This window comes from Nioella nitratireducens (assembly GCF_001879715.1).
In the GTDB taxonomy this organism is placed as follows: Bacteria; Pseudomonadota; Alphaproteobacteria; order Rhodobacterales; family Rhodobacteraceae; genus Nioella; species Nioella nitratireducens.
Genome location: NZ_MNBW01000002.1, coordinates 167,611 through 222,164, shown reverse-complemented (window position 1 = coordinate 222,164; position 54,554 = coordinate 167,611). Strand labels below are relative to the sequence as shown.

General features: G+C 64.2%; 57 protein-coding genes (2 of these 57 only partly in view). 30 read left to right on the top strand and 27 right to left on the bottom strand.

The window, feature by feature from the left end:
- Positions 1 to 533: the 3' portion of a tetratricopeptide repeat-containing sulfotransferase family protein gene (locus BKY27_RS02580; RefSeq protein ID WP_071672865.1), read on the top strand. Its footprint begins 1,519 nt before the window's first position; the window shows 533 of its 2,052 coding nt (coding positions 1,520–2,052); its start codon lies beyond the left edge, outside the window; it ends in the stop codon at positions 531 to 533.
- A gap of 61 nt (positions 534 to 594) precedes the next feature.
- On the opposite strand, the gene BKY27_RS20490 is transcribed toward BKY27_RS02580, so the two are convergent.
- From BKY27_RS20490 to lgt, 4 genes are all read right to left on the bottom strand, one after another.
- Complete coding sequence (locus BKY27_RS20490; protein WP_267888881.1) at positions 595 to 720, bottom strand: hypothetical protein; 126 nt, start codon at positions 718 to 720, stop codon at positions 595 to 597.
- A gap of 284 nt (positions 721 to 1,004) precedes the next feature.
- On the bottom strand, positions 1,005 to 1,775 hold the full coding sequence (gene pgeF, locus BKY27_RS02575; RefSeq protein ID WP_071672864.1) for a peptidoglycan editing factor PgeF: 771 nt from the start codon (positions 1,773 to 1,775) through the stop codon (positions 1,005 to 1,007).
- Between the two features lie 35 nt (positions 1,776 to 1,810).
- Entirely contained in the window at positions 1,811 to 2,875 is a 1,065-nt protein-coding gene (locus BKY27_RS02570; protein WP_071672863.1) for a class I SAM-dependent methyltransferase, read from the bottom strand.
- Positions 2,872 to 3,792 (bottom strand): prolipoprotein diacylglyceryl transferase, encoded by a 921-nt coding sequence (lgt, locus tag BKY27_RS02565; protein WP_071672946.1) that lies wholly within the window; start codon positions 3,790 to 3,792, stop codon positions 2,872 to 2,874. Before lgt ends, BKY27_RS02570 begins: the two co-directional genes overlap by 4 nt.
- Before the next feature lie 118 nt (positions 3,793 to 3,910).
- Here lgt and BKY27_RS02560 point away from each other — a divergent pair, with 118 nt between their 5' ends.
- The 3 genes from BKY27_RS02560 to ileS all read left to right on the top strand — a co-directional run bounded on the left by BKY27_RS02560 (position 3,911) and on the right by ileS (position 8,041).
- Entirely contained in the window at positions 3,911 to 4,159 is a 249-nt protein-coding gene (locus BKY27_RS02560; RefSeq protein WP_071672862.1) for an accessory factor UbiK family protein, read from the top strand.
- Positions 4,160 to 4,278: 119 nt separating this feature from the next.
- Positions 4,279 to 4,887, top strand: coding sequence for a DUF2726 domain-containing protein (locus tag BKY27_RS02555; RefSeq protein WP_071672861.1), 609 nt, complete (start codon positions 4,279 to 4,281; stop codon positions 4,885 to 4,887).
- A gap of 208 nt (positions 4,888 to 5,095) precedes the next feature.
- Complete coding sequence (gene ileS / locus BKY27_RS02550; RefSeq protein WP_071672860.1) at positions 5,096 to 8,041, top strand: isoleucine--tRNA ligase; 2,946 nt, start codon at positions 5,096 to 5,098, stop codon at positions 8,039 to 8,041.
- Positions 8,042 to 8,207: 166 nt separating this feature from the next.
- Here ileS and BKY27_RS02545 read toward each other — a convergent pair whose 3' ends face one another.
- Entirely contained in the window at positions 8,208 to 8,636 is a 429-nt protein-coding gene (locus BKY27_RS02545; RefSeq protein WP_146636150.1) for a hypothetical protein, read from the bottom strand.
- 205 nt (positions 8,637 to 8,841) lie between these two features.
- Here BKY27_RS02545 and yghU point away from each other — a divergent pair, with 205 nt between their 5' ends.
- The 3 genes from yghU to BKY27_RS02530 all read left to right on the top strand — a co-directional run bounded on the left by yghU (position 8,842) and on the right by BKY27_RS02530 (position 11,529).
- Positions 8,842 to 9,711 (top strand): glutathione-dependent disulfide-bond oxidoreductase, encoded by an 870-nt coding sequence (gene yghU / locus BKY27_RS02540; RefSeq protein WP_071672945.1) that lies wholly within the window; start codon positions 8,842 to 8,844, stop codon positions 9,709 to 9,711.
- Positions 9,708 to 10,160 (top strand): methylated-DNA--[protein]-cysteine S-methyltransferase, encoded by a 453-nt coding sequence (locus BKY27_RS02535; protein WP_071672858.1) that lies wholly within the window; start codon positions 9,708 to 9,710, stop codon positions 10,158 to 10,160. The genes yghU and BKY27_RS02535 overlap by 4 nt, the downstream gene beginning before the upstream one ends.
- A 94-nt stretch (positions 10,161 to 10,254) precedes the next feature.
- The gene (locus BKY27_RS02530) at positions 10,255 to 11,529 is read left to right on the top strand and encodes an MFS transporter (RefSeq protein ID WP_071672857.1); all 1,275 of its coding nucleotides are present in this window, start codon (positions 10,255 to 10,257) and stop codon (positions 11,527 to 11,529) included.
- On the opposite strand, the gene ygfZ is transcribed toward BKY27_RS02530, so the two are convergent.
- Positions 11,526 to 12,278, bottom strand: coding sequence for a CAF17-like 4Fe-4S cluster assembly/insertion protein YgfZ (gene ygfZ / locus BKY27_RS02525; protein WP_071672856.1), 753 nt, complete (start codon positions 12,276 to 12,278; stop codon positions 11,526 to 11,528). The genes BKY27_RS02530 and ygfZ overlap by 4 nt on opposite strands.
- A gap of 147 nt (positions 12,279 to 12,425) precedes the next feature.
- Between ygfZ and BKY27_RS02520 the strand changes: the two genes are divergently transcribed.
- Entirely contained in the window at positions 12,426 to 13,613 is a 1,188-nt protein-coding gene (locus BKY27_RS02520; RefSeq protein WP_071672855.1) for a pyridoxal-phosphate-dependent aminotransferase family protein, read from the top strand.
- 29 nt (positions 13,614 to 13,642) lie between these two features.
- Here BKY27_RS02520 and BKY27_RS02515 read toward each other — a convergent pair whose 3' ends face one another.
- The 3 genes from BKY27_RS02515 to BKY27_RS02505 all read right to left on the bottom strand — a co-directional run bounded on the left by BKY27_RS02515 (position 13,643) and on the right by BKY27_RS02505 (position 18,156).
- The gene (locus BKY27_RS02515) at positions 13,643 to 14,749 is read right to left on the bottom strand and encodes a pyridoxal phosphate-dependent aminotransferase (RefSeq protein ID WP_071672944.1); all 1,107 of its coding nucleotides are present in this window, start codon (positions 14,747 to 14,749) and stop codon (positions 13,643 to 13,645) included.
- Between the two features lie 49 nt (positions 14,750 to 14,798).
- Positions 14,799 to 15,770, bottom strand: a complete 972-nt coding sequence (locus BKY27_RS02510) for a DUF2235 domain-containing protein (protein ID WP_084667822.1) — start codon at positions 15,768 to 15,770, stop codon at positions 14,799 to 14,801.
- A gap of 88 nt (positions 15,771 to 15,858) precedes the next feature.
- On the bottom strand, positions 15,859 to 18,156 hold the full coding sequence (locus BKY27_RS02505; protein ID WP_071672853.1) for a xanthine dehydrogenase family protein molybdopterin-binding subunit: 2,298 nt from the start codon (positions 18,154 to 18,156) through the stop codon (positions 15,859 to 15,861).
- A gap of 155 nt (positions 18,157 to 18,311) precedes the next feature.
- Here BKY27_RS02505 and BKY27_RS02500 point away from each other — a divergent pair, with 155 nt between their 5' ends.
- Positions 18,312 to 21,362: a valine--tRNA ligase gene (locus tag BKY27_RS02500; protein ID WP_071672852.1), complete on the top strand. Its 3,051-nt coding sequence runs from the start codon at positions 18,312 to 18,314 to the stop codon at positions 21,360 to 21,362.
- 11 nt (positions 21,363 to 21,373) lie between these two features.
- On the opposite strand, the gene hrpB is transcribed toward BKY27_RS02500, so the two are convergent.
- Together hrpB and BKY27_RS02490 are read right to left on the bottom strand one after the other, a co-directional pair.
- The gene (hrpB, locus tag BKY27_RS02495; protein WP_071672851.1) at positions 21,374 to 23,797 is read right to left on the bottom strand and encodes an ATP-dependent helicase HrpB; all 2,424 of its coding nucleotides are present in this window, start codon (positions 23,795 to 23,797) and stop codon (positions 21,374 to 21,376) included.
- Between the two features lie 9 nt (positions 23,798 to 23,806).
- Complete coding sequence (locus BKY27_RS02490) at positions 23,807 to 24,517, bottom strand: DUF3108 domain-containing protein (RefSeq protein WP_071672850.1); 711 nt, start codon at positions 24,515 to 24,517, stop codon at positions 23,807 to 23,809.
- A gap of 126 nt (positions 24,518 to 24,643) precedes the next feature.
- Between BKY27_RS02490 and meaB the strand changes: the two genes are divergently transcribed.
- The gene (gene meaB, locus BKY27_RS02485; protein ID WP_071672943.1) at positions 24,644 to 25,633 is read left to right on the top strand and encodes a methylmalonyl Co-A mutase-associated GTPase MeaB; all 990 of its coding nucleotides are present in this window, start codon (positions 24,644 to 24,646) and stop codon (positions 25,631 to 25,633) included.
- On the opposite strand, the gene BKY27_RS02480 is transcribed toward meaB, so the two are convergent.
- Complete coding sequence (locus tag BKY27_RS02480) at positions 25,630 to 26,301, bottom strand: DUF2161 domain-containing phosphodiesterase (RefSeq protein WP_071672849.1); 672 nt, start codon at positions 26,299 to 26,301, stop codon at positions 25,630 to 25,632. The two genes, meaB and BKY27_RS02480, sit on opposite strands and share 4 nt — an antisense overlap.
- A gap of 155 nt (positions 26,302 to 26,456) precedes the next feature.
- Between BKY27_RS02480 and rpmB the strand changes: the two genes are divergently transcribed.
- The 3 genes from rpmB (at position 26,457) to BKY27_RS02465 (ending at position 27,769) form a co-directional block, all read left to right on the top strand.
- The gene (rpmB, locus tag BKY27_RS02475) at positions 26,457 to 26,744 is read left to right on the top strand and encodes a 50S ribosomal protein L28 (protein WP_071672848.1); all 288 of its coding nucleotides are present in this window, start codon (positions 26,457 to 26,459) and stop codon (positions 26,742 to 26,744) included.
- A 106-nt stretch (positions 26,745 to 26,850) separates the two neighbouring features.
- Complete coding sequence (locus BKY27_RS02470) at positions 26,851 to 27,198, top strand: hypothetical protein (protein ID WP_071672847.1); 348 nt, start codon at positions 26,851 to 26,853, stop codon at positions 27,196 to 27,198.
- A gap of 43 nt (positions 27,199 to 27,241) precedes the next feature.
- On the top strand, positions 27,242 to 27,769 hold the full coding sequence (locus BKY27_RS02465; RefSeq protein WP_071672846.1) for a copper chaperone PCu(A)C: 528 nt from the start codon (positions 27,242 to 27,244) through the stop codon (positions 27,767 to 27,769).
- Between the two features lie 100 nt (positions 27,770 to 27,869).
- On the opposite strand, the gene BKY27_RS02460 is transcribed toward BKY27_RS02465, so the two are convergent.
- Both BKY27_RS02460 and BKY27_RS02455 read right to left on the bottom strand, forming a co-directional pair.
- Entirely contained in the window at positions 27,870 to 28,580 is a 711-nt protein-coding gene (locus BKY27_RS02460; protein WP_071672845.1) for an NAD-dependent deacylase, read from the bottom strand.
- Positions 28,568 to 29,119, bottom strand: coding sequence for a hypothetical protein (locus tag BKY27_RS02455; protein WP_071672844.1), 552 nt, complete (start codon positions 29,117 to 29,119; stop codon positions 28,568 to 28,570). Before BKY27_RS02455 ends, BKY27_RS02460 begins: the two co-directional genes overlap by 13 nt.
- Positions 29,120 to 29,150: 31 nt before the next feature.
- On the opposite strand from BKY27_RS02455, the gene BKY27_RS02450 reads away from it, so the two are divergent.
- Positions 29,151 to 29,603 (top strand): low molecular weight protein-tyrosine-phosphatase, encoded by a 453-nt coding sequence (locus tag BKY27_RS02450; RefSeq protein WP_071672843.1) that lies wholly within the window; start codon positions 29,151 to 29,153, stop codon positions 29,601 to 29,603.
- A gap of 107 nt (positions 29,604 to 29,710) precedes the next feature.
- Here the strand turns inward: BKY27_RS02450 and BKY27_RS02445 are convergent, their stop codons facing one another.
- Positions 29,711 to 30,013: a hypothetical protein gene (locus tag BKY27_RS02445; RefSeq protein ID WP_071672942.1), complete on the bottom strand. Its 303-nt coding sequence runs from the start codon at positions 30,011 to 30,013 to the stop codon at positions 29,711 to 29,713.
- A 147-nt stretch (positions 30,014 to 30,160) separates the two neighbouring features.
- Complete coding sequence (locus tag BKY27_RS02440; protein WP_071672842.1) at positions 30,161 to 31,210, bottom strand: Glu/Leu/Phe/Val family dehydrogenase; 1,050 nt, start codon at positions 31,208 to 31,210, stop codon at positions 30,161 to 30,163.
- 127 nt (positions 31,211 to 31,337) lie between these two features.
- Here BKY27_RS02440 and BKY27_RS02435 point away from each other — a divergent pair, with 127 nt between their 5' ends.
- The gene (locus tag BKY27_RS02435; RefSeq protein ID WP_071672841.1) at positions 31,338 to 31,796 is read left to right on the top strand and encodes an Lrp/AsnC family transcriptional regulator; all 459 of its coding nucleotides are present in this window, start codon (positions 31,338 to 31,340) and stop codon (positions 31,794 to 31,796) included.
- On the opposite strand, the gene BKY27_RS02430 is transcribed toward BKY27_RS02435, so the two are convergent.
- From BKY27_RS02430 to BKY27_RS02420, 3 genes are all read right to left on the bottom strand, one after another.
- A complete protein-coding gene (locus BKY27_RS02430) occupies positions 31,793 to 32,449 on the bottom strand; it encodes a Fe2+-dependent dioxygenase (protein WP_071672840.1) in 657 nt (218 codons plus the stop codon). The two genes, BKY27_RS02435 and BKY27_RS02430, sit on opposite strands and share 4 nt — an antisense overlap.
- A gap of 12 nt (positions 32,450 to 32,461) precedes the next feature.
- Positions 32,462 to 33,229, bottom strand: a complete 768-nt coding sequence (locus BKY27_RS02425; protein WP_071672839.1) for a hypothetical protein — start codon at positions 33,227 to 33,229, stop codon at positions 32,462 to 32,464.
- A 117-nt stretch (positions 33,230 to 33,346) separates the two neighbouring features.
- Positions 33,347 to 33,634, bottom strand: coding sequence for an acylphosphatase (locus BKY27_RS02420; RefSeq protein ID WP_071672838.1), 288 nt, complete (start codon positions 33,632 to 33,634; stop codon positions 33,347 to 33,349).
- Positions 33,635 to 33,670: 36 nt separating this feature from the next.
- Between BKY27_RS02420 and lepA the strand changes: the two genes are divergently transcribed.
- Together lepA and BKY27_RS02410 are read left to right on the top strand one after the other, a co-directional pair.
- The gene (gene lepA, locus BKY27_RS02415) at positions 33,671 to 35,470 is read left to right on the top strand and encodes a translation elongation factor 4 (RefSeq protein WP_071672837.1); all 1,800 of its coding nucleotides are present in this window, start codon (positions 33,671 to 33,673) and stop codon (positions 35,468 to 35,470) included.
- A 157-nt stretch (positions 35,471 to 35,627) separates the two neighbouring features.
- Positions 35,628 to 35,924, top strand: coding sequence for a GIY-YIG nuclease family protein (locus tag BKY27_RS02410; RefSeq protein WP_071672836.1), 297 nt, complete (start codon positions 35,628 to 35,630; stop codon positions 35,922 to 35,924).
- A 315-nt stretch (positions 35,925 to 36,239) separates the two neighbouring features.
- Here BKY27_RS02410 and BKY27_RS19860 read toward each other — a convergent pair whose 3' ends face one another.
- Positions 36,240 to 36,806, bottom strand: coding sequence for a hypothetical protein (locus tag BKY27_RS19860; RefSeq protein ID WP_146636149.1), 567 nt, complete (start codon positions 36,804 to 36,806; stop codon positions 36,240 to 36,242).
- 128 nt (positions 36,807 to 36,934) lie between these two features.
- Here BKY27_RS19860 and BKY27_RS02405 point away from each other — a divergent pair, with 128 nt between their 5' ends.
- The 3 genes from BKY27_RS02405 to BKY27_RS02395 all read left to right on the top strand — a co-directional run bounded on the left by BKY27_RS02405 (position 36,935) and on the right by BKY27_RS02395 (position 38,313).
- Entirely contained in the window at positions 36,935 to 37,117 is a 183-nt protein-coding gene (locus BKY27_RS02405) for a hypothetical protein (protein ID WP_071672835.1), read from the top strand.
- A gap of 169 nt (positions 37,118 to 37,286) precedes the next feature.
- On the top strand, positions 37,287 to 37,721 hold the full coding sequence (locus BKY27_RS02400; RefSeq protein WP_071672834.1) for a DsrE family protein: 435 nt from the start codon (positions 37,287 to 37,289) through the stop codon (positions 37,719 to 37,721).
- Between the two features lie 82 nt (positions 37,722 to 37,803).
- On the top strand, positions 37,804 to 38,313 hold the full coding sequence (locus BKY27_RS02395; RefSeq protein WP_071672833.1) for a PhnA domain-containing protein: 510 nt from the start codon (positions 37,804 to 37,806) through the stop codon (positions 38,311 to 38,313).
- A gap of 146 nt (positions 38,314 to 38,459) precedes the next feature.
- Here the strand turns inward: BKY27_RS02395 and BKY27_RS02390 are convergent, their stop codons facing one another.
- Complete coding sequence (locus BKY27_RS02390; protein ID WP_071672832.1) at positions 38,460 to 39,221, bottom strand: alpha/beta fold hydrolase; 762 nt, start codon at positions 39,219 to 39,221, stop codon at positions 38,460 to 38,462.
- A gap of 97 nt (positions 39,222 to 39,318) precedes the next feature.
- Here BKY27_RS02390 and BKY27_RS02385 point away from each other — a divergent pair, with 97 nt between their 5' ends.
- Positions 39,319 to 39,693, top strand: a complete 375-nt coding sequence (locus tag BKY27_RS02385; protein WP_071672831.1) for a hypothetical protein — start codon at positions 39,319 to 39,321, stop codon at positions 39,691 to 39,693.
- A gap of 237 nt (positions 39,694 to 39,930) precedes the next feature.
- On the opposite strand, the gene BKY27_RS02380 is transcribed toward BKY27_RS02385, so the two are convergent.
- The gene (locus BKY27_RS02380) at positions 39,931 to 40,842 is read right to left on the bottom strand and encodes a pirin family protein (protein ID WP_071672830.1); all 912 of its coding nucleotides are present in this window, start codon (positions 40,840 to 40,842) and stop codon (positions 39,931 to 39,933) included.
- Positions 40,843 to 41,011: 169 nt separating this feature from the next.
- On the opposite strand from BKY27_RS02380, the gene BKY27_RS02375 reads away from it, so the two are divergent.
- A complete protein-coding gene (locus BKY27_RS02375) occupies positions 41,012 to 41,965 on the top strand; it encodes an NAD(P)-dependent oxidoreductase (protein WP_071672829.1) in 954 nt (317 codons plus the stop codon).
- Positions 41,966 to 42,109: 144 nt separating this feature from the next.
- Entirely contained in the window at positions 42,110 to 42,598 is a 489-nt protein-coding gene (locus BKY27_RS02370) for a hypothetical protein (protein WP_071672828.1), read from the top strand.
- 19 nt (positions 42,599 to 42,617) lie between these two features.
- Here the strand turns inward: BKY27_RS02370 and BKY27_RS02365 are convergent, their stop codons facing one another.
- Positions 42,618 to 44,048, bottom strand: a complete 1,431-nt coding sequence (locus BKY27_RS02365; protein ID WP_071672827.1) for a Glu/Leu/Phe/Val family dehydrogenase — start codon at positions 44,046 to 44,048, stop codon at positions 42,618 to 42,620.
- Positions 44,049 to 44,333: 285 nt separating this feature from the next.
- Here BKY27_RS02365 and BKY27_RS02360 point away from each other — a divergent pair, with 285 nt between their 5' ends.
- From BKY27_RS02360 to BKY27_RS02330, 7 genes are all read left to right on the top strand, one after another.
- The gene (locus tag BKY27_RS02360) at positions 44,334 to 45,884 is read left to right on the top strand and encodes a TadE/TadG family type IV pilus assembly protein (protein ID WP_071672826.1); all 1,551 of its coding nucleotides are present in this window, start codon (positions 44,334 to 44,336) and stop codon (positions 45,882 to 45,884) included.
- Between the two features lie 9 nt (positions 45,885 to 45,893).
- Positions 45,894 to 46,427: a TadE/TadG family type IV pilus assembly protein gene (locus BKY27_RS02355; RefSeq protein ID WP_071672825.1), complete on the top strand. Its 534-nt coding sequence runs from the start codon at positions 45,894 to 45,896 to the stop codon at positions 46,425 to 46,427.
- A 10-nt stretch (positions 46,428 to 46,437) separates the two neighbouring features.
- Entirely contained in the window at positions 46,438 to 47,136 is a 699-nt protein-coding gene (locus BKY27_RS02350; protein WP_071672824.1) for a TadE/TadG family type IV pilus assembly protein, read from the top strand.
- A gap of 120 nt (positions 47,137 to 47,256) precedes the next feature.
- Complete coding sequence (locus BKY27_RS02345) at positions 47,257 to 48,507, top strand: sarcosine oxidase subunit beta family protein (protein WP_071672823.1); 1,251 nt, start codon at positions 47,257 to 47,259, stop codon at positions 48,505 to 48,507.
- 13 nt (positions 48,508 to 48,520) lie between these two features.
- Positions 48,521 to 48,793, top strand: a complete 273-nt coding sequence (locus BKY27_RS02340) for a sarcosine oxidase subunit delta (protein WP_071672822.1) — start codon at positions 48,521 to 48,523, stop codon at positions 48,791 to 48,793.
- Positions 48,793 to 51,723, top strand: coding sequence for a sarcosine oxidase subunit alpha family protein (locus tag BKY27_RS02335; protein WP_071672821.1), 2,931 nt, complete (start codon positions 48,793 to 48,795; stop codon positions 51,721 to 51,723). The genes BKY27_RS02340 and BKY27_RS02335 overlap by 1 nt, the downstream gene beginning before the upstream one ends.
- A 52-nt stretch (positions 51,724 to 51,775) precedes the next feature.
- On the top strand, positions 51,776 to 52,270 hold the full coding sequence (locus BKY27_RS02330; RefSeq protein ID WP_233491763.1) for a sarcosine oxidase subunit gamma: 495 nt from the start codon (positions 51,776 to 51,778) through the stop codon (positions 52,268 to 52,270).
- A 79-nt stretch (positions 52,271 to 52,349) separates the two neighbouring features.
- On the opposite strand, the gene BKY27_RS02325 is transcribed toward BKY27_RS02330, so the two are convergent.
- The 4 genes from BKY27_RS02325 to rpoD all read right to left on the bottom strand — a co-directional run.
- Complete coding sequence (locus BKY27_RS02325) at positions 52,350 to 52,883, bottom strand: DUF4166 domain-containing protein (RefSeq protein ID WP_071672819.1); 534 nt, start codon at positions 52,881 to 52,883, stop codon at positions 52,350 to 52,352.
- A complete protein-coding gene (locus BKY27_RS02320; protein ID WP_071672818.1) occupies positions 52,883 to 53,326 on the bottom strand; it encodes a thiol-disulfide oxidoreductase DCC family protein in 444 nt (147 codons plus the stop codon). The genes BKY27_RS02325 and BKY27_RS02320 overlap by 1 nt, the downstream gene beginning before the upstream one ends.
- Positions 53,327 to 53,347: 21 nt before the next feature.
- A complete protein-coding gene (locus tag BKY27_RS02315) occupies positions 53,348 to 53,614 on the bottom strand; it encodes an HlyU family transcriptional regulator (protein ID WP_071672817.1) in 267 nt (88 codons plus the stop codon).
- A 314-nt stretch (positions 53,615 to 53,928) separates the two neighbouring features.
- Positions 53,929 to 54,554: the 3' portion of an RNA polymerase sigma factor RpoD gene (rpoD, locus tag BKY27_RS02310; RefSeq protein ID WP_071672816.1), read on the bottom strand. The gene runs 1,390 nt beyond the window's last position; 626 of the gene's 2,016 nt are visible here — the last part of the coding sequence; its start codon lies beyond the right edge, outside the window; its stop codon occupies positions 53,929 to 53,931.

The following is a 54,554-nucleotide window of genomic DNA, read 5'->3' as shown; positions in this document are numbered from 1 at the left end:
GGCACCGGTATCTGCGCGGCGCGCGGCGCCGCTCGGGGGCCGAAGACCGGTTCACAGACAAGGCGATTTCCACCTTTTCAAGGGTGGGGCAGGCAGCCCGCGCCCTGCCCAATGCCCGGTTCCTGATGCTGCGCCGCGATCCGCGTGACGTGGGGCTGTCGATCTACCGCAACATGTTCCCGCCGGGGCGGCAGTTGTATTCCTCGGACCTGCGCGATATCGGGCGCTATATCCGGCTTTATGATGCCATGCAGGCCTATTGGGTCGAGGCGCTGCCCGGACGCGTGCACGTGGTCGACTACGAAGACCTGACAGCAGAGCCCGAGCCGCAGATCCGCGCGCTGGTGGCGGCGGCCGGGTTGGATTGGGAAAGCGCCTGTCTGGAACCGCACAAGGCCAAGCGCCGGGTCGATACACTCAGCTTTGCGCAGGTGCGCCAGCCGATCTATCGCGCCTCGGTGGCGGGGTGGAAACGGTACGAGACCGAATTGGCACCGCTGCTTGAGGCGCTGGACGACCCGGTCACGCTGTAATCGCGCAAGAAAAAGGCGGCCGTTTTGGCCGCCATCTTCGATAAGTCTTGCCTGACTTGGCTCAGGCCGAGCGTGCCTCGGCTTTGGCCTGGCGGCGGCGGTGCCGCTTGCTGCGTGCCCAAGGCATCTCGACTTGTTCTTTCTGGCTCTCTTCCAGAACCCGTTCCATCCAGCGCCGTTTCAGCATCGTCCTTGTCCTCTCTTCAAGCCTGCCCTTTTTGGGCTGTTGGTGTCCCGTTTCCGGGTTGAGAACAATCTGGCGGACCTTTCGGGCAGTCTTGCGGCCAAGCCCCTAATTTTCCGTGAATCCTCAAGGCAAGATTGTGACGGCGCGCGCCCTTGTTTTTCGGGCGCTAACCGGCAAGGCCCGCAAAATTGAGACGCGAATGGGGCGAGCGCTGCCCCCAAGGTGCCGAATTTTGGCGAATAGGACCGCGACTCGTGCCCCCAAGGCCCGAAAGGGCCAAGGTGTCAGAGGCGAATCGCAGAGATGAGCCGTCCGTAGTCGGCCTCGCCCTGATGCACCGAGCGGCGATAGGAAAAGAAGCGGTCGGGGTCGGAATAGGTGCAATGGCGCGTCCATTCCGCTTCTGCCACGCCGGCCTGTCGCAGGCGGTGCAGGCCATAGGCGGGCAAATCGAATAGAAAGCGGTCGCCCTCGCCATTGGTGAAGAAGATCGCGTTGTCGCGGTCCTCGTCGAAGAACGCCTCGAAGAATTCCGGCCCAACCTCGTAAGCGCGTTGACTGATCGAGGGGCCGATCACGGCCCGCACATTTGTGCGATCCGCGCCCATTTCCTCCATCGTGTCGAGCGTCGCTTCCAGCACGCCGTCGAAGGCCCCGCGCCAACCGGCATGGGCGGCGGCGATCACGCCTGCGGTGCGATCCGCAAACAGCACCGGCTGGCAATCGGCGGTAAGAATGGCAATCGCGGTGCCGGGGGAGGCGGTGACGATGGCGTCGGCCTCTGGCCGGGGCAGGGGCTGTGCGTCCGCGACCGTCACCGCGCGGGCGGAATGGGTCTGGTGCACCGTGACCAGCCGGCCAGGCGGCACCCCCATGGCTTCGGCCACGCGACCGCGGTTGGTGTCCACGATGCTGGATTGGTCCGAGCTGCCCGTGCCGCAGTTCAACCCGCGAAAGATGCCCGACGATGCCCCGCCCCGCCGCGTGAAAAACCCGTGTTGGACGCCCTCCAACAAATCCGAGGTGATGATTTCGAGGCTGGTCGTCACGGTCATGGCGCAGGCCGGTCCTTATGTGTTGGCAGCTTTGGTCATGGGTCGAGGCCGGGCGGCGTTGGCTGACCCGGCGGGGTGAGGGCCATGACCTTGAACAGCGTCCCCATTTCCTCGGGGTGGGTCAACCGCCTGTGTGCCGCGATGTGCGAGTCGAGCGCGTCGCCGGCCAACCGTTGGGCAAGCGCCTGTGCCCGTGCCGTGATGCCCAGCCGTTCCAGAAACACCCCTTGCGGGGTGGGGGCCGAGGCAACGGCAGGGGCGGCAGCGCGGGCCAGCGGGCCAAAGGCCACATGCGCGGTCAGGTCCGCCTTGCCGGGGCAGGCGAGGGGATCGACCGGCTCGTGCGCTTTCAGCGCCTGAAACGTGTCGCCAATGCTGATCGCATCGCCATAGTCGATGATCAGCGCCGCGCCGCCATGTCGGGCGATCCGTGCGCCGATATCTTCGGCAAGGGGCAGCGCGGGGGTGTTGAGTTCGACGATCTGTCCCTCGGTCGTGCCCGCAAGCCGGTCGTCCAGCATCTCGAACCGGGTTTCCGGCCCGAGGCCCCAGATCAGGCGGCCATCGTCGGCCCCGATCTGACGTTCGTGCCAATAGGTGTTGGCGCGCTGGAACTGGCGGATCGGCAAGGCATCGAAGAATTCGTTGGCGATCAGGAAGAGCGGTCCGTCCGGCAGGTCGGCAAGATGATCGTGAAAGGTTTTGTCCACCCCCGCTAGCGCCTCGGCCTGTCGCTTGCGCAGCGCGGGCGAGACCTCGACCAGATGCACCTGCATGGCTTCTTGGAACCCGGGCACCGCGCGGGTGGCACGCAGAATGTCGGCCGTAAGCGTGCCGCGCCCCGGCCCAAGCTCTGCCAACAGGAAGGGGGTGGGCTGGCCTTGATCCATCCAGACCTGCGCCAGCCAAAGGCCCAGGAGCTCTCCGAACATCTGCGAAATCTCGGGGGCGGTGGTGAAATCGCCACCTGCCCCCAAGGGATCGCGCGTGGTGTAATAGCCGTGCTCGGGATGCAGCAGGCAATCGGTCATGAACTCGGCCACCGAGAGCGGGCCGGTTCGGGCGATCCGCCGGGTCAGCAGGTCACGCAGCGCGCTCATGCCGCCCTCGTCCGGGTTCGGGCGATCAAGACAATGGCCAGTCCCGCCAGCACCATCGGCAAGGACAGCAGTTGCCCCATCGACAGGCCGATGGCCGGGGTCAGCGAAATCACGTGTCCGAGCGGGTTGTCTGCGGTGATGAATTGCGGATCGGCCTGACGGAACACCTCGACGATCATGCGGGCAATGCCATAGCCCATCACGAAGGCACCCATGATTTGCCCCGGTCTTTTCAGTGCCCCGCGTCGCCACACCAGCCAGATCAGCAACAGGCCAAGCACCAACCCCTCCAACGCCGCTTCATATAGTTGCGAGGGGTGGCGCGCGCAGAGAAGCTGGCCGCCCAACTGCACAATGCCCTCGGGGCCGAAACAGGCCTGCGCCAGATCGCCGGGAAAGATCACCGCCCACGGCGCGTCCGAGGGACGCCCCCAAAGCTCGGCGTTCACGAAATTCGCCACGCGGCCCAACAGCAGCCCCGGCGGCGTGCATAGCGCCATCAGGTCACCGGCCTGCGCCATGGGGATCTTGTGGCGCCAGCAAAACACCACGCCGCCAACCAGAACCCCGAGGAAGCCGCCATGAAACGACATGCCGCCATGCCAGAGTTGCAGAATTTCTGCCGGGTGCTGCAGGTAGTAGACCGGCTGATAGAACAGCACGTAACCAAGCCGCCCGCCCAGAACGATACCGAGGATGATCCATGTCATCAGCCCTTCGATCTGCGCGGGCGTCATCGCGGCGGTGTCGCCCGGCCATAGCGCTGCGCGTTTCACCGTGCGGACGGCCAAGGCCCAGCCCAGTAGGATGCCCGCGATATAGGCCAGCGCGTACCACCTGAGGGCGAAGGTGAAACTGCCGAGTGAAATCGAGAACAGCTCGGGCGAGATGTCGGGAAAGGGGATCGCGGCTGCCAGCATCATGGCCCTCATCTGATCGGTCCGGCGCTTGGATGGCTGGCCCCTGCGGCGAAGTCAACCTTGATGCCGTGGGCTGGCGGGGCCATATGGAGGCAAGCCGCCAAGGAGACCGCAAATGCAGACCCGCAACAAGTTCATGGAAGACATGTCGCAACTGATGACCAACGCCATGGGCGTCGCGCAGGGCGCCAAGGACGAGGCCGAAACCGCGATGCGCTCGCTCATGGACCGCTGGCTGGCCGACCGCGATTTCGTCACCCGCGAGGAATTCGACGCCGTGCGCGCGATGGCCCAGAAAGCCCGCGAAGAGAACGAGGCCCTCAAGGCCCGGATCGCCGCGCTGGAGGCCAAGGCGGCGGAGTGATCCGCGCCCGTTAACCATTTGTCACGAATTCGCCGTTCCGCAGACGCATTGCGGATCGACTCGGTTGGAAAAACGGCGAGGAGCCCATGCTCTTCCCGTTTTCTCAAATGAGAGTCGCCATGTTTGATCTTCCCTTTGATACCGTTCTGCCGATCCTGATCATCTGTGCCATCGGGCTTGGCCTGAAGATGTTGGAGTCGGGTCTCAAGAAGCCGAAACGCCGCGCCTCCAATCGGCGCCAACGACCGTCAAAATCAAAGCCTCGCGTCGTCTATCAGGACAAGACGGCCCTGCTAAGCCGCGTGTCTTGGACGGCGCGCCCGTTGATGAACAAATCCGAATACCGGGTTTTTACCCAACTCGAACATCTGACAGGTCAAAGCGTCTCTGGGCATCGCGTATTCACCCAGGTGTCGATGGGGGAAATCCTTGGCACAGACAGCCGCTCGGCCGACCGGTTGACCTGTATCGACGCTTACCGCCAGATCAATTCGAAACGCGTGGATTTCCTGATCATTGATCGCGGTGGAATGCCCGTCGCGGCGCTGGAATATCAGGGCGGCGGGCACTACCAGTCCGGCGCGGTCGAACGGGACAGCGTCAAGCGAGAGGTCTTTCGTCTGGCCGGTGTCCCCTTTGTCGAGATCGCCAAAGCGGGACTGTCGCAGGGGCAACTGGTCGATATCCGCAACATTTTGGGGCTGCCGACGACGGTCGCGGCAGAGTGATCCCCTGTCCGGTTTCACCACCGCATCCTCTGGACGCCCCTGCCGTGCGGGCCTATAAGGCGCGCATGACCCGCCATTTTGCGCGCATCATCATTCGAATTATCGGCCCGGCTCTCTGAGACGAAGAGACGCCGGGACAAGGTGTTTGAGTTCTCGCACCGCCCTGATAATCCCCCTACCAGACCGAATTTCACGAGGACGCCGATCCATGTGCGCCGATACACCCGAGCAAACGCTCGACTACAAAGACACGCTGAACCTGCCGAAAACCGATTTCCCGATGCGCGCGGGCCTGCCCAAGCGCGAGCCCGAATGGTTGGCCCGGTGGGAAAAGATCGGCATCTATGACCGCCTGCGCGAAAAAGAGGGCCGCCCGCCCTTTACGCTGCATGACGGCCCGCCCTATGCCAACGGCCATCTGCATATCGGTCACGCTCTGAACAAGACGATCAAGGACATGATCGTGCGCAGCCACCAGATGATGGGCCGCGATGCGCGCTACATCCCCGGCTGGGACTGCCACGGGCTGCCGATCGAGTGGAAGATCGAGGAACAGTACCGTGCCAAGGGCAAGAACAAGGACGAGGTGAACGTCGTCGACTTTCGTCAGGAATGCCGCAAGTTCGCCGAAGGCTGGGTCGACATCCAGCGCGACGAGTTCAAGCGCATGGGGATCACCGGTAACTGGGCCGATCCCTACCTGACCATGGCTTTCCATGCCGAGCGGGTCATTGCCGAGGAATTCATGAAGTTCCTGATGAACGGCACACTCTACCAAGGCTCCAAGCCCGTGATGTGGAGCCCGGTAGAAAAGACCGCATTGGCCGAGGCCGAGATAGAATATCACGACCACAAGAGCCACACGATCTGGGTGCCGTTCCGCATCGCCAGCGCGTCCAGTTTCAAGGAGCTGGACGGCTGCATGCAGACCGACCTGCTGGATGCCAAGGCGGTGATCTGGACAACGACCCCGTGGACGATCCCCTCGAACAAGGCCGTGGCCTACAATCCGGCGGTCGAATACGGACTGTACGAGGTGACTGGCACACCCGACGAATGCTGGTGCGCCGTTGGCGACAAGTACCTGCTGGCCGACAAACTGGCGGAGGAGGTGCTGACCAAGGCGCGGCTGGACTCGGGTATGTATTCCCGCGTCCGTTCGGTCGCGTCCGAGGAACTGAACGGTCTGATCATGCATCACCCCTTCCACGGGCTGGAGGGTGCAAACGGCTACTGGGACTACGACGTGCCGATGATCGACGGCGACCACGTCACCGACGATGCGGGCACGGGCTTTGTGCACACAGCGCCGTCGCACGGCGCCGACGACTACGAATGCTTCATGAAGCGAAACTGGCTCGACCGGATGACCCATAACGTGGGCGAAGATTCCGAGTTCCTGCCGCATGTCCCGTTCTTCGCGGGCCTTCAGGTGTTTGACCGCAAGGGCAAGGAAGGCAAGGCGAACCCCGCCGTCATCGACAAGCTTGTCGAGGCCGGTGCGATCATTGCCCGTGGCCGCGTGACCCACAGCTACCCGCATAGCTGGCGGTCCAAAGCCCCGGTGATTTTCCGCAACACGCCGCAATGGTTTGCCGCCATCGACCGCGCCGTTGGTGACGGGCAGGACGACTACGGCACCACCATACGGGAACGCGCGTTGACCTCGATCAACGAGTTGGTGACCTTTACGCCGGTCTCTGGCCAGAACCGTCTGCGGGCGATGATGGAATCGCGGCCAGACTGGGTTTTGTCCCGCCAACGCGCTTGGGGCGTGCCGCTGACCTGCTTTACCAAGAAGGGCGCGCTGCCGACCGACCCGGATTTCCTGTTGCGCGACGAAGCGGTCAACGCACGGATTGCCGAGGCCTTCGAAACCGAAGGCGCGGATGCGTGGTATATCGACGGCGCGAAGGAGCGTTTCCTGTCCGGCATCGTGCCCCCTGACGACTATGATCAGGTGTTCGACATTCTCGACGTGTGGTTCGACAGCGGCTCGACCCATGCATTCGTGCTGCGCGACCGCGCGGATGGCACCGAGGACGGCATTGCCGATGTCTACATGGAAGGCACGGACCAGCATCGCGGCTGGTTCCATTCCTCGCTGTTGCAGGCCTGCGGCACCAAGGGCCGGGCACCGTATCGCAACGTGGTGACGCATGGCTTCACGCTGGATGAGAAGGGCATGAAGATGTCCAAATCGCTCGGCAATACCATCGTGCCAGAAGCGGTGATCAAGCAGTATGGCGCCGATGTCTTGCGGCTTTGGGTGGCGCAGGCCGACTACACCAACGATCAGCGGATCGGGCCGGAAATCCTGAAAGGGACCGCCGACAGCTATCGCCGACTGCGCAACACGATGCGCTTCATGCTTGGCTCGCTTGCCGATTTCACCGAAGCCGACCGGGTTGAACCAGCGGATATGCCGGAACTGGAGCGGTGGGTGCTGCACCGTCTGGCCGAGCTGGATCACGTCGTGCGCGACGGCTACGGGCGCTTCGATTTCCAAGAGGTGTTTCAAGCGCTGTTCAACTTTGCCACCACGGATCTGTCGGCCTTCTATTTCGACATCCGCAAGGACACGCTCTATTGCGATGGCGACACGTCGAACCGCCGCGCCGCGCGCACCGTGCTCGATATCCTGTTCCACCGGCTGACCACATGGCTCGCGCCGATCCTCGTCTTCACGATGGAAGAGGTCTGGCTGGAACGGTTCCCGGGCGAGGACAGCTCGGTCCATCTGGTCGATATTCCCGCGACCCCCGCAGATTGGCTGGACGAACCGCTGGCGGCGAAATGGGCCAAGGTGCGCAAAGTGCGCCGCGTGGTGACCTCGGCGCTGGAGATTCAGCGACGCGAAAAGGTAATTGGGGCCTCGCTGGAGGCCGCGCCCGTGGTGCATGTGCGCGCGCCGGAGGTTCTGTCCGCGCTCAAGACCGTGAATTTCGCCGATATCTCGATCACCTCGGATGTCACCCTGACCGCCGACCCCTTGCCGAACGAGGCGTTCCGTCTGCCCGATGTCGAGGGTGTCGGCGTGGTGTTTGAAAAGGCCGAGGGCGAGAAGTGCCAGCGCTGCTGGAAGATCCTGCCCGATGTGGGCAGCCATACCCATGCAGGTACCTGCAAACGGTGTGACGAGGCGCTTGGGTAACGTCAGTCGGATCACGAGAGGAGGCGCCCCCCCTGCGGGCGCTTCCTTCCTGTGCTCCCTGTGACTGCATTTTCGGCATCGCCGCGAAAGCGCGGATCTCAGGTTGTGGGTGCAAGCAACGCGAGACCCCCATGTTTGCCGGGGTGACAGATTCGCCCCGCCGCTGTCACTGCAACAAGCCCCTCAGGTAATCCGGGTCGGCATAGCTGCCCCAGCCAAACGCCATTCGGCCCGCCCCGCGGGTGGTGTCGATCCGGTCCACATAGGTGCCCCGGACGCTGGTGCCGTAGATCCCGGCGGGGATGACCTGTTCTTCGGAATAGACCACTGCGCCCGACGCATCCCGGCAGGTCATCGTCCCCGCGCCCGAGCGATCCACCCGCATCACCATCGGCATTTCGCAGGACAGGCCGCTGCCCGACAGCCGCGTCAGGCTGGACAGCTCGAAATCGGCCTGGATATCGCCCGTCATCGCCCATTCGGTGCCGTCATCCAGCTGTGTCACGCTTGCGGCCTGCATCCGCAACGTGTCGGAACAGCCCGTCAGCGCCATGGTCGCCATGACCACGCTGATTGCGAATGCCCGTGCCCACATGTTCGCCTCCTGCCTTTTGATATTGGGCCGATCATCCAGCACTGCGCCTGATCCGGCAATGAAAACCGCCCGGTGCCGTGCCGGTCGGCGGCGCATGGCGCAAAGGGCCTGTGCATCCATGCACGGGGCCGAGGGGTTTCCGATCCGCCCTGCGCGCCCTATCTTGCCAAAGAACCCGAAACAGGACGTTGAAAAGGCCTTCTTCATGACTGACCAGACCCCGTACGAGCCACCCAAAGTCTGGACATGGGACAAGGAAAATGGCGGGGCCTTCGCCTCGACCAACCGTCCCATCGCCGGACCGACCCACGACCAGGATTTGCCGGTCGGCAGGCATCCGTTCCAGCTCTATTCCCTTGCCACGCCCAACGGGGTCAAAGTCACGGTGTTGCTGGAAGAGCTTTTGGCAGCAGGCCATGCCGCCGAATACGACGCATGGTTGATCCGCATCGGCGATGGCGATCAGTTCGGGTCTGGCTTTGTCGAGGTCAACCCAAACTCCAAGATCCCGGCGCTCGTGGACCGCTCGGGGCCTGAGCCGGTGCACGTGTTCGAATCCGGCTCGATCCTGATGCATCTGGCCGAAAAATTCGGGGCCTTCCTGCCCGTGTCGGGCCCCGCCCGCACCGAGGTGCTCAATTGGCTGTTCTGGCAAATGGGCAGCGCGCCCTACCTGGGCGGTGGCTTTGGCCATTTCTACGCCTACGCCCCCGAGAAATGGGAATACCCGATCGACCGCTTCGCCATGGAAGTGAAGCGCCAGCTTGATGTGCTCGACCGGCATCTGGCCGACAACGAATGGATGGCGGGCGGTGAATATTCCATCGCCGATATGGCGATCTGGCCGTGGTATGGCAACCTTGCCTTGGGACGTCAGTATAATGCGGGGGAATTCCTTGCCGTTCACGAATATGAAAACCTTGTCGCATGGGCCAAACGCATCGAGGCACGCCCGGCGGTGCAACGCGGCCGAATGGTGAACCGGACCTTTGGTGACCCCTCGGAGCAGCTTCACGAGCGGCACGACGCGTCGGATTTCGAGACCCGCACGCAGGACAAGATCGCCGCTGAATGACGGCAGGCGTCGACAGCCCCCTTGGCCCTCTGGTCCTGACGGAAGAGGGTGGCGCGATCACCGCGCTGGATTGGGGGGCGTGCGGCACCGCGCCCAACAGCGATGTCACGCGACAGGCGGCCGGGGAACTGGCCGCCTATTTTGCGGGGCGCCTGACCGATTTCACGGTGCCGCTGGCCCCGCGCGGATCAGGGTTCCAGCAGGCTTTTTATCACGCGCTTTGCGCCATTCCCTTTGGCGAAACCCGGACCTATGGCGATCTGGCGGGGGCGCTCGGCGTCTCGGCGCAGGCCATCGGTCAGGCTTGTGGCGCCAATCCCATCCCGGTCCTGATCCCATGTCACCGCGTGCTCGGGGCCACCGGTCTTGGCGGCTATTCCGGGGCGGGCGGGGTCGAGACCAAGCTCGCGTTGCTCAGGCTCGAAGGGGCAGGGGGCTTTCTGCTCTGAGCGCCGGATGCGACCCGCCGAGGTCGTGGATTGGCGCGACGAGGCGCCCACTGCGGCCCGACACTTCCCCCACTCTTCAGAGTGGATTATCCCGATGTTGCCCCGACATATTCCCGAATGGCTCCGCCATGCGCCTGCACCGGGGGTGAAGGGTTTTGCGGTGTTGGCGGGGTGCGAAGCGGCGGCGCGCGGTAGCCTGGTGTCGGTTCTGCCGCTGGCCGTCTTTCAGCATCTTGGCGATGCCAGCCGGGTGTCGGGCGTCTATTTTGCCGTCGGGGTGTTGTCGCTGCTGGCGGGGCTGTCGGTGCCGTGGCTGAACCGGTTCATTCCGCGCAAATGGCTCTATTCCGGCGCGGCGATGCTGTTCCTGTCGGGTGCGCTTCTCGGGGCTGTTGCGCCGTCGCTGATCGTGGTGACACTGGCGATGATCACCGTGGCGACGGTGGCACTTTTCGTCTGCTTTAATGCCTATGTGCTGGACTATATCCAGCGGGTCGAGCTTGGCCGCTGCGAAACCTTGCGCATGTTCTACAGTGCGGCGGGCTGGACGCTTGGCCCTGTCGCTGGGGTATACCTGATGGGCTGGTGGCGGCCTGCACCCTTTCTGATTTCGGCAATGGCCGTGGCGGGGATGCTGGCGACCTTCCTCTACCTGCGACTTGGCAATGGCAAACTGATCCAGCGCGCCCGTGGGCCTGCAACCAACCCGCTGGCCTTTTTGGGCCGCTTCGCGGCACAGCCGAGGCTGGTGGCCGGGTGGCTTTTTGCGGTCATCCGGTCTTGCGGGTGGTGGGTCTATGTCGTCTACCTGCCGATCTTCGCGGTGAATGCAGGCTTGGGGCAGGAACTGGGCGGCACGATCCTGTCCGTCAGCAACGCGCTGCTTTTCACCACGCCTGTCATGCTGCGCTGGATGCAAACCCGGTCTGTCCGGGTATCGGTGCGGACCGGTTTCATGGGGGCTGCGCTGTTGGCCCTGGGGGCGTGGGCGCTTGCGGGCTGGCCGGTGGCGGTCGTCGGACTGCTGGCGGCGGGGTCGTTTTTCCTCGTCTGGCTCGATGTCTGTGGCGGATTGCCTTTCCTGATGGCGGTACGCCCCTCGGAACGGACCGAGATGTCGGCGGTCTATTCCAGCTTTCGCGATGTGTCGGGCATCCTGACGCCGGGGGCTGCGTGGCTGGTGCTGCTGGTGGCGCCACTTTCGGCCATTTTCGCGCTGTCCGGCCTGTCGCTGCTGGCGGCGTGGACGGTGGCGGGAAAGCTGCACCCCCGGCTTGGCCTGCGCCGCATCCGAGTGCCGGTGCCAGAGCCCGCGCCAGATTATGGCACGCTGGCCCTTCCGGTGAAAACCGGTGGGGATCCCGCTTAATCCGCCTCGGACCAGCGCACGCTTGCGTCACCCGCCGTCATCTCTGCACCGGCCCGCTCGAACCGCAGATAGGCGATGGCCTGCCCGCCCGATTGGGTGAAGAGCGTGCCCGCCACCTTTCCACCGGCCATGATCTGGGTGCCCACGGGTGCGCTGCCGTCGATCTGAACGGTCACGAGGCCCTTTCGCAGCGTGGTCTTGTGCTTCATCCGCGCGGTAACTTCCTGCCCCACATAGCAGCCCTTCCGGTGATCGACCCCCGCGAGCCGGTCAAAGCCCGCTTCCAGAATGAATGTCTCGTCCGGGATCAGCTCGACCCCGGTTTCGGGGATGCAATGAGCGACCCGGATCGCGTCCCAGTCGACGCTGGCTGGCCCGCCCTCGGAACCAAAGGCCCGCCAGCCAAGTGCCGGGTGGCGCGGATCGGCTAACGCGCCGGTGGGCGGCTCTCCCAGACCGCGCGTCACGGTCAGATCCGCTGCTTCGATCCCGACCCTGGAGCGCAGCCGATACATCATCAGCCGTTTCGCCAGCCCCGGAGCAAGGTCGCTTTTCACATCGAGCAGGATCTCGTCGCCTTGGTCGAGCAGGAAGAAATCGGCAAGGAACTTGCCCTGTGGTGTCAGCAGGGCGGAATAGGTCAATGCATTGGCCACCGGATCGCGGGTCACCAGCCCGTGCAGCAGGTGGTGGCGATCCTCGCCGGTCAGGCGGATCACGGTGCGGTCGGTCGCGGTTTCTCCGTTCATCGGTCCCATCCTTGTCGCGTCTCGGGCCACATATAGGACGAAACACCTGGCCCGACCATGGCCGCCGATCCGTGCCGCGACGGCGGCAATTGACGCCCCCCGAAACCGGGGCTACGCATTTGCCATCCCTCCACGAAAGGACAGCTCATGAGCCTTGCCAACGGTCGTCAGTACCTCGCGATTCCCGGTCCCTCGGTCATGCCCGACCGCGTGTTGCAGGCCATGCACCAGCCCGCGCCGAACATCTACACCGGCCCGCTGGTCGAGATGACGGAAGGCATCGTCGCCGATCTCAAGGCGGTCGCGGGCACGGCCCATGACGCGGCGATCTATATCGCCAACGGGCACGGCGCATGGGAGGCCGCGTTGGCCAACACCATGTCGCGCGGCGACCGCATCCTGATCCTTGGCACCGGGCGATTCTGCCTTGGCTGGGGCGAGATCGCGCGGGGGTTGGGGGTTGAGACCGAAGTGCTCGATTTCGGCTACCGCGCCGGCGTTGACCTTGATCGCGTGGCCGAGGTGCTGCGCGCCGATACCGATCACACGCTTCGGGCGGTGCTGGCAGTGCAGGTGGACACGGCCTCATCGGTCAAGAACGACATCGCCGGGTTGCGGCGGGTTCTGGACGAGACCGGGCACCCGGCGATGCTGTTTTCCGACAATATCGCCTGTCTCGGCGTGGACGAGTTTCACATGGACGCCTGGGGCGTCGATCTTATGGTGACCGGCAGCCAGAAGGGCTTGATGGTGCCGCCAGGTCTGGGTTTTGTCTTTTTCGGCCCCAAGGCGGCGGCGGCGCGCGAGAGCGCGAATTGCGTGACACCCTACTGGGATTGGCGTCCGCGCGCCAACCCGGCGATGTTTTACCAGTATTTCGGGGGCACCGCGCCGACCCACCACCTGTTTGGTCTGCGCGAGTCGCTCGACATGATCAAGGAAGAGGGGATGCAGGCGATCTGGCATCGCCACGCCACGCTCGCCCGCGCGATCTGGGCGGCGTTCGATAGCTGGGGCGAGGGCTGCGCGATCGCGCTGAACATCGCTGACCCGGCGGCGCGGGCCCATGCCGTCACCACCGTGCGGATGGGCGGCGACGATGGAACCCGCCTGCGCGCATGGCTGGAGCAGGTGGCGGGCATCACCCTTGGCATTCCGCTCGGCGCGCCGGAACCGGACATGCCGGGCATCTTCCGTATCGGCCATATGGGGCACGTGAACGCCCATATGGTGATGGGCGTCCTTGGGTCCATTCAGGCGGGGATGTATGCGCTTGGCATCGCGCACGGCCCCGGCGGGCTGGAGGCCGCCGCACGGGTGATCGCGGAGGGGTAGAAGGATTTTCAGGAAAATCCTTCCAGGTCTCAACCGCGCGCGTCGGCCAGCGCCCGTGGCAGGGTTTCTGCGAAGGCGTCGAGGTCTTGCTGCCGCCCGCAGGACACTCGGATACAGCGGTCTTGTGGGGCGATGAAGGGCATACGCACGAAGATGCCGCGCCGGACCAGCGATTGCAGCACCGCGCGGGCGAAATCCCCGTCGCCACCGCAATCAATGGCCACGAAATTGGTGGCGGACGGCAGGCTGGTCAGCCCGTTGTCATGGGCGATCTGCGCCAGACGGGCCCGCGCGGTGGCGATCCGGTCCACGGTTTCGGCAAGGTAGGCTTGATCCTGCAATGCGGCCAACGCGCCCGCGTGGCTGACACGGCACATGCCGAAATGGTTGCGGATCTTGTTGAAGGCGGTGATCAGGCGTTCCTCGGCAATTGCATATCCCACGCGCATCCCGGCCAGCCCGTAGGCCTTGGAGAAGGTGCGCATCCGGATCACGCGGGGGTCTGTTACGTCGAAGGGCGGGATCGCCTCGGCGGGTGCCATGTCGATATAGGCCTCGTCCAGCACCAGGAGCGCGTCCTCGGGGATCGAGTTGATCAGGTGTTGCACGGTGCCCGCATCGTGCCATGTGCCCATCGGGTTGTCGGGATTGGCGAAGTAGATGAGCTTGGCGCGGGTCCGGTGCGCCGCGGCGATCAGGGCCAACGGGTCTTCGTGGTCGGCGGCATAGGGCACCTTGTGCAACTCGCCGCCAAACCCGGTGACGTGGTAGTTGAACGTCGGATATGCCCCTGCGGACGTGACCACCGCGTCGCCCGGCCCGATCAGCAGGCGCACGAGGTAGCCAAGAAGCCCGTCGATCCCTTCGCCGACGACGATGTTTTCCATTCCCACGCCGTGATGGGCCGACAGCGCCTTGCGCAGGTCATAGGATTGGGCGTCGCCATACATCCACGCGCCCTTGGCGGCCTCGGCCATGGCGGCGATGGCGCGCGGAGAGGGGCCGAAAACACTCTCGTTGGCACCCAGTCGGGCGCGGAACGGTTCGCCCCTGTCTCGTTCCTGGGTTTCGGGGCCGACGAAGGGCACGGAGGCGGGAAGGCTCTGCACGAGCTTGGTGTAGCGTGGTCCTGTCATATCGGCAGCAAAACCGCAAAGGACGCCGGGGTGCAAGGGGCCTGCTGTGTCAGTCGGTCTGCAACTGGCCGTTTGCCATCACCGCCAGGCCGGCCGCGCGGGCGGACCCGACCGCGGAGGAATGGATCCGCTCCGAAGGATCGCTGCCGAAGCGACGGCGGCGGCGGTTCCAGAACATCACCCCCCACCCCCGCAGCGTGCCGACAGACGGTGCGTGGGCATCGGTCAGGTAGCGGCTGCGCCAATGCTGGGGCAGGGGCAGGCCGCAACGTTCGGCTTCGCTCAGCATCCAGACCAGAGGGATGTTCGACAGAGGCCGCGCCGCGACCCAGTCGCCAAGCTGGCCGCCGACATCGCCATGGGTGCCGCGAAACCACATCTGCACCACGTCGCTGGGGCTGCCGTCGGGCACCGACCAAAGGACCGGGGCATAGACCTCTCGGGTTTCGTCCATGGCCAGCGCGTGGCGCCCGTGCCGGATGCAAGGGCCGAGCGCGTGGCTGTGAAACGCCTGCGCCTCGGGCGCGAAGCGCCAGACGATGGGCCAGCGCAGCCCGAGGGCGCGCACCGTGTCATAGACGCCCACCAGTTCGATCGGCGTTTCGACATGGCATCGGGCGTTTCGAAATGCGCGGGCGGCGGGGCTGTCGGGCGCTTCCTGGTAGTGGCAATACATCCGGTCGAGTGTCTCGACGCTGATTTGCGCGGGCCGCAGCAGCCCCAGCTTGTCGATCAGTCCGGCCAGCGAGCGGACGGCAAAGGCGCCGCGCGAATAGCCCATCAGCATGATCTTGTCGCCGGGGTGATAATTGCGCGCCAGGAACAGGTAGGCGCGCTTGATCTGGCGGTTGATCCCGATTCCGGCAAGCACCTCGACCGCGCGCTTGACGCCGCGCCACTGGATGCCCGGTTCGTAATACAGGGTCATGTTGGCGTTGGGGCCGAGTTCCGACAGCAGCCGGTAGGTCAGGCCGATATTGGTTTCATTGCCGTGGCGCAGGCTGGACATGGTGCCATCCATCAGCACGACATGAACGCAGGGCGGGCGGGCAGCGGGCAGCCGCGGCGGCGGGGTGTTTCGAAATCCCCGCCAAAAGGTCCATCTGCGTTTACGCCTGTCCACCGCTGGTTCGCGCCTCCTGGATCATGTGCCACAACCGGTGCGGGGTGAAAGGCATGTCCGCCACTTTGACGCCTTCGGACCAGACTGCATCCTGCACCGCATTGGCCACCGCGGCCATCGCCCCGATGGTCCCTGCCTCGCCGCACCCCTTCATCCCGAGGATGTTGGTCTGGGTCTCTGTCGGTTCCGAGTGAAAGCCGAAAAAGGGGAAATCGCCCGCGCGCGGCATGCCGTAATCCATGAAGGTTGCGGTCAATAGCTGCCCGTCCTCGTCAAAGACCACGCGTTCGTTCATCGCCTGTCCCGCCCCTTGCGCAATGCCGCCATGGATCTGGCCCTTGACCAGCATCGGGTTCATCAGATTGCCAAGATCATCGACAACGGCATAGCGATCAATGGTTAACAGGCCGGTATCGGGATCAATTTCGATCTCGGCAACGTGACAGCCATTGGGAAAGGATCGGCCCGCGTTGCGGATTTCCTTTTCCGCGGTCAACAGGTCGCCACGGCCTTGGGCCTCGGCCTGTTCGGCCAGTTCCATCAGGCCCAGAACGGTGTTGGAGCCGGGCGCGCGAAACACGGCCTCCTCTGGATCGAAACGCACGTCCTCCGCGCCCATGACCTCTTCCGCAAAGGGCAGAAGGCCGTCTAGCAGCCGTTCCGAAGTGGCATGAATTGCCGATCCCTGCACGGTAACCGAGCGCGATCCGCCGGTGCCGCCGCCTTTGGCGATCTGGTCTGAATCGCCCTGCACGATCTCGATCTGATCCAGGTCCAGCCCCAGCCGGTCGCGCAGCAATTGCTTGTAGACCGTCTCGTGCCCCTGTCCGGCCGATTGCGTGCCGACGAAGACCTTGGCCCCGGTCGCGGTGAGCACGATCTTGGCGGTTTCCATCGGCTGACCCAGAATGGCCTCGATGTAATAGCACAGGCCCTGTCCGCGCAGCTTGCCCTCGGCGGCGCTGGCGGCGCGGCGGGCGGCAAAGCCTGCGGTGTCGGCCTCTTCCGCGGCCCGGTCCATGGCGCGGGCAAAGGCGCCCGAGTCGTATAGCTCCCCCACCGCTGTTTTATAGGGCATCTGCTCGGGGCGGATGAAACTGCGCCGCCGCAGGTCCATCGGGTCGATCCCCAGCACCCGCGCGGCGTGATCCATGGCACGTTCCAGAACATAGATCGCCTCGGGGCGCCCGGCGCCGCGATAGGCATCGACTTGCGTTGTGTTGGTGAAAACTGCCGTGTTGTTCATGTAGGCGGCTTGAACATCGTAGACGCCCGGAAAGACGTGGCTGAACAGGCGGCTCTGGATGTTCTGCGCAAATCCCGACACATAAGCGCCGAGGTTCGACACCGTGTGCAGGCGATAGGCGGTCAGCTTCAACGCGTCGTCAAAGCCCAACTCGGCGGTGCAGCTCAGGTCGCGCCCGGCATTGTCGGACAACATCGATTCCGTGCGATCGGCCATCCAGCGCACCGGGCGGTTCAGGGTCCGGGTGGCGAAGGTCAGCAGGAAATGTTCGGGGTAATGCATGGTCTTCATGCCAAAGGCCCCGCCAACGTCGGGGGTGGTGACCAGCACCTGCTCGGCGTCGATGCCCAGCCAGCCCGAAATCCCGGCCTTCTTGCTCCAGACGCCCTGACCGTTTTCGCAGATATGCAGCCGCTCGCCCTGCATCTCGGCAAAAATCGCGCGGGGTTCCATGCTGGCGGCCATGATCCTGTTGTCTTCGACCGTGACGGTAACGACATGCGCGGCTGCCGCCATCGCCGCATCCGCCGCCGCCTTGTCGCCCGCGCCCCAGCTATAGCACCGGTTTTCCGGGGCCTCTGGGTGAATCTCGGGGCCACCGACGGCGACGTCCAGTTTCGGTTCCAGATCGTCATAGTCGAAGACGATGGCCTCGGCGGCGTCCCGCGCGGCGGCGATCGAGTCGGCCACGATGAACGCCACCGGTTCCCCGACGAAGCGCACCCGCCCCTCGGCAAGGATCGGGCGGCGGGGCGCCGCCGCCTTGCTGCCATCCTCGTTGTCGATGACCGTATAGGGGATGGCATTGGCCAGCCCCGCCTCGGCCAGATCCGCCGCCGTCACCACCAGATGCACGCCGGGGGCCGAACGCGCCTCGGACACGTCCAGATCGGTGATCTCGGCGTGGGCGACCGGGCTGCGAAAGACGTGGCAATGCAGCGCGTCCTTCGGGGCAAGGTCATCGACATAGCGCCCGTGGCCCGTCAGGAACCGTTGATCTTCCTCTCGCGTCACCGACTGGCTGCTTCCGAATTTCATGTGTCCTGCCCCTCTCATTGTCTCGCTCAATAGGTAACAACCCATCCGGCCCTGTCCAGAGGGGCTTTGTGCCGCGAATCCCGGCCACATCCTCTTGGCCTTTCGATGTGAAGCGGATAAGTCAGCCGTGACAGAAAAGATGGGACATGAGGCGCATGGAAAAGACCTTTAACGCCGCCGACGCCGAACCGCGCATTCTGGCGAAATGGGACGAGGCGAATGCCTTTGCCGCTGGCGCCAACGCGAGCCGCGACGATACCTTCTGCATCATGATCCCGCCGCCGAATGTGACGGGCAGCCTGCATATGGGCCACGCCTTCAACAACACGCTGCAGGATATTCTCGTGCGCTGGCACCGGATGCGCGGGTTTGACACGCTGTGGCAGCCGGGCACCGACCATGCGGGCATCGCCACGCAGATGGTGACCGAACGCGAGATGGCCGGGAATGGCGAACCCACCCGCCGCGAAATGGGGCGCGAGGCGTTTCTTGACCGCGTCTGGCAACAGAAGGTCAAGTCGCGCGGCACCATCATCGGGCAATTGAAGCGCCTTGGCGCGTCCTGCGACTGGTCGCGCGAGGCCTTCACCATGGGCGGCGCCAAAGGCGACCCCGAGGCGGGCCATGGCCCCAATTTCCACGACGCCGTGATCAAGGTCTTCGTGGAGATGTACAACAAGGGGTTCATCTATCGCGGCAAGCGGCTGGTGAACTGGGATCCGCATTTCGAGACAGCGATTTCCGATCTGGAGGTCGAGCAGGTCGAGGTGAACGGCAAGATGTGGCGCCTGCGCTACAAGCTGGATGGCGGCGAGACCTACAACCACCCCATCGAGTTCGACGAAGAAGGCAACCCGACCGACTGGGAAACCCGCGATTACCTGACCGTCGCCACGACGCGCCCCGAAACGATGCTGGGCGATACCGGTGTTGCGGTGCACCCGGAGGACCGGCGTTATGCCCACCTGATCGGCAAGACCGTGACGCTGCCGATCTGTGGCCGCTCGATCCCGATCGTCGCCGATGAATATGCCGACCCGGACAAGGGCACCGGCGCGGTGAAAATCACGCCCGCGCATGATTTCAACGACATGGAGGTCGGCAAGCGCACCAACCTGCGTGCCATCAACGTCATGACCACCCGCGCGGCGATGTTCCTGCTCGGTAATGACGATTTCGCCGAAGGCTGCCCGGCGGAGATGGTCGGAGCAGCCATCGAGCGCTATGACGGGCGCGACCGGTATGAGGCGCGCGACGCCATCGTCACCGAGGCCCGCGACAATGGCTGGCTCGACGGGATCGACGAAGACAAGCACATGGTGCCCCATGGCGACCGGTCCAAGGTGGCCATCGAGCCCTACCTGACTGACCAGTGGTTCGTGGACGCCGCCAAGATCGTGGACCCGGCGCTCGATGCCGTCCGGCAGGGCATGGCCGCGCAGGAGGCTGGCACGTTCGACGAGACCGCAGGCTACACCCGCATCCTGCCCGAGCGCGACGCCAAGACCTATTATCACTGGCTGGAAAATATCGAGCCCTGGTGCATCTCGCGCCAGCTGTGGTGGGGGCACCAGATTCCGGTTTGGTACACGCTCCCCGTGGTAAATTTGTCCGACGCGTATTCGAACCTTGGCCTAAACGAGGTTTTCAATAGTGCACGCATAGCGGGCACAGACGAAGGTGATCTCGCCCAAATTCCGAATGGCTACACGCAGTTTAGAGCTTGTGTCGCCACAGAAGAAGAAGCTTTTCCCGTCATTGATGCACATGTCCGTCAATTTCTCCTAGACGGCGCTGCAATTATTGATCTCGAAATTGTTGAAGTTGCCAGTGAAAGCCAAGCAATCGAGCAACTCTATAAAGCCGCAGGAGAGGGCCGGAGGATTATCCCTGTTTGGCGTGACCCCGACGTCCTCGACACCTGGTTCTCCTCCGGCCTCTGGCCCATCGGCACCCTCGGCTGGCCCGAGGAGACCGACGCCTACGCGAAGTATTTCCCGACCAGCACTCTTATCACAGGCTTCGACATCATCTTCTTCTGGGTCGCCCGGATGATGATGATGCAGCTGGCCGTTGTGGACCAGATCCCGTTCCACACGGTCTATGTCCACGCGCTCGTCCGGGATGAGAAGGGCAAGAAGATGTCCAAGTCCTTGGGCAACGTTCTGGACCCGCTGGAACTGATCGACGACTACGGCGCCGATGCCGTGCGCTTCACGCTCGCCTCGATGGCCGCCATGGGCCGTGACCTGAAGCTGTCGACGAGCCGCATCGCGGGCTACCGCAACTTCGCCACCAAGATCTGGAACGCGGCGCGGTTTGCCGAGATGAATGAGTGCGTCCCGGTTGCAGGCTTCGACCCTGCGGGCGTAAGCCAGACCGTCAACCGCTGGATTGTGGGCGAGGTCGCCCGTGCCCGCGTTGCCCATGATGCGGCGCTCGACGCCTACCGCTTCAACGACGCCGCCAACGGGCTCTACGCCACCGTCTGGGGCAAGGTCTGCGACTGGTATCTGGAATTCGCCAAGCCGCTCTTCGCCTCTGGCGACGCGGCCGTGATCGCGGAAACCCGCGCCACCATGGCCTGGGTCATCGACCAGTGCCTGACGTTGCTGCACCCCACCATGCCCTTCGTCACAGAAGAGCTGTGGGGCCAGATCGCCGAGCGCGAGAAGCTGCTGGTGCACACCGACTGGCCGACCTATGGCGAGGATTTGGTGGATGCCGAGGCTGATCGCGAGATGAACTGGGTGATTTCCCTGATCGAGGAAATCCGCTCGATCCGCGCGCAGATGCATGTGCCCGCCGGGTTGAAAGTGCCGCTGTTGCAGGCGGAGCTGGACGCCAAGGGCCAGGCCGCGTGGGACCGGAACGAAGCGATGATCCTGCGCATGGCCCGTGTCGTCGGTGTCGAAACAGTGGACACGCTGCCCAAGGGCGCCGTCACCATCGCCGTGGAAGGCGCGGTCTTCGGCCTGCCGATTGCCGACATCATCGACGTGGACGAGGAAAAGGCGCGGCTTGAAAAGGTCTTGGGCAAGCTTGCCAAGGAATTGGGCGGCCTGCGCGGGCGGCTCAACAACCCGAAATTCGCGGCCAGCGCGCCGGAAGAGGTTGTCGAGGAAACCCGTGAAAACCTTGCCGCCCGCGAAGAGGAAGAGGCCAAGATCAAGGACGCGCTGGCGCGTCTGGCCGAGATCGGCTAAAGCCCCCGGCCTCACCCTTTGCGTGGCTTCGCGCGCAGGGTGGGGTCGGCGTTGGCCGGGTCTTCCGGCCACGGATGTTTCGGATAGCGCGCGCGCATGTCCTTGCGCACATCGGCGTAACTGCCGACCCAAAAGCCGGGCAGGTCCATGGTGGTCTGCACCGGGCGGCCCGCGGGCGACAGCAGCGTCATGCGCAGCGGCTGCCGGTCCTGCCCGATGGTGGGATGCACCGTGGTCCCGAACACCTCTTGCAGGCGCAGCGCCACCTCGGGGATGTCGCCGGAATAGTCGATGGCCGCCTTGCGCCCCATCGGCGTGGCCCAATGGGCGGGGGCGAGGCGATCCAGCTCCTGTTGCTGCGACCAGTCAAGCAGGGTCTTGAGCGCCTCGGTCGGATCAAGCCTTTTGAGATCCTCGGCGTTGCTCTGAGTGGTCAGGAACGGTGCGAGCCAGTCTTCCAGCCCGTCCGACAGCGCCGCGTCCGACACATCCACCAGCCCCGAGGCGCGCAAACGCGCGCGCAAGAGCCGCGCGGATTTCGACCAGTTCAGCACATCCATCCCCAGATCGCGGATGCCCGCCAGCAAAGCCCCGGTCATCGCCTCGGGCGGCGCGTCGGCCCACAGCCGGTCCTGTAGCACCAGCGCGCCGAACATCTCCTGTTGCCGCGCCCTTACCCGGCGGTCGCGCCTTGACCAATCGCAGGCGCTGACCCAGTGGATCCGACCGGCATAGAGCCCGCGCAACTCGCTTTCGCTCAGCGCTACGGCCTGCCGAATACGGGCCTCTCGCGGGTTGCCGTCCAGATCCGTCACCACGATCAGCCGCTGTCCCGCCAGCGTGTCGGCCTCGGACATCACCGCGCCCTTGCCACCCGACAGCACGAAACGCGGCGCGTCGCCCTTGCGGCGCAACCCGATGCGGTCGGGATAGGCCAGCGCTGCTTGCTCGGCGAGGGAATGTTTCGGCCCTTTCGCAAACCGGGCCAAGCGTTTGGCGTCCTGTTTGATCCGTGCCACCGCCCCCCGGTCGGCATTCATCCGCCCCGGATCGTCCAGCGCCCGCATCCGCAAGGTCAGATCGGTGCCCCTGTCGCGCAACGGATCCCGCTCGGCCAGCAGGGCTGCCAGCCGCTCGGCCCCCGGACCGCCAAGCGCCAGCATATGCGCCAGACGTGGGTGCAGGGGCAGGGCGGCGAGCGTCCGGCCATGCGCGGTGATAGCGCCGCCCTCGTCCAGCGCCCCGAGGCTGCGCAAGAGCGCCTGCGCCTCGGCCAATGCCCCTGCGGGTGGCGGCGTCAGGAAGGCCAGGTCCGCACCGTCGCCCGCCCCCCACAGCGCCAGTTCCAACGCCAGCCCGGCCAGATCGGTCGCCTCGATCTCGGCTGGTGGAAAGGCGGGCAAGGCGCCCTCGGCCGCCTTGGTCCAGTTGCGATAGCACACCCCCGGCGCGACCCGTCCCGCGCGGCCCCGGCGCTGTTCGGCCTCGGCGCGGCTGACCGGATCGGTCACCAGCCGCGACATGCCCGAGGACGGATCGAACCGCGCCCGCCGTGCGCGGCCTCCGTCCACAACCACGCGGATATCGGGGATCGTCAGCGAGGTTTCGGCAATCGCGGTCGACAGCACCAGTTTGCGCTGGCCCTTGGCTTCAGATCGCAGCGCCGCACGCTGTGCCGCCAGGGGCATTGCGCCGAAAAGCTGGTGCAGCACCACGTCGCCCGGCAGGTCGGTCAGCAGGGCCGCCGTGCGCCGGATTTCCCCCTCGCCGGGCAGGAACGCCAGAATGCCGCCCTGCGCCTCGGCCAGACCCTGCCGGATCAGCGCCGCCATGGTGTGTTCGAACCTCTGATCCTTCGGGGGCGGGGCCTCGCGCCAGCGGGTGTCGACGGGAAACGCCTTGCCCTCTGACGTCACAACTGGCGCATTGTCCAGCAGCGCGGCGACCGGCGCGGCGTCGAGCGTGGCCGACATGACCAGCAGCAGCAGGTCGTCGCGCAGCGCGCCCCGCACCTCCCATGTCAGGGCCAGCCCCAGATCGGCATTGAGCGAGCGTTCGTGGAATTCGTCGAAGATCACCGCGCCGACGCCGGGCAATTCGGGATTGTCCTGCAACATGCGCGTCAGGATGCCTTCGGTCACCACCTCCACCCGCGTGGCCTTGCTTACCTTGCTGTCGCCGCGCACACGATAGCCCACGCTTTGCCCGACCTCTTCCCCCAAGGTTTCGGCCATGCGTTCAGCCGAGGCGCGGGCGGCCAGCCTGCGCGGTTCCAGCATCAGGATGCGCCCCGGCGCCAGCCCCGCCCCGAGCAGCGCCAAGGGCACGCGCGTGGTCTTGCCCGCGCCGGGGGGCGCTTGCAGCACGGCGCGGCCGTGGAGCCTGAGCGCGTCCAACAGCTCTGGCAGGATCGGGTCGATGGGCAGGCGGGTCACGTCGCGGGGTCAATCTCGTTCCAGGATGCGCACGCGGCCATAAAGGGTCTGAGTTTCCACTCGCGTCAACCGCCAGCGCCCGTCTTCTTCTGCCGAGAACTCAACGACAAAGGGAAAATCCCGCCGCTCGGCCATATCCTCGGGGGGGAAGCCGGCGATACGGGCATAGACCCCAAGGCACAGGGCGCGGCCACTCTCCACTTCGACTGGCCCCACGCTCAAGGACGATCGCCGCCGCCCGTCAAAGACCGCGACCGACCAATCGCACAACGCCTCCAACGGGCGCGGGCGCGCCAACCGATACAGCGCGCTCATCGGGTCGATCGTGTCGCCCTGCGCGGCGGGGTCCACGTCCCACGGCTGTGGTGCATGTGCTGGGATGATGCTTTGCAGAACCGGCCCGCCGTCGGGGTAGACCAGGCTCACACGGCTGGCCCGACGTCCTGTATCAACGTCTTCGCGGTAGGACAGGGGCAGAAACGCGACGCCGATCCGCCGCCCCTCGGCGGCAAGGTCAAAGCGGATGTCGCGAAAGGCACCGGCGATCCCCGCACTCGTGACCCGCCCGGCCACGGCATAGGCGCTTTGCGTGTCGCTGGCGCGCAGCACGATTTCGGCGATGCGCAGCGGGCCGAACCGCACATCGTAGCGGGCGGTGAAGATATCCTGTGCCAAAGCGGCATGGGGAAGCAAAAGAAGAAACAGGATCAGCCGTCGCATACTGCCTCGGTCTCATGTCATTTCGCCGCGCCGGGTGGACAAGGCCCGCCCCGGCGGGGCAAAAACCTCTTCGCACCAGATGATGACGGCACACGCCCGACCCTAACCATGAAAGACGATGGATTCATGACCGAGCCGCGCCCGACCGACGATCTCTCTGCCGGAATTCTTGTCGGTGAACGCCGCGCGTTGGCTCGGGCCGTGACGCTTGTGGAAAGTACCCGCGCCGATCACCGCAAGACGGCAACAGCCCTGTTGGAGGGGCTGCGCGGCCATGGGCGGCAGGCGCTGCGCATCGGTCTGTCCGGCACGCCGGGCGTGGGCAAATCCACATTCATCGAAAGCTTTGGCATGATGCTGGTCGAGCAGGGGCTGCGCGTCGCCGTTCTGGCCGTCGATCCCAGTTCGGCCCGCTCGGGTGGGTCCATTCTGGGTGACAAGACGCGGATGGAGCAGCTCAGCCGCCAGCCAAACGCCTTTATCCGGCCCTCGCCCTCCATGAGCCACCTCGGCGGTGTGTCGCGCCGCACGCGAGAGGCGGTCAGCCTGTGCGAAGCGGCGGGGTTCGATGTCATCATCATAGAGACCGTGGGCGTCGGCCAGTCCGAGACCATGGTGGCCGAGATGTGCGACCTCTTCGTGCTGTTGCTGGCGCCCGCGGGCGGTGACGAGTTGCAGGGCGTCAAGCGCGGGATCATGGAAATCGCCGATATCATCCTGATCAACAAGGCCGATGGCGATTTGAAATCCACCGCCATGCGAACGGTGGCGGATTATTCTGGCGCGCTGCGGCTTTTGCGCAAGCGTCCGCAAGACCCCGAGGGCTTCCCCAAGGCGCTGCCGGTATCCGCGGTCGTCGGCAGCGGGCTGGAGCCCGCATGGGACGAGATGCAGGCGCTGGCCGAGTGGCGCAAGGAATCCGGTCATTGGGACGCCCGGCGCGCCGAACAGGCCCGCCACTGGTTCGAGGAAGAGGTGCGCTCGGGCCTGTTGGCGCGGCTGACCGGCGATGCGTCGATGCGCGCGAAAATGGCCCAGCTCGGCGCGGCGGTTGCAAAGGGCGAGACCTCGCCCGATGCGGCGGCGGCCGAGGCGCTGGCGGGGCTGAAGGGTTAGCGCTCCACCGGCCTGTCGTACAGGGCCAGCCCTTCCGCGCCCTTGGGCGTCAGCGCGTAGATGCCCTTTTCCACCTTGTCGAACCAGCCGTAATGGTCGTCGCGCATCAGGGTTGTGGCGCGGTCCACGCCGGTCGCGGCCTTGACGTCCCGGCCCCGTGACGGACCATGCTCTGCCAGATGTGCGGCGCAGCGCAGCGCGTCTTGCCGGTAGGCGGTCACCAGCGCTACCCGCGTCGCGCCGCCTGTATTTGGATCACCCACCCGACGCGAAAACTCTCGCAGCAGACGCTGGCGTTTCGGTTTCGAGATGCGCGGCGCGTAGGGCCCCGGATCGCAATGCGCCTCGACGAACCCGTCGCGCAGCCGCACCGTTATCAAACCCAGCCCCAATCGGCGGCAGAGCGCGGTGTTCTCTTTGAGCGCCTTGAGAAACCCGCGCCCGGTTCCGCGCGGCACCGCGACATAGACCAGATCGGTCAGCCCTTGCCGCGCCACCGCCTGGTGAAACAGCGCCAGCGAGAATCGTGTCTTCAACTCGACGATCACCGGCTCTTCGTTTTCCCGCACCGCCACCAGATCGGCCGCCCCGACCTCGGCCTTGACCTCGTATCCTTGCCCCTCCAGATAGGCCTTTACCGGCCCATAAAGCTCTGTCTCTTTCACCATGGGGGCACGCTATGCGCCGCGTGCGGGAAAGTCATGTCCCCTTGGGATGAATCGCTTGACACTTCCATGACAGCGCCTTATCCACCGCCCAGATTTGTAGGGGCGCTGACCCAGCTCAGCGCCCTTGTCCGTTTCTGAGACCCGAGGATAAGCCCATGTCGCGCGTCTGCGAATTGACCGGAAAAGGTCCGATGTCTGGCAACAATGTCAGCCATGCCAACAACAAGACCAAGCGTCGGTTTCTTCCGAACCTGAACGAAGTGACCCTTGGGTCCGACACGCTGGATCGCAGCTTCAAGCTGCGCGTGTCCGCCTCGGCTCTGCGTTCGGTCGACCACCGCGGTGGCTTGGATGCGTTCCTGGCGAAAGCCAAGGACGAAGATCTGTCCGCCAAGGCGCTGAAGATCAAGAAAGACATCGCAAAGGCACAGGCACCCGCCTGATCCTTTCGATCGTGTTTCGGCCTTAAGGCGCGGCCCCCGGAAAATCTCCGGGGGCCGTGTCATTTTTGCGCTTTTCAATCACACGCCGCGTGCCTATCTCTCGGGCATGAGACGTTTTGCTGCCCCCGCAACCGCCCTGCTGCTTGGTCTGGTTCTTGCCATGACCTCGGTCAGCATGGCCATTGCGCGTGGCGGGATGAGTCCCGCAGGCTCGATGATTCTTTGCATCAACGGCGTCGCGCAGGTCGTTCCCGTCGGGTCCGATGGGCAGCCTGCCAAAACCACCCATCCCTGTCCCGATTGCACGATGGGCGCGCTGGCCTTCAGCGAAATCGCCCCGCTCGACGTGCCTGAATGGCGTATGGCAACGCTCTACGTGCGGCCCTTCGCACTGGTCTTGCATGAGGCGCCCGTTCAGGGCGGTCAGGGGCGTGGCCCCCCATCCTTGGTCTGATCCCCGTTTATTCCAACATCAGATCATACCAAGGAGACGACCCATGTCGTTCAAACCAACCCTTCTTGCGGGCGCTATCGCCTTTGCAGCCGCTCTGCCCGCCATGGCGCAGGACATCGCCGTGACCGATGCTTATGCCCGTGCTTCCTCTGGCATGGCGCAATCTGGCGCGGCCTTCATGGAAATCACCAACAATACCGATATGGATGACCGCCTGATCGACGTCTGGTCCGACGCCGCGGCCCGTGTCGAACTGCACACCCATATCTCGGACGATAACGGCGTGATGCGCATGATGCAGGTCGAAGAGGGTTTTCCCATCGCGGCCGGCGAAACCCACGCGCTGGCGCGCGGCGGCGACCACGTGATGTTCATGGGCCTCGCCAACCCGTTCAATCAGGGTGACGAGATTCCGATCACGCTGGTTTTTGAACAGGCGGGCGAAGTGCCCGTGACCGTGGTTGTCGACAACGAGCGGACCCCGATGATGGGTGCGGGCCAGATGAACCATGGCGCAATGGGCAATGGCAACATGGGCAACGGAACCATGGGCGGCGCTGCCAGCAACTAAGGCGCGGCCCGAACTGGGCCGACCTCTCTTGTCCCTGGCAGATTCGGCTCAGGCGGCGCGCCCTTCCATCCATCGGGGCGCGCCGCAATTCGTGTCGGGCTCAGCAGCCTGTCAGGATATCGTCCACCCAGTCCGGCACCGCCGCCGAGGCCGGCCCCGCGATCACCCGGTCGAAGATGCCCGGCACGCGCGACGGCTCAAGGTTGATTTCAAGCGTCTCGGCCCCCGCCGCCCGTGCCTCCTGCACCAAGCCCGCCGCAGGGTAGACCTCGCCCGAGGTGCCGATCGAGACGAACAGGTCGGCCTGAAACAGCGCCTCTGCGATGGCGTCCATGTGATAGGGAATTTCGCCGAACCAGACGATATCGGGCCGGATGCGGGGCGCGCCACAGCCGGGGCAGGGGGCGTCGGCGTCCATTTCGCGCGGCGCGGGCCAGCGGTGATCACAGGCGGCACAAAGCGCCCCCGATAGCGCCCCGTGCATGTGCAGCAGGTTGCGGCTGCCCGCGCGTTCGTGCAGGTCGTCGACGTTCTGCGTCACCACCAGCACCTCGCCCGGCCAGTCCGCCTCCAGCCGCGCCAGCGCACTGTGGGCGGCGTTGGGGCGGGCATCCAGCGCGTTGGCGCGGCGCGCGTTGTAGAAATCATGCACCAGCGCGGGGTTGCGGGCAAAGCCCTCGGGCGTGGCGACCTCGGTCAGATCGTAGCGCGTCCACAGCCCGTCCTTGTCGCGAAAGGTGCCAAGCCCGCTTTCGGCGGAAATTCCCGCGCCGGTCAGGATGACGATGCGCTCTGGTTTCAGTCCGGGCATGGCATCTCGTCGCGCCGCGTGTCGCAGACGCCTGCCTCCTGCAGGTAGGCGATCCACTGCCGCAATTCGTCCTGCTCGGGGCCGTCGTGCCACGCGATCTGTACGACATAGAGTGCATCGCGCCCCGCGATGGCCTGCGTCAGGAACACTTCCTGCGGCGGGGCATCCTGTTCGGCAGCGGGGCAGACGTAGAACGCTGCCGCCGCAGGCAACCCATCGACCGGCTCTTGCCCCAGCAGGTTGCCGCCGCTTCCGGGGCACGCCTCGCTCAGCGCCGTCCCAAGCTGCCCCAGATAGGCCACCGGGTCGGCATCGCCTGCCTCGCGGAAAATCTGGATCGTCAGCATCCGTGTCCAGTCTTCGACCGTTTCGCCTTCTGGCACATATTCCGAGATCGTGTCGCTGCCGCGTGTGGCCTGATAGCCTTCTTCGAACCCCGTCGGCAGGCGCAGCAACAGGTTTTCGCCCGAAAACGTTGTCTGCGCACTGGCCGGTTGACCTGTCAGCAGGGCGAGGGAACAAAAGATGAGAAACCGCATGAGACCTCCGGGTCGGGGAAAGGGAACCCGCATGGAATACACGAGTCGCGCCGACAATATCCTGTGTGTGTGTCTGGGAAATATCTGCCGCTCGCCGACGGGCGAGGGCATCTTGCGGGCCGTGCTGCCCGACGCCCATATCGACAGCGCGGGCACATCCGGCTGGCATATCGGGGATGCCCCCTATGGCCCGATGCAGGATGCGGCGCGGGCACGCGGCTATGACCTGGGCGGCCAGCGCGCGCGGCAGATCAACCCCGAAGATTTCCATCGCTTCGATCTTGTCCTTGCCATGGACCGCAACAATCTGCGCGATCTGCAAGACATCCGGCCAGCGAGCGGCACGGCCCGGTTGGAATTGTTCCTGTCGGTCTTGCCCGAGGGGCCAGAGGACGTGCCCGACCCATACTACACCCGCGATTTCGACGCGGTGGTGTCGCTGATCGAACAGGCGGCGCAGGCGTGGGCGGTCAGGCTTGGCTAATGCATGTCAGGCAAAAGCGGGAACCGGTCGTGCACTCTTGGGGAATGCGACATCAATAGGCCGGAGTGCGGCGCGTGAATGCATACGAACGCGACACGCACAACGCGTCAGCCGCACATCGCTTCGGCGGTCTCGCCAAAGTGCTGGTAGCTTGCCCAGAAATCCACGTCACGACGGCTCGCCGACATGCGCGTCACCTCGGCGCGGTCCGGGTCGCTGAACAGGCGCGCGGCCTGTCGTTGTTCGCCGAAGTTGAGCGTTTGACGCGCCGCGTTTCCGATGCAGGCACAAAGGGACGGCGTCGCAGCGGTGCGGCCTGACGACATGCAGGCCCGTTCCACCGGATTGGCGTTCAGCGGCGCCCCGCTCAGAAGAAACAGCGTCAAGATGAGGGTGAATTTTCTGCCCATGCCCATAGCCCTGTTCCGTTGTCCCGGTCCCGGCGCAAGGCCGGTATCGACGGGTCCCATTCCGTCGATGCCCGCACTCTGGCGAAGCGGCAACCGTGGCGCAATCGGCGATGCGCCACGGCGGGTTTTTGGGCGGATTTGCGCGGATCAGGCGGCGGGGCGCTGCATCCGGGCCAGAACGATCTCGTCCGACAGCTTGTTGGGCGAAAGATCGCGCGCCACGGCCCGGCTCAGGATCGCGTCCAGCGTCGCCTCCGCTTCGGCCAGTTTCTCGGCGACGAAGCCCGCACGGTCATGGATTCGCAGGATCTCGGTCGCCACGTTGATGATCCCGCCCGCATTGGCCACGTAATCCGGCGCATAGAGGATGCCGCGCTTGTGCAGCGCGTCGCCATCCGCCGGGGTCGCCAACTGGTTGTTCGCGCTGCCCGCCACGGCCTTGACCTGCAACAGCGGGATGGTCTCGGCGTTCAGGATGCCGCCAATGGCGCAGGGGGCAAGGATGTCGGCCTTGGCCGTCACGATCTGGGTGGGGTCCAGAACCGTGGCCCCGAACCGCTCGGATGCCTTCTGTGCGCGGGCCGGGCTGATATCGGCCACCGACAGGGTGGCCCCCGCCGCGTGCACCTGTGCCGCCAGATCCCAGCCGACATGCCCCAGCCCCTGCACCGCCACATGGCGCCCGGTCAGGTCGGCGCTGCCCAAGCGGTGCTTGGCCGTGCAGCGGATCGCGTTGAAAATCCCCTTGGCCGTGACGGGCGACGGGTCGCCGCTGGCAAACTCTCCATCCGGCAGGCCCGCGACAAAGCGGGTCGCGCTGGCGATCACCGCCATGTCGGCGGGGCTCATGCCCATGTCCTCGGCGGTCCAGTAACGGCCACGCAGCGCGGCGATGGCGCTGCCGAAGGCGGCCAGCATCGCGTCGGTCTTGTCGGTGCCCGGATCGCCAATGATCACCGCCTTGCCGCCGCCAAGCGGCAGGCCCGCCGCCGCGTTCTTGAAGGTCATGCCATGGCTCAGGCGCAGCGCATCGGTCAGCGCGGCCTCTTCGCTGTCATAGCGCCGCATCCGCAGCCCGCCCGCCGCGGGGCCCAGCTGGGTTGAATGGATGGCGATAAAACCGACCAGGCCGGTCTCTGCATCGCTGACGCGCAACACCTCTTCATGGGATGGGGTCGGGATCGGGGTAAGGTCCATGGTGTCTCCTCCTCTTTGCTAGAGGATAGCCGCGCAGCACGAGGGATTGACGCCAAACTGCGTTCCCATTTCCGTAAGGTGTGATAATATCCACCAATATTGGCCGAATATGGAGGGGAAAGCTGCAATGGATAGCGTTGACCGACGGATTCTTGCCACCCTACAGGCCGATGGCCGCGTGCCCGTCACCGATCTGGCAGAACGGGTGGGCCTGTCCCCCACGCCCTGTGCCCGCCGCATGGCAAGGATGGAGGCCGACGGCATCATCACCGGCTATGCCGCCAAGGTAGACCCGGAAAAACTGGGCTTCCCGATCACGGTCTTCGTCTTCGCCGAGCTGGAGCGCCAATCGCGCGACGCGCTGGAGCAGTTCGAGCGCGCGGTGCAGCGGTTCCCGGAAGTGCTGGAATGTCACCTGATGACCGGTAGCCGCGACATCCTGCTGAAAATCGCCGCCCGCGACCTGCGCAGTTTCGACGATTTCCTTGAGCAGGACCTGATGCGCGTGACCGGCCTGCGCTCCACCCGCACCAGCTTTTCCCTGCGCGCGATGGTCAACCGGGATATCAGCCCGAAGGTCGGCTAACCCGCCCACATCCGCAGCAGGTTGCTGCGGGTCTTGGACAGCCGCAGCAATTGCGCGGGGTCGGCCCCCCGCGCTGTTTCTGCGGCGATGGATTCGTCCAGATCGAACAGGATGTCCCGTTTGGCCGGGTCGCGCACCCAGCTTGTGACCCAGCCGACAATCGCCACGCGCTGGCCCTCTGTCACAGGCTCTACCCGGTGCAGCGTGTCCGACGGGTAGACGATGGCCTGTCCCGGCTCCGGCTTGAAGCCGCGCTCTTCCACTCGGTCCTGCACAACCAGGGCGCCGCCCTCGTAGGCGTCGGGCGCGGTCAGCGGGATGGTAAAGGACACATCCGTGCGTGCCCCCGCCATCAGCGCATCATCCACATGGGTTCCATAGGCCTGCCCGCCCGCATAGGCCGAGATCAGCAGCCGCACCACCGCCCTGGGCCGTGCGACGGACTGAAAGCCGGGATGCGCCCACAGGGTCCTTTCGACCTTTTTCAGCACCGCGTCGCGGTCGGGCGAGGGCGCGGCCTGCGCATTGTTCTTCACAAGCCGCGCCAGGGGGCCGGCGGTGGTGTGCCCGTCCTCGAAATCCAACTCCGCCACGGCGGCCCGCAGGGCGGCCACGGTCGGCGCGTCAAACACGCCGTCGATCAGGTGAAACACCGCCGTCCCTCCTCAGTCCAGCCGCAGACCGGCGATTTCGATCCGCGCAGCCGCCCCGGCCAGAACCGACGCGTCCACGGCATCGACTGTGGTGGCGTTCAGGCTGGGGAACAGCGCCCAGACATCGGCCATCGCGGCAACCCCGCGCGCTCCGGCCTGCGCCACCTCGGCATCCTCCGCACCCGCCAGCGCCTGCAACCGTTCCTCGGCCACTTTCGCAAAGCCCCACGCATCGCGGTATTCATGGGGGGAAATCACGTCGCCCTCGTAAACCCCGGCTTCGTAATCGCCATACGCGGCACGCACCAAGGCTTCGGCGGCATGGACCGTTTCCGAGGCATCGGCCCCGGCATAGGCCGCCAGCAGGGCCTGATGCACCACGGCAAAACGGTCGGCGACCACCAGCGCATCGGCACCGCTGTCGATGGCTTCGGCAAAGGCCATCGCCTCTTCCTCGAACCCGTCGGCACCGAAGGAGGCCAGCCCGCCCGCGATATCGTCGTAGTGGGCATGGTGCGATCCGGCCAGTTGGTCCTGCGCTTCCCCGATTTCTCCAAGCGCATAAAGATCCGCCACGATCCGCAGGCTGGCATCGAAAAAGCCGATGCTGGTCAGCATCGCAACGCGGGGATCAAGCCCCTCGGTCGCGGCACCTTCACCGCCTTCGCCACCTTCCCCCGCGGCCAGCAGGGGCGAAGCCATCACCGTTCCCGCAGCGCCAATCAGCAGCGCGCGCCGGGCCACGACCATCCGTGGCGCCTTGTTCAATTCGTCGGACATGTGCGTCTCCTATTTCCGAGTGATTTGCTTGGTAATTTTCCCGACTATTGAAGTCAAGTAATTCACTCAGGTTTTTCCACCCTCCCGGTTCCGTCCCGATCCCGCGACAGAATCCGCCTATCGCCGGACGTTGAATCCCTCGGGCAGATCCACGGTATCGCTGTCCAGGTGCACGATTTCGACTTCGGCCACGCGCGCCGCCTCCGGGCCCGCATGCAAGGTTGCGATCATCGCCCGCACCTCCGCCTCCGGCCCGCCGATCAGCGCGATCACCGACCCGTCGGGGTCGTTGCGCACCCATCCGCACAGCCCCCGCCGCTCGGCCTCGGCCTGCGTCCAGCCCCGGAACCACACGCCCTGCACCCGACCAGTCACCCTTGCTGTCACCACGATGCTGTCAGCCATTGACCAACCTTCAAAACCTAGACATATCACCGGATCATGACCGACCTTGATCACATCCGCAATTTCTCCATCGTGGCGCATATCGACCACGGCAAATCCACGCTTGCTGACCGGCTGATCCAGCTGACCGGCACGGTGGCCGAACGCGACATGAAAGAGCAGATGCTCGACGCGATGGATATCGAGCGGGAACGCGGTATCACCATCAAGGCCAACACCGTGCGCATCGAGTATCCGGCGCAAGATGGCGAGACCTATGTGCTCAACCTGATCGACACCCCCGGCCATGTCGACTTCGCCTACGAGGTCAGCCGTTCGATGCAGGCCGTCGAAGGCTCTCTTCTGGTCGTGGACGCGAGCCAGGGCGTCGAGGCGCAGACCCTCGCCAATGTCTACCAGGCCATCGACGCGGATCATGAGATCGTGCCGGTTCTGAACAAGGTCGACCTTCCGGCAGCAGAGCCCGAGCGCGTGGCCGAACAGATCGAGGACGTGATCGGCATCGACGCCAGCGACGCCGTGCTGATTTCCGCCAAGACCGGCGTCGGCATCCCGGACGTGCTGGAGGCCATCGTCAAGCGCCTGCCCGCGCCCAAGGGCACCCGCGATGCGCCGCTCAAGGCGATGCTCGTGGACAGTTACTATGACTCTTACCTCGGTGTCGTCGTCATCATCCGTGTCATCGACGGGGTTATCAAGAAGGGCGACCGCATCCGCATGATGAAGACCGGCGGCACCTACCCGGTGGACCGCCTCGGCGTCTTCAAGCCCGCCATGCAGAACATCGCGGACCTCGGACCGGGAGAGATCGGCTTCCTCACCGCCTCGATCAAGCAGGTCCGCGACACCCGCGTCGGCGACACCATCACGCATGAGAAGAAACCCTGCGAGAAAGCTCTTCCGGGCTTCAAACCCTCGCAGCCGGTTGTTTTCTGCGGCCTCTTCCCCGTGGATTCCGCCGAATTCGAAGACCTGCGCGACGCGATCGAGAAACTGGCGCTGAACGACGCCTCCTTCAGCTACGAGATGGAAACCTCCGCCGCGCTCGGCTTCGGCTTCCGCTGCGGCTTCCTCGGGCTCTTGCACCTCGAAGTCATCCGCGACCGGATCGAACGCGAATACGATATCGACCTGATCACCACGGCCCCCTCGGTGATCTACCATGTCTACATGAAGGACGGGACGATGCAGGAGCTGCACAACCCCGCCGACATGCCCGACCTGACCTATGTCGATCACATTGAAGAACCGCGGATCAAGGCGACCATCCTCGTGCCCGACGAGTATCTCGGCGACGTGCTGAAACTCTGCCAGGATCGTCGCGGCATCCAGCTTGACCTGACCTATGCGGGCAGCCGCGCCATGGTGGTCTATGACCTGCCGCTGAACGAAGTGGTGTTCGACTTCTACGACCGCCTGAAATCGGTGACCAAGGGCTATGCGTCGTTCGATTACCAGATGGAAGGCTACCGGCAGGACTACCTCGTCAAGATGCAGATCCTTGTGAACGACGAGCCGGTCGATGCGCTTTCCACCATGGTACACCGCGACCGCGCCGAGATGCGGGGCCGCGCCATGTGCGAAAAGCTCAAGGATCTGATCCCGCGCCACATGTTCAAGATCCCGATCCAGGCCGCCATCGGCGGCCGCGTCATCGCCCGCGAAACGCTGGCCGCCCTGCGCAAGGACGTGACCGCCAAATGCTACGGCGGCGACGCCACAAGGAAGCGCAAGCTTCTGGACAAGCAGAAAGCGGGCAAGAAGAAGATGCGCCAGTTCGGCAAGGTCGAGATCCCGCAAAGCGCGTTCATCAATGCGTTGAAGATGGATAACTGAGGTCGCGTCGCGCGTGTGGCTTGGGGTCCCCGCTTTCGCGGGGATGACAGGCGAAGGGCCTGAACGGAGCACATGTCATCCCCGCGAAAGCGGGGACCCCCCAACATCCACTCCACCGTTAACTCCCACTTAACTCTCCGCGCTCCATCCTGCGCCCATGCGGGACCATAGCTATTTCACCTATATCCTGACCAACCGGCCGAATGGAACGCTCTACACCGGCGTCACCAACACTCTTGAGCGTCGGGTTGTCGAACACAGACAGGGCAGGGCCAACAGCTTCACGCGCAGGTACAATCTGCACCGCTTGGTCTGGTTCGAGCCGCACGCGGATATCCGCGAGGCCATTCTGCGCGAAAAGCGGATCAAGAAGTGGAACAGGGCGTGGAAGGTGGAGATGATTGAAGCAATGAACCCGGACTGGCGCGACCTGGCGACCGAGCTGCGCCTTTAGCGCCCCCTGTCATCCCCGCGAAAGCGGGGACCACCATCCATACGCACCAAACTTCATTTAGCGTACAAGCCGAGTCCCGAGAGATACCCGCTTTCGCGGGCATGACAGCGCGAAAGGTTGATCGATACACCTGTCATCCCCGCGAAAGCGGGGACCACCATCCATACGCACCACACGTCATTTAGCGTACAAGGCGAGTCCCGAGAGATACCCGCTTACGCGGGCATGACAGCCCGAACGGTTGATCGCTACACCTGTCATCCCCGCGAAAGCGGGGACCTCAAGTCAAGCAAAGCGCTCTTCCAAAGCGCGCTGTTATTGAGAATTCGGACTGCCGTCTGGGTGAACAACACATGGAATAGCAGCACGATAGACCTCACTCGATAGACCTAGGCGGATTTGTTCCAGCATTCCCATCAATGTGATGTATATTCTATCCGCGTCATTCAGTGCTTCCGCGACAATTTCAGGGGTTACAGCGGTGCGTTCGCGACGAAATTCAGGGTTTCCATTGCGCTTCTCTTTGTGAAGATAATCGACTCTTAGGAATCCTTCAGGGGTTCCAACGAAAGCTCCATGAACGGCAATATGTCTGTTGTTCGTAAACTGCTTTATCCAATCACAAAGGGCCTTCAGATCTTTCTGAAAGCCATAGTCACCCGCTTTGCTTGACGCGCTTTCCAATTGAATTCTAAGGTCAGCGGTCCCCAGTTTTCTCGTTGTACTGTAGCTTGCGAACCAATCGGGGTCCGACGGGTTTTTCCCTTTTAGGCAGACCAAAAGTCCACAAGCCAGCAGCTCGATATGCGCACAAGTTTGCACGTAGGTGCCGAGTTCGAGCAAAAAGCGCCGAGGCAGCAACTTTTCTATGTGATGCGCCATTTCGGCTGACACTTTCCAGATTCTCGGATCATATTATGTCCAAGATAACCGATCGGAGACTGGGCGCAAATCTCCCACCCTGACCCAAATCAAAGCCCCCCGCCTTCCCACCGGCTAGGACATCCCCCATGTCCTATCTTCTCCTCCTCCTCCACCTCTTCATCGGCGCCACCCTTGCGGGCGTGTTCCTCGTCATCGCTCTTGTCGCGGGATGGGTGGGGGCCGTTCCGATCACGGCGGCGGTTCTCGGCGGCTTCGTCCTGGCCTTTCCCGCCGCGTGGGTCGTCGCGCGGGCCATGGGCGGAAAGTGAATTTCGTCTGCACGGGGGGTGCACAGGGGGTGTACGGGGGGTGTACGCATGGCACCCCCCTGTTTTCGGGGCTGCAACGGCGACACACTCAAATATTCATACCTGTGAATTTTTGTCGCAATCGTGACGCGAATCCGCTAGGCTTCGGGGACGAACAGGGAGGATACTCATGAAAAAAATGCTTGTTTCGGCGGCACTTGTCGCCATGTCGACCTGTGGGGCCTTGGCCGAGGGCGTGGCCCACCACGTGGCCATCCATGTCGACCAGAACGACCCGCAGGTGATGAACATGGCGCTCAACAACGCCGTCAACGTCTCTACCTACTACGCCGCGCAAGGCGACACCGTGGAAATCGAGCTCGTCGCCTACGGCCCTGGCCTTAACATGTTGATTCCAGGGAGAAGTCCGGTTGCTGACCGGATCGAAACCATGACCCTTGGGATGGACAATCTGGCCTTTTCGGCCTGCGGCAACACCCACCGGCGGATGAGCGAGGCGGCGGGCGAAGAGGTGCCGCTTTTCGACGGCGTCAGCATCACGCCGTCAGGCGTTGTGCGGCTGATCGAGTTGCAGGAAGATGGCTACGCCTACATCCGGCCCTGAGACCTGCGCGGTCCTGCCCTCTGCCCAAGCGGGTGGCAGGGTTCTATAGCGGAGAAAACCCCTTCTATCGGAGTTCTCCGCCATGACCTGCCCCCTCTGCGCCGCCGACGCGCCGCTCACCGTCTTTGCCGTCACCGGCGGCCCCGAGGGTGCGACCGTTGAGATCTGCGACACCTGCATTTCCCAGATCGACGGCACGCCTGACCCCAACCACTGGCGCGGGTTGGCATCGTCCATGTGGTCCGAGGAACCGGCGGTTCAGGTGCTGTCGGCCCGGATGCTGGCGCGGCTCTCGACCGAGGAATGGGCCCGCGATCTGGCCGATCAGCTCTGGCTGGACGATGACATGCGCGCCTGGGTCGAAAATGTGCCACAGGAAAGCGCCCACAAGGACAGCAACGGCGTTCCCTTGACCCAAGGCGATACGGTGGTCTTGATCAAGGACTTGCCCGTCAAGGGCGGTGGCTTCACCGCGAAACGTGGCACGGCCGTGCGGGGGATTTCGCTGGTTCAAGATAACCCGGCCCATATCGAGGGTCGTGTCGAAGGGCAGCGCATCGTCATCCTGACCGAGTTCGTCAAGAAGCGCTGATACCGATAGCCGGGCGAAAATACACGCCCCTGCACCCGGTTCGACTTGGCCCATGACAAGGTGCACCGCCTTTGGTGTGCCATCCTCCTGCCGGGATGCGGGCCATTGTGCCGGCATGGGCCACCGCACGGAAGATCAGGGCAGTTTCAGGCGTCCAGGAACGCGCGGATCGCGGCCTCGAACTCTCGTGGTTTGTCTGCGTGAAGCCAATGGCCCGCGCCGGGGATCTTCGCAAACCGCGCCTTGGGAAAATACCCCCGGATGCGGTCGCGGTGTTCGGGCAGGACATAATCCGACTCGGCCCCCGACAGCATCAGGACCGGCCCGTCGAACTGGCCCGAGACGTCCTCGGGCCAGCCGGTGATCTTGTCCATGTCCGCTTCCAGAACGTCGTGGTTCAGCCGCCAACGCTTGCCCTTCACGTCCAGCGATTGCAGCAGGAAGGCGCGCACGCCATCCTCGGCCACCAGCGGTTGCAACTGGGCATCGGCATCGCGCCGGGTCTCGATGCGCGACAGGTCCACCGACCGCATCGCCTCGATCAGGTGGGACTGGCTGTGGCCATAGGGCACAGGTGCGATGTCGGCCACGACCAGACGATGCACAAGATCTGGCTGAGTCAGGGCCAGCATCATCGCGGCCTTCCCACCCATGGAATGGCCCAGCACATCCGCGTTGCCGCCATGGGCCGCGATCACCTCGGCCAGATCGGCGGCAAGGTCGACATAGCTGTGGCTTGCCGCGAAACCGCTTTCCCCATGGTTGCGCATGTCGACGCTCAGCACTTGCCGCGTGTCGGACAGGCGTTTTGCAACAACGTTCCAGTTCCGCGCCGAGCCGAACAGGCCATGCGCGATCAACAGGGGCGGTCGGTCGGTCGGATCACCGGTGAGGGTCGTGGTCAGCATTGTTCCGGGTTAGCCCATTCCCGCGCGTCGTGCCAGAGCCGTTGAGGCCGCCGCCCCATAGCGATATCCTGTGTCGGGTTTCAGGGGGCGTGGCGGGATGGCTGATCTTCACGAGCTGCAAGGGACGGCGGACAGGCTGGCCGCGTTGATGCGGGACAAGCTGGATGTGCGGGCCGACAGTCTGGACAGGGCACTGCATCAGGCCGGGCGCCGCCTGCCCCGTGCGCGGCGTGCCGACGGGGCGCTGATCCTTGCGGCGCTCGAACGGGCGCAACACCCGCGATTGGCGCGGGTGACCGACGGCACGGGGGCCGCGCAGGCCGCCCGTCGGATCGAAGCGTGGTTGAAGCAGAGCGACCCCCAAACCCGCCGCGCGCGGGCGCGGGCAGGGTTGTTGGGCGAGATTGCCTTTCGAATTTTCGCGGTGCTTGTGCTGCTGATCGTCGTTCTGGTCTGGCGCGGGGGCCTTTAGCGTCCGGCCTGCGACCGCCCGCCGCATAACAGCGGATCTCTACCGACTTAGATCCCCTTTCGCGGACATCAGGACATCACGAAAGGAAACGCCATGTTCAAGGGCCTCACGCTGTCGCTCTTCCTCATCATCGCAGGCATGTTCGGGGCACCGGCCCTATTGATCGGCCTTCTCTGAACGCTTCGACTGCGACGACGGATTATCCGCCGGGGGCTGACGCCTCCGGCGGGTTTGTGTTCAGTGTTGCGGTGCCAGAAAGGTGCCGTTCCTCAGATCGCGCATGGCCTGCTGAATCTCGGCCTGCGTGTTCATGACGATCGGGCCGTGCCATGCCACCGGCTCGGCGATCGGCGCGCCGGATATGAGCAGGAAACGCACGCCCTCGGATCCCGCCTGCACCGTCACCTCATCGCCGGTGCCAAAGCGGATCAACGTCCGGTTGCCCGACAGGTCGCGCATGTTGACTTCTTGGCCCATGACTTCCTTTTCCAGCAACACGCCCTCGGGCTGCGAAGCATCGGCAAAGGCGGCCGCCCCCTCGAACACATAGGCGAAGGCCCGGCGGTAGGTGTCGATCTTGAAGGTCTTGTTGACCCCCGCAGGTATCGTCACGTCCAGGTATTGCGGATCGGCAGCGATGCCGTCGACAGGGCCACGCTTGCCCCAGAAATCACCCACGATCACCCGCACGACCGTGCCGTCATCGTCGATCACCTCGGGAATATCCTTGCCCTCGATGTCCTGATAGCGGGGGGCGGTCATCTTCAGGCTGGAGGGCAGATTGCCCCAGAGCTGAAAGCCGTGCATCTGCCCCTTGGCATTCCCCTTGGGCATTTCCTGATGCAGGATGCCCGACCCGGCGGTCATCCATTGGACCGAGCCCGCGCCAAGCTTGCCGGTGTTGCCAAGGCTGTCGCCATGCTCGACGGTTCCGGCCAGAACATAGGTGATCGTCTCGATCCCCCGATGCGGGTGCCACGGGAAGCCGCGCAGGTAGTCGGACGGCTGATCCCCTCGGAAATCGTCGAACAGCAGGAACGGGTCCAGCTCGCTCGGGTCCTGAAAGCCGAAGGCCCGGTGCAGATGCACGCCTGCGCCTTCCATGGTGGGCCGCGCAAGGCGGGCCTCTGTGACGGGTCTGATGGACATGGTCGCGTCTCCTTCTGTCCGTTTGACCTGAACCTAGGGCAGGGGCGCGCACCCGGCAATTGCGGTCCCGCAAACGGCCTATGTGCGCCATTGCAGGCGTCGCTTTCGGGAAAGACAGGGGCATGACCAGCCCCGAGGCTGGCCGGAAACGAGACAAGGGAGAGTGACCATGAAGGTCGGGTTTATCGGACTGGGAAATGTGGGTGGCAAGCTGGCGGGATCGCTCTTGCGCAACGGGGTGGAGGTCATGGTGCGCGACCTTGACGAGGGGCGCGTGGCCGATTTCGTGGCGCGCGGCGCCACCGCTGGCGACAGCCCGGCCCAGATGCTGCGCGCGTGTGAAGCGGTGATCACCTGCCTGCCGCGCCCTGACATTTCGGCGATGGTGGTCGAAGGGCCAGACGGGCTGTTGGAGGCGATGGGGCCCGGCAAGATCTGGCTGGAAATGAGCACCACCGACGAAGCCGAGGTCAAACGCCTCGGTGCCAAGGTCATCGCCGCGGGTGGTGCGGCGGTGGATTGCCCTGTCTCGGGCGGCTGTCACCGGGCGGATACCGGCAACATCTCCATCTTTGCGGGCTGTGACCGCGAGACCTTCGATCGAATCCTGCCGCTTTTGACCAAGATGGGCCGCCGGGTTCTGCATACCGGGCCGATCGGCACGGCCTCGGTCCTCAAGGTTATCACCAACTACCTCGCCACCGCCAACCTGATCTCCTGCTGCGAGGCGCTGACCGTGGCCGCCGGGGCGGGGATGGACCTCGGCACCGCCTACGAGGCGATCCGGATTTCCTCGGGCACCAGTTTCGTCCATGAAACCGAAAGCCAGGTGATCCTGAACGGCTCGCGCGATATTTCCTTTACCATGGATCTCGTGCTCAAGGATATCGGCCTGTTCCAGGAGGTCGCGGACCGGGCCAAGGTGCCGCTGGAAATGAACCCGCTGATGATCGAGATATTCAAGGACGGGATCGCGCGTTTCGGCGACCGGGAGCTGTCGCCCAATATCATCAAGCGGCTGGAAGAGGCGACGGGACTCGACATCCGATATCCCGGATTCCCTGCGGAAATGACCGATGACGAGCCCGAGGAACCGGGCTACGAGGTGCAGCGCAACGCCTGACGCCGCGTTTTTTTGTCCTGCGCAATAGGGGGGCGGGCAGGCCCCGGCCTGCCCCCGACGTCAGGCGACGACACGCCTCGTGCGTCGGCGCTGGCCTTTCAGCCCGCACCGTGCTCTAAGCCGGAAAACCGCACGAGAGGCCCGATGACCGACAACACCGAGGTTCTGGAACGGATCACCCCCAACCTGCCACGCCGGGTGATCGCGGCTGGCTCGCTTGGGGCGCTTGGGGCCTTGCTGGTCCTGATCGCGGCTACCCATCCGCCGAGCGATATCGGCTTTTCCCTGTTCCTGATCCTCGTGGGTCTTGGCAGTCTCTGGCTGGCCGTCACCTTGTGGCGTGTGTCCGGAAGGGTGCTGGAACTGACCCGCGAAGAGTTGCGGGAACAAGAAGGTCGCGTTCTGGCCCGGCTTGACAACGTGGCCAAGGTCGACCGGGGTTTCTTCGCCTTCAAACCCGCCGCCGGGTTTCGCCTGTCCCTGAAGGACAAGGCGCCGTCGGCCTATGCGCCGGGGCTGTGGTGGCGGCGTGGACGGATGGTTATGGTGGGTGGGGCGACCTCGGGCACGCAATCCAAGGCCGTGGCCGACCTCATGTCGATCCTGATCGCGCAACAACGCGGGGAGCTGTAACGCCCCCCGCGTCGATTGATTACAGGCCCTTTGCCCGATAGCTGGCCGCGACCCGCCCGACGGCGACCATGAAGCCCGCCGTGCGCAGATCGCTTACGTCGTTGCGGGTGTGCCAGACCTCGCGCATCGACTGGTAGGCCGCGCGCATCGTGTCATCGAGGCCCGAGCGAACCAACTCCAGCTCATCCGCGCCACGCAGGTACTTTTCCTTGAAGTCGGGGCTGAGCTGCCAGCCGACGCCGCTATCGGCCGAGAGCCGCTCCAACTCGTTCACGATCAGGTGGTGCCGGGCCTCTTCCTGACGTCGCTGCATCCGGCCAAAGCGGATGTGGCTCAGGTTCTTCACCCATTCGAAATAGGACACCGTCACACCGCCTGCGTTGGCATAAAGGTCTGGGATGATCACCACGCCTTTGTGGCGGAGGATTTCATCCGCTCCGGCGGTGAGGGGGCCATTGGCGGCCTCGATGATCAGGGGGGCCTTGATCTCATGCGCGTTGTGCATGTTGATCACACCCTCGATCGCGGCGGGGATGAGGATGTCGCACTCCTCTTCCAGCCCCTTCAGCCCCTCTTCGTGATACTCGCCCTCGGGGTATCCCTTGACGCCGCCGTGTTCCGTGATCCAGTCGCGCACGGCGTCGATGTTCAGGCCCTTGGGGTTCATGATGAACCCGTCACGCTCGATCACATGGGTCACGATGCAGCCATCCTCGATCGAGAGGAACTTGGCCGCATGATAGCCCACGTTGCCGAGCCCCTGCACGATCACCCGCTTACCGTCCAAGGTGCCGGAAAGGCCCGCGGTTTTCACATCGTCGGGATGGCGAAAGAACTCTTGCAGGGCGTATTCCACACCGCGCCCCGTCGCCTCGACCCGGCCCCGGATGCCGCCTGCATGGGGCGGTTTGCCGGTGACGCAGGCCTTGCCGTTGATGTCGGTGGTGTTCATCCGGGCATACTGGTCCGCGATGATGGCCATTTCCTTTTCCCCGGTGCCCATGTCGGGGGCGGGCACGTTCTGGGCCGGGTTGATCATGTCACGCTTGATCAGCTCATAGGCGAAGCGGCGCGTGATCTGTTCCAGCTCGAAATCGTCGTAGTGGCGGGGGTCGATACACAAACCGCCTTTCGATCCGCCGAAGGGCGCTTCCACCAAGGCGCATTTATAGGTCATCAGCGCGGCCAGCGCCTCGACCTCGTCCTGATGCACGTTGGGGGCGTAGCGGATGCCGCCCTTGGCCGGTTCGAAATGTTCCGAATGGACCGAGCGATAGCCGGTGAACGTCCGGATTTCTCCGCGTAGCCGCACCCCGAAGCGAACGGTGTAGGTCGCGTTGCAGACGCGGATCTTTTCCTCCAGCCCGGGTGGAAGATCCATCAAGGACGCTGCGCGGTTGAACATCAAATCGACTGACTGACGGAAACTCGGTTCACCCGTGGCGGACATCGCGATTACCTCCTTGCGCGTTCCTGCGGGCAATCGTTTTCACGTCAACAAACTGCCCATTTTTTGAGCGGACCACAGGTGGATCACAGGTTCAAGAAAGGGTTGCCCGAAACCGCCAAAAAGACTTTTCAAACCCGGCAATCCGCCGGGCACTGCCTGCATGGAAGGGGAAACACCCTGTTTCCAGCCCGTTTTCGCCTAATTTCTGCCGTCCTTGTAAACGAAACAACGGCTGGGTCGGACCGTGCCGACCGGCGACTCACTCAACTTCGAGGGGCTGAAAAGATGTTCAGAGCGACAGACTCAGATCACGCCGCCCGTGCCACCTTCTGGCGGGACGAGACCGGGACGGTGACGATTTTCGCCCTGATGATGTTCATCTTGATGCTGGCCGCCGGGGGCATTGCCATCGACGTGATGCGCTACGAGACACAGCGCACCCAGTTGCAGTATACGCTCGACCGCGCCGTGCTGGCCGCCGCTGCCCTGAACCAGACCGAAGACCCCGAAACGGTGGTGATCGACTATTTCGCCACCTCGGGGCTGGAGAATTATCGCCTGAACGTCAACGTGGACGAGGGGCTGAACTATCGCCGGGTGTCGGCTTATGCCGAGATGGACCTGCGCGCCGATTTCATGAACATGTTCGGGGTCTACGCCCTGACCTCGCCGGCGCGTGGCACGGCAGAGGAACGGATCATGGATATCGAGATTTCGATGGTGCTGGATATCTCCGGCTCCATGGGCTCGAACCACAAGATCGACAACATGCAGGACGCGGCCAACGAATTCATCGACACGGTGCTCGAGGCCAATCAGGACGAACAGCAGGTCTCCATCTCGATCATTCCCTACAACAGTCAGGTCAACGCGGGCAGCACGCTGGCCAGCGTCTTTACGCTGTCCGACGAACATTCCGCGTCGAACTGCACGCGGTTCGACGCGCTGGACTATTCTCAGACCGCGATTGATCCGAGTGTCGCGATCGAACGGATTGCGCATTTCGACTACAACAACCGCAACAGCTATCGCTATTTCCGCAGCCCGCACTGCCCGACCAGCGACTATGCGGCGATCCTGCCTTGGTCCAATGACGCCGATGCGCTGCACAGCTTGGTCAATAGCCTGAACGCCAATGGCAACACCGCGATTGACCTTGGCATGAAATGGGGCGTCGGCCTGCTGGACCCGGCCGCGCAGCCTGCTGTGTCCAATCTGATTGCCGCCGGTTCGGTCGATACCGATTTTCAGGGCCGTCCCTTTTCCTACGACGAGGATGAGGTGCTGAAGATCGTCATCCTGATGACGGACGGCCAGAACACCAGCCAGTATGACATCGCGCAGGAATACAAGCGCGGGCCGTCAACTGTGTTCCGTGACCCGTCGAACGACCATATCTCGGTCTACCTGCCGAACTACGATCTCTACTATTGGCACAGCAACCGCAGCTATCAGAACTATCCCGAAGGCGGGAACAATGCCGAAGCCATCCCGTGGCCGGAACTCTGGGCGACCTACACGGCGCGCACCCTTGCAGGGGAATTCTTCTACGAGGCCGGGGATTGGAACTACTACTACGACCTGCGCTATGACGCGGTCGAGCTTTACGCCGGTTCCAGCGCGGCGGATGCCAACCTGCTGAGCATCTGCGATCAGGCCAACGCCGCCGGGATCATCGTGTTTACCGTCGCCTTCGAGGCCCCGACCCATGGCGAAGACGTGATGCAGCAATGCGCCACCACGCCAGCCCATTATTACGATGCCGAGGGGATCGAGATCGGCGAGGCATTTGCCTCGATCGCCGCCTCGATCAACCAGCTTCGGCTGATCCAGTAGGGACGCGCCATGTGGGGAAAAAACCGTATCCGATCCTTTCTGAAGGGCGACGCCGCCAACGCGACGGTGGAATTCGTGATTGTCTTCCCGATTGTCATCTTCCTGTTCGTGGCAGCGTTCGAAACCGCGATGCTGTTGACCCGGCAGGTGATGCTGGAGCGGTCGCTCGACAACGCGGTGCGCTACCTGCGCCTGACCTCCGGGATCACGGTGACCCATGATCAGATCGCCGAGAACATTTGCAGCAACACCAGCCTCATTCCCAATTGCACCGAAATGCTGCGTCTCGATCTGCAAGTGATCAATCAGGATACATACGCCCTTCCGTCCTATGATGCGCTCTGCGCCGATCAGGCCAATGACGAGGTGCACCCGGCCAATACCTTCAATCCGGGGGCCGACAACGAGCTGATGCTGATCCGGGCCTGTGCCCTGGTTGACCGCATCCTGCCGATCTCGGGACTTGGCCTGAACCTGACGCGCGACGACGCGGGGGATATTCACCTGATGGCCGCCACCGTCTTCGTCAACGAACCGACGTGAGGGGCATAAGATGCGAAAATTGATCAAACGGTTCTGGCAGGAAGACGGGGCATCGGTCGCGATCGAGGCGGTGATCATCACCCCGATCCTGGCGTGGGTTTTCGTGGCCAGCTTCGTCTTCTTCGACGCGTTCCGCACCTACAGCACCTCGGTCAAGGCGACCTATGCCGTGGCAGACGTCCTGTCGCGCCGCACCACTGAAATCGCCAGCACCGATATCGAGGGGCTGGCGGATGTGTTTCAGTTCCTGACCCGCAACACCGCCGGGTCGTCCCTGCGGGTGACGCAGATCACCCGGCAGGATGGCGGCTATCGGATCGACTGGTCGCATGGCACAGACGGGTTGACCTATATCCGCGCGAGCGATTTTCCTGACTTCATCGACCGCATCCCGATCATGTCTTTCGGCGACCGGTTGCTGATGATCGAAACCTTCCTGCCCTATAACCCGGCGTTCAGTGTCGGCCTGAGCGCGCAGGAGTTCACCAATTTCACCGTCACGCGCCCCCGCTTCGCGGGACAGGTCGCCTTTGTTGCGGACCTGCCGAATTCGTTCGTCTACAACAACAACGCCTCGCCTTCGGGGCAGGACGGGTTCTACTACATCGACGGCCCGCCAGATGACGAAGTGACGAACGACAATCCCGATTGGGACAACTGGGATTATTGGGGGCACAACGTCTCGGGGGGGCGCGGTCGGCACTGGTGACAGCCCGCGCCATTCCGTCGAAAAGAGACTGCCCAATGTCGTGGCCCTACATTTCCTTCTGTGAGTTGCCTGTCTAGACTGCGCCCTGACGGGGCTCGTTGCCCCCGGCAAGGAGACGTTATGCGCTATTCGGGGTGGCAGGTTCTCAAGCAAGGCTTGACCGGAAACCGTGGCTGGAAACCGGCGTGGCGGGATCCCGCGCCAAAGGCCGAGTATGATGTCGTCATCATCGGCGGCGGGGGGCACGGGCTGGCTACGGCCTATTACCTGGCCAAGGAACACGGGCTGACCAATATCGCCGTTCTGGAAAAGGGCTATCTGGGCGGCGGCAACGTGGGCCGCAACACCACCATCGTGCGCGCCAATTACGGCCTGCCCGGAAATTCCGAGTTCTACTCGCATTCCCTGAAGCTTTGGGAAGGGCTGGAACAGGATCTGAACTACAACGTCATGCACAGCCAGCGCGGCATCTTGAACTTGTTCCATTCCGATGGGCAACGCGACGCCTATGCCCGGCGCGGCAATGCGATGGTGAACCAGGGCGACGACGCGATCTTGATGGATCGAGAGGCCTGTCGCCGGATGGTTCCCTATCTGGATTACGACCAGACCCGCTTCCCTGTCTTTGGTGGGCTTTACCACCCGCGCGGCGGCACCGCCCGCCATGACGCGGTGGCGTGGGGCTATGCAAGGGGCGCCGACAGCCGGGGCGTGGACCTGATCCAGAAATGCGAAGTGACGGGAATCGATGTGGAAAACGGCAAGGTCATCGGTGTGCAGACCAGCCGTGGCGCGATACGCGCCAAGAAGGTCGCCATGTGCGCGGCAGGCCGGTCCGGCCAAGTGGCGGCGATGGCCGGGATGCGCCTGCCGATTGAAAGCACCGTGTTGCAGGCCTTCGTGACCGAGGGGCTAAAGCCGGTGATCGACACCGTGGTGACCTATGGCATGGGGCATTTCTATATCAGCCAGTCCGACAAGGGCGGGCTGGTCTTCGGTGGCGACATCGACTTCTACGCCTCCTACGCCGCGCGCGGAAACCTTCATGCCGCCGAACATGTGCTGGAAGCGGGCATGACCCTGATGCCGATGATCGGCAAGGCCAAGATGCTACGGTCTTGGGGGGGCATCATGGATATGTCGTCCGACGGCTCCCCCATCATCGACAAGACCCATATCGACGGGCTCTACGTCAATGCGGGCTGGTGCTATGGCGGGTTCAAGGCAACGCCCGCCTCGGGCCATTGCTATGCCCATCTGATTGCCACCGACCGCCCGCACGAGGCCGCCACGCGCCATCGGCTGGACCGGTTCAACACCGGCTTTGTCATGGATGAAGAGGCCAAGGGCAGCCAGCACAACCTGCACTGAGGGGACAGAGACCATGCGGATCAAATGCCCCCTTTGCGGGGACCGGGACCAACGGGAATTCACCTATATGGGCCACGAGACCTATCTCGACCGCCCCGCGGATGAGGGCTGGAGCCCTGCGTGGGACACCTATCTGCACCTGCGCGACAACCCGGCGGGCGTGACCCGCGACCTGTGGTATCACGGGGCGGGCTGCACCAGTTGGCTGCTGGTCGAACGCGATACCACCACCCATGACATCCTGCGGGTCGACCTGGCCCGCGACGCCAAGCGGGGGAGGGGCTGATGCGGATCGAAGGCAAGGGCCGGATCGACGCCGCCGAGCAGATCCGATTCAGTTTCGACGGGCAGCGATACACGGGCTTCAAGGGCGACACGCTGGCCTCGGCCTTGCTGGCCAATGGGGTCAGGCTGATGGGGCGGTCGTTCAAATATCACCGTCCGCGCGGGGTTCTGACGGCGGGGGCGGAAGAACCCAATGCGCTGATGGAAGTCGGGCGCGGCGCGGCCAAGGTGCCGAACGTCCGCGCCACGGTGCAGGAGGTCTATGCCGGGCTGGAGGCCCATAGCCAGAACCGCATGGGGCCGCTGGCCTATGACCTCCTGTCGGTCAATGACCTCTTCCCGAATTTCCTGAGTGCCGGGTTCTACTACAAGACCTTCATGTGGCCGCGCGCCTTCTGGGAAAGGCTCTATGAGCCGGTGATCCGCCGCGCGGCAGGGCTTGGCGCGTTGTCGGGCAGGCACAACCCCGACCACTATGAAAAGGCTTTTGCCCATTGCGATATCCTCGTGATTGGCTCTGGCCCCACCGGCCTGATGGCAGCGCTGACGGCGGCGCTTGGCGGGGCGGATGTGATCCTTGCCGAGGAAACCAACGAGTTTGGCGGGCGGCTTCTGTCCGAGGACGAGGAGATCGACGGCCAGCCCGGCGCGGACTGGGTCGGCGGGATTCTTGCAGCCCTGCGCGAAACGGGCCGTGTGCGGCTGATGTCCCGCACCACCGTGACGGGGGCTTACGATCAGGGCACCTATGGCGCATTGGAGCGGGTCGGCCTGCATGTGAACGGGCCGGCCGAACTGCCCAAGGAATGCTTTTGGCGCATCCATGCACGGCAGGCGGTGCTGGCGGCGGGGGCCCTGGAACGGCCGCTGGCCTTTCCGATGAACGACCGCCCCGGCATCATGATGGCCAGCGCCGTGCGCAGCTACCTGCACCGCTACGGCGTAGTGGCGGGGCGCAAGGTGACGCTGTTTGCCACGAATGACGACGCGCACCGCACGGCGGTCGACCTGATGGCCTGCGGCATCGACGTCGCGGGTGTTGTGGACAGCCGTCCCGACGCCAAGGCTTTGGGGGATTATCCGCTTTATGCCGGGGGCGAGGTGATCGGCACCAAGGGGCGAAAGGCACTGAGCGAGATCACCATTCGCCACAACGGGGCCGAGCAAAAAATAGCCACGGATTGTCTGGGTATGTCCGGCGGCTGGAATCCGACCCTGCACATGACCTGCCACATGAATGGCCGACCGGTGTGGAACGAAGAGATCACGGGCTTCGTGCCAGCGCCCGACGCCGTGCCGGGGCTGACCCCGGCGGGCGCCTGCCAAGGCACCTATTCCACGGCGGGTTGTCTGGCCGAGGGGGTAGAGGCCGCGAAGCGGGCGTTGACGGCGCTTGGCGGAAAGCTGCCAGAGATGGAGATTCCACAGGCAAGCGACGCCGTGGGAGGCTCGAAACCGCTCTGGCTGGTCAAGGGCAAGGGCCGCGCTTGGCTGGACTTCGCCAACGACGTGACCTCCAAGGATATCAAGCTGGCCGCGCAAGAGGCGTTCACTTCGGTCGAGCACATGAAGCGCTACACGACACAAGGCATGGCGCCGGATCAGGGCAAGAACTCCAATATCGGGGCCCTGGCCATTCTGGCCGATGCGACGGGCCGCGCGATCCCGGAAACCGGGACGACCACCTACCGCCCCCCCTATGTGCCGGTGTCGATTGCTGCCATCGGGGCAGGCGCGCAGGGCCAGGGCTTTGCCCCCGAACGCTTCACCACCAGTCACGATGCCAGCGTGGACCGGGGCGCGCCGATGGTCCCGGCGGGGCTGTGGTATCGCCCCAGCTACTTCCCGCGCCCCGGCGAAACCACGTGGCGGCAGGCATGTGACCGCGAGGTTACCATGACCCGCAACGCGGTTGGCGTTTGCGACGTGTCCACGCTTGGAAAAATCGACATCCAGGGACCGGATGCGGCGGCTTTCCTCGACTTCGTCTATACCAACATGTTCTCGACCCTGAAGGTGGGCAAGGTGCGCTATGGCCTGATGCTGCGCGAGGATGGGCATGTCATGGATGACGGAACCACCGCGCGTTTGGGCGAGAGCCACTACGTCATGACCACCACGACGGCGGCGGCGGGAGAGGTGATGAAACACCTTGATTTCGTTCAACAATGTCACCGCCCCGACCTGAATGTGCGCTTCATATCTGTCACCGAGCAATGGGCGCAATTCAGCGTCGTCGGGCCGAAATCGCGGGAGCTTCTGAACGGGCTGCTGGATGCGCCGATCGACAATGAGAGCTTCCCCTATATGGGGTGTGGTGACGTGTCGGTCATGGGGGTGCAGGGTCGGCTTTTCCGCATCTCGTTCTCGGGCGAACATGCCTATGAGATCGCCGTGCCCGCGCGGTATGGCGATGCGCTGTATCGCCAGTTGGTGACACAGGCCGAGACGCTTGGCGGCGGGGCCTACGGGATGGAGGCGCTCAATGTCATGCGGATCGAAAAGGGCTTTATCACCCATTCGGAAATCGACGGGCGGGTGACGTGTTTTGATATTGGAATGGACCGGATGGTCTCGGCCAAGAAGATGTGCGTGGGGAAGCCTGCGGCGCAACGTGAAGGCCTGAAAGGCAAGCATCGTCAACAGCTTATCGGGTTGAAGCCAGTGGGCGCAGTCAAGGAGCTGACCGCCGGGGCACATCTGTTCGAGACCGATGCCGCGCCGACGCGGGTGAACGATCTGGGCTATGTGACCTCGGTCGCGTTTTCGCCCACCTTGGGCCATTTCATCGGGCTTGGCTTTTTGCAGGACGGCCCGAACCGGGTGGGCGACGTGGTGAAACTGGTCGATCATTTGCGCGGGGTCGAGACGCGGGTGGAAATCTGCTCGCCTGTGTTCATTGATCCGGAAGGGGAGAGATTGCGTGGTTAGGCTGATTGCAAAATCTCCCTCGGAAGGGATTTTACCTTTTGAAGTCAATGGCTTGACGCTGGTCGAGCTTGATGTTGGGCCGATCACCTCGGTGGCGCCCTTCGATGGGCAGGCGGTGGCGGCCTCGGACCGGCTCAGGGCGTTGGCGGGAATGGAGCTGCCGAAGCCCAACCGCTCTTCTGGCCGCGAGGGCGCGCGGGCGGTCTGGTCGGGGGCGGGGCAGGCGATGGTGTTGGGCGTGGCGGTGGATGCCGCCATGCGCCAGCACGCGGCCCTGACCGATCAAAGCGATGCCTGGGCGGTTTTTCGACTGGAAGGTCAAGGAGTTGAGGATGTTTTGGCACGCCTGACCCCGCTTGACCTGAACCCCGGAGTGTTCAAGCGCGGGCACGTTGCGCGCAGCCTGCTGGGGCACATGTCCGCGCTGTTCTTGCGGGTGTCGGGCGAGGCGTTCGAGATCATGGTGTTCCGCTCGATGGCGCGCACGGCGGTGCATGAAATCGAGGTTGCGATGAAGGCCGTCGCGGCCCGGAAGGCGCTGGCCTGAGGGCCAAAAACAGGGGGGTGTCCTGCGTGCACCCCCCGTACACCCCCTGTACACCCCCCGTGCAGACGAAACAGCGGTCTCAGGCCCGGCGCAACTGCCCGTGATATCGGATCAGCAGCCCGGCAAATGGCAGCGATGCCGACACGTCAAAGCCGAAATCGCCCGCCTCGGTCTGGTACTCGCAGGTCTCGCTTCGCGGGGTCAGCCAGCGGGGCATGGGCAGACCCAGAACATGCATCTGGTCGATGCCGTAGTGCAGCCGCCCGTCCGCCATCCGCAGCGACATCCGCAGGCGGATCGGGCCAAAGCGTTCCACGACCTCGCGGCCATCGCCTGAGACGCTCAGGCGGGATTGCGTGACATGGCCGCCGAAGTCGCGCCGCCAGGTGCAGCCGCCATCCGGCCCCGGCTGGATCAGCAAGGTGACCGGCAGATGGGGGGCGGCCTGCGGAAACCCGCCAAGCCACAGCGCCATGCGGGCGAGCCACGACGGCCCGCGGGTCACGGCGCAGCGGCCCTGAAACCGGGTCTCGCCATCGACCGTATGCAAGGCCTCGATGGCCGGGGGCAGGACAAGCCCTGTCGTGGCAGCAACGCAAGCGACCGGGTCCATTAGCCCCACCCGCCGGGCAGGAACCGGGCACGCAGATCGGCGTCGGGGATCATGCAGCTGTCATGGCGTCCGAACCAGCGATAGCGGTTGCGGGCAATGAGCGTATAAAGCGGGCCAGTCATCCAGGCAGGTGGCCAGCCGGTCATCGCCAGACCTCGCCATGGCCAGCCAAGCGTGCGCATGGCCGCCGCAAAGGCGCGGGCTTTGGTATGGACCCGTCCGCCGATGATCACCAGGTTCGTCTCGTAGTCTTCGATAGAGAGCCCAAGCGCCTGATAGAGCTGATCGCCGAGGGGTGATTGGGCCACGACAAAGCGGAACCGCCTGTCGTGATCATGCCGCAGAAGGAACCGGAAAAAGCCGGAACACAGTACGCATTCCCCGTCGAACACCACCACCGGGGCGGGACCGATCTGGTCAGAGAGGCGCGGGGGCAGCTGCATGGCGGGGCCTTTCGCGCCGGGTCAGAACAGGTCGTCGCCCATCTGGTCGATCAGGGACTTGGCCTTGAAAACGGCGGCGTCGGACGTCTGCTCGGCGGTGTGCAGCATGTCGGCGCGGATCAGGTCATGGGTCTTGATCACACCGCCCACCTCTTTCTCGATCCGGGCACTGATGCGGTAGCCGTCGATTTCCTTCACCGGCTCGGGGAAGATCCTGAAGTCCTTGTAGACCACCGGTTCCGGGGGCTTGGCGGCCGCGCCGCCGAAGAGTTTCTTGAACAGGGACATGGGTGCGCTCCTTGCGGTGTCGGGCAGAGTGAAGCAAAGCCGGGTGGGCTTGTCCATGGGGCGGCGTGTTGGGCACTGTCGCGCCGTCGTCGCAGGGTCTCTCCGGCCATGTGCAGGGTGGTGGGAGGTCCCCGCTTTCGCGGGGATGACAGGGGGGGCGGTGCCCGGCGCGGACCAAGGGCGCTGTTCAGAAGTCAGGATCGCCACCGCGCGCGTCGGCGAGGGCGGTTGATTGGGGGTAGGACTGCCCACCCTACGGCTTTCTGCTGGTAGGGATGTATCAAGGAAAGGCGCCCCGCAGGGCGCCTTTCTAATCACTGATCGAGGAAACTCCGCAGCTTCCGGCTGCGGCTCGGATGCTTCAGCTTCCTCAACGCTTTCGCCTCGATCTGGCGGATGCGTTCGCGGGTGACGCTGAATTGCTGGCCGACCTCTTCCAGCGTGTGGTCGGTGTTCATGCCGATGCCGAAGCGCATCCGCAGGACGCGTTCCTCGCGCGGCGTCAGGGATGCCAGCACCCGCGTCGTGGTTTCCTTCAGGTTTTCCTGAATGGCTGAATCCAGCGGCAGGACGGCGTTCTTGTCCTCGATGAAATCGCCAAGCTGGCTGTCTTCCTCGTCGCCGATCGGGGTTTCCAGCGAAATCGGTTCCTTGGCGATCTTCATCACCTTGCGGACCTTTTCCAGCGGCATTTGCAGCTTTTCGGCCAATTCTTCCGGCGTCGGTTCGCGGCCGATTTCGTGCAGCATCTGGCGGCCGGTGCGGACCAGCTTGTTGATTGTCTCTATCATGTGGACCGGGATGCGGATGGTCCGGGCCTGGTCGGCGATGGAGCGGGTGATCGCCTGACGGATCCACCACGTCGCGTAGGTCGAGAACTTGTAGCCGCGGCGGTATTCGAATTTATCGACCGCTTTCATCAGGCCGATGTTGCCCTCTT

What these genes read in the sequence shown, in the direction of transcription:
- BKY27_RS02490 (WP_071672850.1), bottom strand. Translation starts at nt 24,517, where the DNA reads ATGCGACGGCTGATCCTGTTTCTTCTTTTGCTTCCCCATGCCGCTTTG.
- pgeF (WP_071672864.1), bottom strand. Translation starts at nt 1,775, where the DNA reads ATGACCGTGACGACCAGCCTCGAAATCATCACCTCGGATTTGTTGGAG.
- BKY27_RS02500 (WP_071672852.1), top strand. Translation starts at nt 18,312, where the DNA reads ATGGAAAAGACCTTTAACGCCGCCGACGCCGAACCGCGCATTCTGGCG.
- BKY27_RS02380 (WP_071672830.1), bottom strand. Translation starts at nt 40,842, where the DNA reads ATGTCCATCAGACCCGTCACAGAGGCCCGCCTTGCGCGGCCCACCATG.
- BKY27_RS02530 (WP_071672857.1), top strand. Translation starts at nt 10,255, where the DNA reads ATGTTGCCCCGACATATTCCCGAATGGCTCCGCCATGCGCCTGCACCG.
- BKY27_RS02355 (WP_071672825.1), top strand. Translation starts at nt 45,894, where the DNA reads ATGTGGGGAAAAAACCGTATCCGATCCTTTCTGAAGGGCGACGCCGCC.
- BKY27_RS02570 (WP_071672863.1), bottom strand. Translation starts at nt 2,875, where the DNA reads ATGAGCGCGCTGCGTGACCTGCTGACCCGGCGGATCGCCCGAACCGGC.
- rpmB (WP_071672848.1), top strand. Translation starts at nt 26,457, where the DNA reads ATGTCGCGCGTCTGCGAATTGACCGGAAAAGGTCCGATGTCTGGCAAC.
- BKY27_RS02460 (WP_071672845.1), bottom strand. Translation starts at nt 28,580, where the DNA reads ATGCCCGGACTGAAACCAGAGCGCATCGTCATCCTGACCGGCGCGGGA.
- BKY27_RS19860 (WP_146636149.1), bottom strand. Translation starts at nt 36,806, where the DNA reads ATGGCGCATCACATAGAAAAGTTGCTGCCTCGGCGCTTTTTGCTCGAA.
- BKY27_RS02465 (WP_071672846.1), top strand. Translation starts at nt 27,242, where the DNA reads ATGTCGTTCAAACCAACCCTTCTTGCGGGCGCTATCGCCTTTGCAGCC.
- yghU (WP_071672945.1), top strand. Translation starts at nt 8,842, where the DNA reads ATGACTGACCAGACCCCGTACGAGCCACCCAAAGTCTGGACATGGGAC.
- BKY27_RS02515 (WP_071672944.1), bottom strand. Translation starts at nt 14,749, where the DNA reads ATGACAGGACCACGCTACACCAAGCTCGTGCAGAGCCTTCCCGCCTCC.
- BKY27_RS02480 (WP_071672849.1), bottom strand. Translation starts at nt 26,301, where the DNA reads ATGGTGAAAGAGACAGAGCTTTATGGGCCGGTAAAGGCCTATCTGGAG.
- BKY27_RS02440 (WP_071672842.1), bottom strand. Translation starts at nt 31,210, where the DNA reads ATGGACCTTACCCCGATCCCGACCCCATCCCATGAAGAGGTGTTGCGC.
- BKY27_RS02425 (WP_071672839.1), bottom strand. Translation starts at nt 33,229, where the DNA reads ATGTCCGACGAATTGAACAAGGCGCCACGGATGGTCGTGGCCCGGCGC.
- BKY27_RS02345 (WP_071672823.1), top strand. Translation starts at nt 47,257, where the DNA reads ATGCGCTATTCGGGGTGGCAGGTTCTCAAGCAAGGCTTGACCGGAAAC.
- BKY27_RS02395 (WP_071672833.1), top strand. Translation starts at nt 37,804, where the DNA reads ATGACCTGCCCCCTCTGCGCCGCCGACGCGCCGCTCACCGTCTTTGCC.
- BKY27_RS02510 (WP_084667822.1), bottom strand. Translation starts at nt 15,770, where the DNA reads ATGGATGGCACCATGTCCAGCCTGCGCCACGGCAATGAAACCAATATC.
- lepA (WP_071672837.1), top strand. Translation starts at nt 33,671, where the DNA reads ATGACCGACCTTGATCACATCCGCAATTTCTCCATCGTGGCGCATATC.
- BKY27_RS02505 (WP_071672853.1), bottom strand. Translation starts at nt 18,156, where the DNA reads ATGAAATTCGGAAGCAGCCAGTCGGTGACGCGAGAGGAAGATCAACGG.
- BKY27_RS02560 (WP_071672862.1), top strand. Translation starts at nt 3,911, where the DNA reads ATGCAGACCCGCAACAAGTTCATGGAAGACATGTCGCAACTGATGACC.
- BKY27_RS02370 (WP_071672828.1), top strand. Translation starts at nt 42,110, where the DNA reads ATGACCGACAACACCGAGGTTCTGGAACGGATCACCCCCAACCTGCCA.
- ileS (WP_071672860.1), top strand. Translation starts at nt 5,096, where the DNA reads ATGTGCGCCGATACACCCGAGCAAACGCTCGACTACAAAGACACGCTG.
- BKY27_RS02435 (WP_071672841.1), top strand. Translation starts at nt 31,338, where the DNA reads ATGGATAGCGTTGACCGACGGATTCTTGCCACCCTACAGGCCGATGGC.
- BKY27_RS02340 (WP_071672822.1), top strand. Translation starts at nt 48,521, where the DNA reads ATGCGGATCAAATGCCCCCTTTGCGGGGACCGGGACCAACGGGAATTC.
- BKY27_RS02360 (WP_071672826.1), top strand. Translation starts at nt 44,334, where the DNA reads ATGTTCAGAGCGACAGACTCAGATCACGCCGCCCGTGCCACCTTCTGG.
- BKY27_RS02545 (WP_146636150.1), bottom strand. Translation starts at nt 8,636, where the DNA reads ATGTGGGCACGGGCATTCGCAATCAGCGTGGTCATGGCGACCATGGCG.
- BKY27_RS02555 (WP_071672861.1), top strand. Translation starts at nt 4,279, where the DNA reads ATGTTTGATCTTCCCTTTGATACCGTTCTGCCGATCCTGATCATCTGT.
- BKY27_RS02325 (WP_071672819.1), bottom strand. Translation starts at nt 52,883, where the DNA reads ATGGACCCGGTCGCTTGCGTTGCTGCCACGACAGGGCTTGTCCTGCCC.
- BKY27_RS02450 (WP_071672843.1), top strand. Translation starts at nt 29,151, where the DNA reads ATGGAATACACGAGTCGCGCCGACAATATCCTGTGTGTGTGTCTGGGA.
- BKY27_RS02390 (WP_071672832.1), bottom strand. Translation starts at nt 39,221, where the DNA reads ATGCTGACCACGACCCTCACCGGTGATCCGACCGACCGACCGCCCCTG.
- BKY27_RS02365 (WP_071672827.1), bottom strand. Translation starts at nt 44,048, where the DNA reads ATGTCCGCCACGGGTGAACCGAGTTTCCGTCAGTCAGTCGATTTGATG.
- BKY27_RS02535 (WP_071672858.1), top strand. Translation starts at nt 9,708, where the DNA reads ATGACGGCAGGCGTCGACAGCCCCCTTGGCCCTCTGGTCCTGACGGAA.
- BKY27_RS02470 (WP_071672847.1), top strand. Translation starts at nt 26,851, where the DNA reads ATGAGACGTTTTGCTGCCCCCGCAACCGCCCTGCTGCTTGGTCTGGTT.
- BKY27_RS02400 (WP_071672834.1), top strand. Translation starts at nt 37,287, where the DNA reads ATGAAAAAAATGCTTGTTTCGGCGGCACTTGTCGCCATGTCGACCTGT.
- BKY27_RS02350 (WP_071672824.1), top strand. Translation starts at nt 46,438, where the DNA reads ATGCGAAAATTGATCAAACGGTTCTGGCAGGAAGACGGGGCATCGGTC.
- BKY27_RS02520 (WP_071672855.1), top strand. Translation starts at nt 12,426, where the DNA reads ATGAGCCTTGCCAACGGTCGTCAGTACCTCGCGATTCCCGGTCCCTCG.
- meaB (WP_071672943.1), top strand. Translation starts at nt 24,644, where the DNA reads ATGACCGAGCCGCGCCCGACCGACGATCTCTCTGCCGGAATTCTTGTC.
- BKY27_RS02375 (WP_071672829.1), top strand. Translation starts at nt 41,012, where the DNA reads ATGAAGGTCGGGTTTATCGGACTGGGAAATGTGGGTGGCAAGCTGGCG.
- BKY27_RS02315 (WP_071672817.1), bottom strand. Translation starts at nt 53,614, where the DNA reads ATGTCCCTGTTCAAGAAACTCTTCGGCGGCGCGGCCGCCAAGCCCCCG.
- BKY27_RS02320 (WP_071672818.1), bottom strand. Translation starts at nt 53,326, where the DNA reads ATGCAGCTGCCCCCGCGCCTCTCTGACCAGATCGGTCCCGCCCCGGTG.
- ygfZ (WP_071672856.1), bottom strand. Translation starts at nt 12,278, where the DNA reads ATGAACGGAGAAACCGCGACCGACCGCACCGTGATCCGCCTGACCGGC.
- BKY27_RS02410 (WP_071672836.1), top strand. Translation starts at nt 35,628, where the DNA reads ATGCGGGACCATAGCTATTTCACCTATATCCTGACCAACCGGCCGAAT.
- BKY27_RS02335 (WP_071672821.1), top strand. Translation starts at nt 48,793, where the DNA reads ATGCGGATCGAAGGCAAGGGCCGGATCGACGCCGCCGAGCAGATCCGA.
- BKY27_RS02445 (WP_071672942.1), bottom strand. Translation starts at nt 30,013, where the DNA reads ATGGGCAGAAAATTCACCCTCATCTTGACGCTGTTTCTTCTGAGCGGG.
- BKY27_RS02420 (WP_071672838.1), bottom strand. Translation starts at nt 33,634, where the DNA reads ATGGCTGACAGCATCGTGGTGACAGCAAGGGTGACTGGTCGGGTGCAG.
- BKY27_RS02385 (WP_071672831.1), top strand. Translation starts at nt 39,319, where the DNA reads ATGGCTGATCTTCACGAGCTGCAAGGGACGGCGGACAGGCTGGCCGCG.
- BKY27_RS02405 (WP_071672835.1), top strand. Translation starts at nt 36,935, where the DNA reads ATGTCCTATCTTCTCCTCCTCCTCCACCTCTTCATCGGCGCCACCCTT.
- BKY27_RS20490 (WP_267888881.1), bottom strand. Translation starts at nt 720, where the DNA reads ATGCTGAAACGGCGCTGGATGGAACGGGTTCTGGAAGAGAGCCAGAAA.
- BKY27_RS02455 (WP_071672844.1), bottom strand. Translation starts at nt 29,119, where the DNA reads ATGCGGTTTCTCATCTTTTGTTCCCTCGCCCTGCTGACAGGTCAACCG.